We start from the raw sequence: 57,671 nt of genomic DNA, 5'->3' as shown, positions 1-57,671 counted from the left end.
ACGGTCGGCAATGGCTTCCTGATTAATTGCCAAATCAACCGCTTGGCGGACGCGGGCATCCTGGAAGGCTTCAACGCGCTCTTCGTTCATCTGGAAGCCAATGATACGCGTGCCGTCAATCTCAATGAGATTGACACCATCTGCTTCGCTTACGCGATCCAAGTCATTGGGCGGTACGGCATCAATAAAGTCGACGCCGCCGGAGAGCAGAGCAGCTACTCGTGATGCGTTTTCAGCGATGGGCGTCAGCACGATGTCGGTAACGTTGCCTTCGCTTTCAGTATCCCAGTAATCTTCAAAGCGTTTGAAGTCAACGCGGACCCCTTGGCGACGGTCGGTGACGATAAACGGGCCGGTACCGGAAACATTGCGCGAAGCATAGGAGTTACCGGCCTTGATGATTTCAGCTTTGTCGCTGCCATCGTCGGTTTCGCCGCTATAGAATTTGCTATCCAGCGGGAAGATGTAGGTAGCTAGGTTGAGTAGCAGTGGGTAAGGTTCGCTGGTGACGATCTCAACGGTGTAGTCGTCAACGGCTTCGGCGCTGGCCACTGGCTCAAAAATAGCACGATAGTCAGGGCTCTCTTTCAGACGCTCAATGGTCCAAACCACATCTTCGGCGGTGAATTCGTTGCCGGAGTGGAAGGTAACGCCTTCGCGCAAGGTCATGCGCATGGTGGTTTCGTCGACCTGTTCCCACTCGGTGGCTAAGCGCGGTTCAAACTCAAAATCTTTTGTCCAGCGTACCAACGGGTCAAATGCTAAGTGAGAGAAGCGCAGCATGCCGCCAGAAAGCTGCTCATGGATATCGAGGGTTTCAGGGTCGGCAGCGTAGCCAATGCGTAGCGTTTCAGCGCTTGCGGCCATCGGCAGTAACGTTGTACCCGCAAACACTACACCAATAACGGAAGCCAGTAAGGTTTTCTTGAGCGTCATTATCGTTCCCTTAGGTCATTGTTTATTGTTCGTTTTACCGCCGCTTTCTTGGCTAGAAGCAGCCTTCCCGTCAGGAAAGCGTCAGTAAAACAGACACGGTCAGTTGGTAAGCCTATTTACAACACAAGCGCACAACCTAGGCTTACAACATAGAGAGTGCCTATCGCGTCATACAATCGAAATAATGACAGGCATCATTCGTCTACTGAATGATGGGGCTAATAGCGGCACGCTGAGGGCGTTCTTTAAGACGAAAGTCGCAAGTAAAAAGATAAACCTAACAGGAAGAAAAAGTCTTATGAGGAAACAAATTGGAATAATGCTGATCGCTTTTTGGCTACCTGTCAGTAGTAATGCCACTGAGCACGCAGACCAACCCACCCCGGAAATAGTGGGGTCGTTGGATGGTGAGCAACGCGAGTGGTTTATTTTAAGTCATGGCAGGGACTCAAATGCTTCATTCGTAGAGTTAGGCGACGATATCAATATCGATATCACGGGCTCAGTTGACGATGAGGTGTGGGAAGGCGAAGAGGCGCTTTCGATTAGCCTGACCTTGAACGAAGAGCAGTTGATCAATTCAGTCGTGCTTTACTCGATTGGGGGGGCGTCTATTTCCCCGCCGTTATTCACCTCTGACGGCGGAGAAGTGACAGTAACGCTAACGCACTATGAACGCTCCAGCCAAACGGTTCATGTCGCTGGAAAGATAGAGGGAGTGATGGCGTTGCAAGTCGAACTAGGCGAAACGCCAAGCCCGGAAGAAGGCATTGAGATCGACGTGGCGTTCGATGTCGAGGCGCAAAAAGTCGAGTTCTAATCCTCCAGGTCGACGTTTGCCGACCTGGTGAAAAGTCCTAAGTGGCTATCCATGTCCATTAAAAGCATTTAACCAAACTGCTGGTGCAGCCAGGCATTGATAGTGTCAGATTCGTACATCCACTCCTCACGCCCATCGTCGTGGGTGATTCTCAAGCAGGGCACTTTGACTTTGCCGCCCCCTTCTAAGAGTGCCTGCTTATGCGCAGGGTCAAGCTGAGCATCACGTACCTCAATGTTTAAACCCAGTCGCGCGATCTCTTTGCGCACCTTGATGCAAAAGGGGCAGGTGCGAAATTGGTACAGCGCGAGGTTCTGGCACGCTTGATCCACCTTGGCTTGCTCTTCAGGCGTTCGCTCTACTGACTTCGGTGTGGAGAGCTTCTCGGAAATCAGCATGACCGGGGCGAGCACCAAGCGAAGGCCGCGGAAAAAATAGCGAATTAAAATGCGCATCGATAGGCTCCTATGCTGATGTGTTGGCTTACATCAGCGTGGCGAGTGGAAAGAAAGAGATAGTCATTGTTAATAAACAGTGGCCGCATCCTGCAACAACTAAAGGGATTTGTCACTTGAGGGGGCACTTGGTCACCGTTTATGGCGATGAGTAGATGAGCAAATAGAGTCAACATGCTAGGCTGCTTAGCTATTTTTAAACTGTTTAGTTATTTTTACGCCATTTTTTTGGCTTTTAGTAAATTAGTTTACTGGCGATTAACGGGGCGAAAGCCATGCATCTGCATATTATGGGTATTTGCGGCACCTTTATGGGTAGCCTGGCACTGCTGGCGCGTGAAATGGGGCACCAAGTGAGTGGCTCCGATCAGAATGTTTACCCACCCATGAGCACCCAGTTGGTTGATGCGGGCATCACCTTAATGGAGGGCTATCACGCCGAGCATCTGTCGCCAGCGCCGGATATTGTCGTTGTGGGCAACGCCTTGTCACGGGGCAATGAAGAGGTTGAGGCGCTACTCAATAGCGGCCTGCCGTATACCTCGGGGGCGCAGTGGTTGGCTGAGCACGTGCTGCCTGGGCGACGCGTCATTGCCGTGGCGGGTACTCACGGAAAAACCACTACCGCAAGCGTATTAGCTTGGCTGTTAGAGAGTGGTGGCTTAGCACCGGGGTTTTTAATTGGCGGCGTGCCGCGCAATTTTGGCGTGTCGGCGCGCTTGGGAGATCCGCAAGCGCCGTTTGTGGTGGAAGCTGACGAGTACGACACGGCGTTCTTCGATAAACGTTCCAAGTTTGTTCACTACCGTCCGCATATCGCCATACTCAACAACCTTGAGTATGACCACGCCGATATCTTCCCCGACTTGGCCGCCATTGAGCGCCAGTTCCATCACCTGGTGCGTACCGTGCCAAGCCAAGGCCACTTATTAGTTGCCGATGAGCAGCCCGCCCTTGAGCGCGTGCTGAGCCAGGGTGCTTGGACACCGGTAGCGCACTTTGGTGATCAGGATAAGAGCGAGTGGCAGCTGAAATTAGAGCGCGACGACGCCAGTCGCTTCCAGGTGATTTATCGCGGTGGGGAGCCCGGTCAGGATACAAATGGCCAAGATGAGGACGGGGTCGTCGAGTGGGCGCTGACCGGCGAGCATAACGCCCGCAATGCGCTGGCAGCGCTGTCGGCGGCGCATTTGTGTGGGGTTGATTTAGCCCGTGGCTGTGCGGCGCTGGCGCGCTTTGAAACACCCAGAAGGCGCCAGGAAGTGCGCGGTGAAATCAATGGCATCCAGGTGATCGATGATTTCGCCCACCATCCCACGGCGATTGCCGCGACGCTCAAAGGGCTACGTGCGGCCACCATTAAAGGACGCCTGCTGGTGGTCATCGAACCGCGCTCGAACACCATGCGTTTAGGCGCCCTGCGCGAGCGGTTAATCGAGAGCGTGGCTGACGCTGATGGCGTATTTTGGTTCCAGCCCGCTGGGCTCGACTGGTCGATGGAAGAACTGGTCGCCACGCAAGGGGCGCATGCCCAGCTATTTAGCGATATCGATACGTTGGTGGCAGCGGTGGTTACACAAGCGTCACCACTAGACCGTATTGTGGTGATGTCCAACGGTGGCTTTGAGGGCGTGCATGAACGCCTGCTCGCCGCGTTAGCCGCTGCCAAGGAGGGTAAAGCGTGACGGATAGAGCTGACGCAGCGTTCAAAAGGCCGATTACCGTGGCGCTCACCGGCGCATCGGGGGCTCAATACGGCTTGCGCTTGATCGATGTTTTAGTCGCCGCAGGTCATGAAGTATGGGTCATGATTTCGAAAGCCGCGCACATGGTGATTGCCACGGAAACCGATATTGAGTTGCCCGCCCAGCCACAGCGCTTAGTCGAGGCGCTGAGTGAGCGCAGCGGGGCGCGGCCCGGACAGATTCGCTGCTTTGGCCGCGAAGACTGGATGGCGCCGGTGGCGTCAGGCTCAGGTGCGCCGTCTGCCATGGTGGTGTGCCCGTGTTCAACCGGGACGCTTTCAGCCGTTGCAACGGGCGCGAGCAATAACCTGATTGAGCGGGCGGCGGATGTGGCGATTAAAGAGCGCAGAACGCTGGTGTTGGTGCCGCGGGAAAGCCCGTTTTCACCGATTCACTTGGAGCACATGCTGGCATTGAGCCGCTTGGGCGTGGTCATCTTACCGGCAGCCCCAGGTTTTTATCACTGCCCGCAAAGCATTGATGATCTGATTGATTTTATTGTGGCGCGTATCCTCAACCAGTTAGGTATCGAGCATGCGCTGGTGCCTCGTTGGGGTGAGGTCGGAGATAAGGATGACTGAACTATGATGTCGTGGGCCACGCTGTCGGTTTTTGTACCAACGTTTCTGTTTGTTTCGCTGACCCCCGGTATGTGCATGACCCTCGCCATGGTACTGGGGATGACCCAAGGCGTTAAACGTACGCTGTGGATGATGATAGGCGAGCTGCTGGGCGTTGGCTTTGTGGCTGCCGCCGCAGGCGCGGGTGTGGCTGCATTGATGCTGCGTCAGCCAGATCTGTTTGTGCTGTTTAAGTGGGTGGGTGGCGCTTACCTGGGTTATTTGGGCATCATGATGTGGCGCTCACGTGGGCGCATGGCGATCCCCAGTGAGCTAGATGCGGGTCCGCCTGCAAGCCGCCTACAGTTAGCTATGCAAGGCTTTGTTACCGCAGTGGCAAATCCCAAGGGGTGGGCGTTTTTTATGGTGTTACTGCCGCCCTTTTTGGATAGTAGCCGTCCATTGCCGGGGCAGCTCAGCCTGCTGATCGCGGTAATTTTGACCATTGAGTTTGCCAGCATGCTGGTTTACGCCACTGGCGGCAAAACGCTACGCAATGTGCTTGGTAAAAGCGGCAATGTGCGATTGCTTAACCGCATCGCCGGAACACTGATGATTGGGGTCGGCCTGTGGCTCGCCCTTGGTTAAAGCGGTATCGATTTAAAGCTAAACCGGCGGCAAGAAGCCGACGCGGGCGCTGATAAGCACCAGCGATGCCACACTGAGTAGAAGCCACGGGCAGGGGCGCATAGGAGCGCGGGGCTGCTGCTGCCAGTGCAGCAGCGTGAGGGCGCAGACGACCAAGCCGAGTAGCGCACCTCCCACCAGATCACTGAACCAGTGTACACCCACCACCAGTCTTGATAGCGCCATGGGCAACGCAAGCGCTAATGCTATCCAGTACAGCCAAAAGCGTTTTTGGCGGGGCATTTCGGCCGCAAGGAACGCCGCTGTAAGGCCCACGAGTACCACGGCCGTTGACGTATGGGCACTGGGGTAGGAAAACGAGCCAGTCAGGTAATCAGGTGTATCTGGACGAGCGCGCCCAAATACTCCTTTGCCCACAATGTTTAGCAAGGCAACGCCAGTAAAGGCACCACACCAGTGCAGCAAAGCCTCCCATCTCTTACTCACCAACATCCACGCCGCCCAAGGCAGTGTTAAAGCGATAATGCCCAGGGTGTCGCCGATTCGCGCAAAAATATTACCCATGAGGTAAGAAAGATCACTTTGCAACTGGGAGGACAGTTGCTGAATGAATAGATCCATTTCCAGCGGGCCATGGTGGGTGATAACCAGCAATGTCCAGCCAGACAGACTCCCCAGCGCTATTACCAGCAGCAGTAGTGAAGCCAATGGAACATCTCCGGTTTGGCTCATCGCTAGCCACGGCCTACGTAGTAGCGGCACGCGGCGAATGCTTCCGGCAATTGCCCGGTAAAGTCGGCCATGCCTTGTCGCCTGGTGCCGACCCCACGAGAAAATCACGGCGAGCACGACAATAATCGCCGCGAGTATGAGTAAGGCATTCTCTAATCCCGGCGGTATATCCAAATGGTGCTGCCAGGTGCGCCCCAGCAAGTAGCCTGGCAGTATATAGGTAGGTGCCCACAGCGCCGCAGAGGTTACGTTGGCCCAAATAAAAGTTCGCGGTGGCATCCGCATCATGCCTGCTACCAGCGGAATAATGGGCCGCACTGGGCCAACAAACCGACCGATAAACACCGACCATATCCCATAGCGCTCAAAGAATCGTGCCCCGCGACCTAACCATTCAGGGTGCTGGGACAGGGGCCATCTGTGTGTAACCTGCTCTCGATGCTTAAAGCCCAGGGAGTAACTGATCCCATCACCTAAAACAGCGCCTATAAAAGCGGCACCAATTAGCCAAGCCAGGTCAATATCCTGGTGCCCCGCAAGGGAAGCAGCGGTAGTGATTAAAACCACTCCGGGTACCAGTAACCCCACTAGGGCAAGTGATTCTACTAATGCAATCACTAACACCACGCAGATGATTAGCGGCGGCGATGGCGTTAATGATTGGAGCATATCGGCTATCGGCACAGCGTACTCCAGCGTCAGTTAGGAGGCATTGAAAAAGGGTAGGCTAGACGTTGGCGAGGGCCGCGCCGCGTGTTTCCAGGCGCTTGATGTAATGTTCAAAGGACTCTGTTTGGCAGGGTAAGCAGGCCGCTATTCGCGCTTCTAATTGGCCGGTTTCTACTAATACGCGCTGTGAGAGTGCTCTTTGCAAGCGCTCGCGCACTAACAGAGCGCCGCTTTCACTAGTGTCAGGTAGAACAAGCCAAAAAGTGGCGCTGTCCGCGCGGCCAAGCACGTCATGATCGCGACAACGGCTATTCACCTCACCGCACAGCGCCCCCAGCATTGCCGATTGCGCACGATGTCCAAACTGCTCTTCTGCCATATCCAGCTGCGGCAAATGCAAAACCAGCACAGCCAGTTGCTGATTGAGCATGGCAGCACGTTGGAACTCGCTGTGTAAGCGCTCTTTTAGCGTATCAATATGGTATGCATTGCAGTCGCTGTCATTTGGGTCAGTGGCACGCAGGAGCGCCTGGCGACGGGCGTGTTCCCAGCGGGGCAGTGCTAGCAACAGCGTTAGGGCAGCATAGCCCACGATAATGGCCGGTGGCGCAGAGGCGACCGAGGGGAGCAGCCACCACAATGGCCCAACGACGATATTGATCAGTAATGCGGCCCATAGCGGTAGCAGTACAAAAGCCGCGGTAATGGGCAGGCCTAGCCAAATAGGCGATACCTGAGGCTGATAGTAGAAAGCGCCCAACACTACAGAGTAAGTGCCGCACAGTAGAATAATGCGCGGTAGGTAGCTTTTAACCCCTTGCCCGATATGCATTAGTAGAGCTGACGTAAGCAGCATGGTCATAAAGGTGGGGATTAACAGGTCGCGGTAATCTCCCATGGCGTAAAGCCACATCGCGTAGCCCGCCATCAGCGCGACGCTGGCGGTATAGGCGAGCGTCATCAGCCGCTTGGGAATGTGGTGCTCAATCATATCGTCTCCCGCACTCGTTCAGCCGGTAGTTTGCTGATCTCAAACACCGAAAGCGTTGCCGGTTCGATATCAATTAGTTCAAGGTGCTCACTGGTGATATTGTCGGGTAGATCGGCGAGCAGTTGGCTGCGTCGTTGCGAGGCTTCTTTAGGTGAGCGAGCGAGAATCAATGTCACCAGCGTTGTGCTACTTAAGCGGTAAACGTTCTCAAAATCATAGGTTAGCTCACACAGTTTTTGAGCCGTGGGCCACAGCTGGTGGCGTTTTACGTGAAGAATAAATAGTTCCGCATGAACACCTTCGCGCTCACAGCGAGTTTGTTCTCGGCTGATGTCCCGCAGTAGTTGTTCACCGGCCCATAGGTTAAGGCCCGGAATTAACCGCAGGCGCTGGCGAATGGAGCCGTTCATATCAATAAGTTGCTGGGCTCTTGATAAGGCAAGCAGGCCCAGTACCAGCAGTGAACAAATCAGCAGAATAAACGCCGGCGCGTCCATTAGAGGCGCTACCATCACAGCGCTCACCAGCGCAGCGCTGAGAGTGAAAGCGGCTACCCAATTATTTTGTGGCAGCATCAGCATCGCGGCCCACGCCCAGATTAAAATGCTGTGTCGCTCTGGCGCTGAGGCAATTAAACCCAGCAGCAGCGAGCCAGGCACAATTTGCCACGGCAATCCCCGCGAGTGGCGGTGGCTAAAATCAAGTATTAGCGCGGTGATGAACAGCCAGCCGACTGATAGCCACAGCACTAGGGCCGCAGCGGGGGGGGTAGCCGGTGTCCATAATGCCAAGGCAACTGCAGCGGCTAAAAGGTTGGCACGTAGCAGGCGGATTTTGTACTTACTTTGCATGGTGACTTACTATTTGTCCTGAATAACCAGATGTATCTCATCAAGTGAAGTAATTGTAGGATAAGAAGCGAGTACGACACACATTAGTGCCTTAAACGTCCTTAGTATAACGGTGAAATGCCGTAATATAAGCAAAGCGTGTAAAACGGCTACACTCGACTTGTTAAAAAAATGAAAACCCCCTTCCGTACGGAGACACTATGAGCGCTTCAACACTGTTCCGAGACGAGGCCGATCAGCACTTATCTGCTGGGAATGTGCCAGCCTATATGCAGGCCTTGGGGCAGGCGGCGCGGCGTGCGGCCTGCGAACTGCGCCGGGCGGATTCAGGGTTGAAAAACCGTGCTCTGATGGCCATGGCGTACCGGTTGGCAGAAGCGCGTGGTCAGATACTAGATGCCAATGCTGAGGATTTACAGCGTGGCCGTCAGAATGGTCTGGAGAGCGCGCTGCTAGACCGTTTAGCCCTAAATGATGCACGTATCGACGCCATGATTGAAGGGCTGCATCAGGTAGCGGGCTTGCCCGACCCGGTGGGCGAAGTTAGCGATATGCGCTATCGGCCTAGCGGTATCCAAGTGGGCAAAATGCGCGTGCCGCTGGGCGTTATTGGGATTATTTACGAGTCAAGACCGAATGTGACACTGGAAGCCGCAAGCCTCTGTTTGAAATCGGGCAACGCCTGTATTTTGCGTGGCGGGTCGGAAGCCAGTCAATCAAATGCCGCCATTAGCGCCTGTATTCAAGCAGGATTAGCTGATGTGGGGCTACCAGCTGGAAGCGTACAGGTGGTCGCAACCACTGATCGTGCGGCGGTGGGAGCAATGATCAGCATGCCGGAATATGTTGATGTGATTATACCGCGCGGTGGCAAGTCGCTGATTGAGCGTATCAGTCGTGATGCACGCGTACCGGTCATCAAGCACTTAGACGGCGTTTGCCATGTGTACATCGATACCACCGCAGACCCCGCCAAAGCGTTAGCCATAGCCGTTAATGCGAAAACCCATCGCTACGGCACCTGTAATACCATGGAAACGTTGCTGGTAGATGCGCCGATTGCTGACCTGCTACTGCCGGAGTTGGCTCGCGCTTATGCCGAATACGAGGTCGAACTGCGTGGTTGTCAGCGCACACAGGCACTGTTGCCCCAGGCCGCAGCAGCCGAAGAAGCAGATTGGTATGCCGAGTACTTGGCCCCCGTGCTGGCCATCAAGGTAGTCGATGGTATTGATGAGGCGATTGCTCACATTGAGCACTACGGCTCTCACCATACTGATGCGATTGTCACCCAGGATTACTCACTCGCCCGCCGCTTTATGGCGGAAGTCGATTCCAGCTCGGTGATTGTGAATGCCTCTACCCGCTTTGCAGATGGATTTGAGTACGGGTTGGGCGCCGAGATTGGGATTTCCACCGATAAACTTCATGCCCGTGGGCCGGTTGGGTTAGAGGGCCTAACCACCCAGAAATACGTGGTGTTCGGTGACGGCCAGGTGCGTCAATAGGGTGGTGGCATGAGTCATACGGAGCAACGTATCGGCATGTTGGGCGGCACCTTTGATCCTGTTCATTTGGGTCACTTGCGCAGCGCAGTAGAGTTGCATGAGGCGCTGTCGCTGGATCGGCTACACATGATCCCCGCTCAACAGCCGCCGCTACGTGGGCGCCCTCAAGTCTCGGCAAAACAGAGGTTGGCGCTATTAGCCGCGGGTATCGGTGACACCCCGGGACTGGTCGCCGATGACCGCGAGCTGCGGCGTGGTGGCCCCTCCTTCAGCGCCGACACGCTGGCCGAGCTGCGCGCCGAGGTTGGTGACCAGGCACGTTTGGTGATGGCGATTGGTTTTGATGCTTTTCTACGGCTCACCCAGTGGCACCAGCCAGAGCGATTGTTTGAGCTTGCTCACCTGGTGGTGATTGCCAGGCCAGGCTATAGCTATCAGCTCCCGGCATCATTAATGGAACTGGTGGAACATCGCAGAGTCGATAGCGTAGAAGCATTGATGCAGTTCCCCTGTGGTGGCTATCTGCCGCTGGAATTGCCATCGCTAATGGCTATCTCAGCGACGTATATACGCGAGCGCTTGGAAGCAGGGAAAAGCGTACGCTATTTGCTGCCAGACCCTGTTGAACGAGCCATTGAGCAGGGCGGTCTTTATCGACAGCGCGAATAGCGCTGGCAGTCATCAAAGAAGCCGTTACAATGGCGGGCTTTATTGACCGATTAACCAATAAGGTTGTCTTTAGGAGTCATGCACATCGATACATTGAAAAATCTAGCGGTTGACGCGCTAGAAGAACTGAAAGCACGTGACATTACGCAGTTGGATGTTGCCAAACTAACCGAGGTTACCGACCTCATGCTAATTGCCAGTGGCACTTCGACACGCCATGTGGCTGCGCTGGCGCAAAACGTCGTGGAAAAAGCCAAGGCAGCAGGGCTTGGGCCGTTGGGCGTTGAAGGTGGCGATAACGCAGACTGGGTGCTGGTCGACCTGGGTGATGTTGTTGTCCATGTAATGATGCCAGAGGCACGTATCCTTTATGACTTAGAGCGACTGTGGGCCGATCTGCCAAGTGATTCGGGGGCTATTGGCGAGTCCCTTGAGCGCTTCCAAGAGCGAGCCGGCATGTCATGAGGATCCGGCTGTTGGCGGTGGGAAGCAAAATGCCTGGATGGGTAGAAGAGGGCGTTGACACTTACCGCAAGCGGCTACCGAGAGATTTTAATCTCGAGATAGAGGAAATTGCCCTCGGTCAGCGTGGAAAAAACGCGGATATTGGCAAAGCGCGCGCCCAGGAGGCGCAGCGAATCCGCGACAAGCTGCGTGGCGATGAATACGTGGTAGCACTGGAAGTCAAAGGTAAGCCTTGGACCACCGAACAGCTGGCACAAGAAGCCGACGCTTGGCGCATGGCCGGGCGCGATATTGTCTTGCTTGTGGGTGGGCCAGATGGCCTTGAGCCCTCGCTATCTGCAATGGCAGATAAAAAGTGGTCAATCTCCCCGCTGACGCTACCTCACCCGCTGGTGCGGATTATGCTGGCCGAGCAGCTCTACCGTGCCTGGACATTGTTGATAGGTCACCCTTATCACCGCTAACGGCTGACTGAGATTGTGAGCGATCACTGTTATGGCTTGCTGTGCCTTTGTTTGATTTGATTGTTTGATTTGAGAGTCATCGTTGCCATGCTCAAGCGCCCCAACACGCTAAAAAACTCCGAGCAAGAACTGCGTATTTTTCGTGTTAGAGCGTTACTCGCGGTGTTAGTCGTTTTTACACTTGCAGGCTTGCTAACGAGTCGCTTGGTTTATTTACAGATCGTCCAGCATGATATGTACAGTACGCGCTCCGAAAACAACCGCGTGCGTGTCGAGCCGCTGCCGCCGAACCGCGGTTTGATCTATGACCGTAACGGGGTGCTGCTGGCTGAAAACCGTCCCACTTACAACCTGACGCTGGTTCGCGAGCGTGTCGATAATCTAGATGAAACCCTGGCGCTATTGGTCGACCTGCTTGAACTGCCTGAAGAAGAAATTGAGGCGTTCAATGTGCGCTCGCGCCAACGACAGCGGCCCTTCCAGCCCGCGCTACTCACCAGTGATCTAAGTGAAGAGCAAATTGCCCGCCTAGCGGTTAATCGTCACCGCCTGCCTGGCGTTGAGATAGAGGCCCAGCCACTGCGTTACTACCCCGATGCTGAAATAATGGCGCACGCCTTGGGGTATGTGGGTCGTATTAACGCTGAAGAGATGGAAACGCTGGATGCGGGCCGTTACGCGGGGACTCATTTTATCGGTAAAACTGGTATTGAGCGTTTTTACGAAGAGGAATTGCACGGCCAAGCAGGCTTGCGCAAAGTAGAAACGAACGCCCGTGGGCGGGTATTGCGGGAGCTTGGCCGCACTGATCCGGTGCCGGGGGCGAATCTGACGTTAACGTTAGACAAGTCCATGCAGATGCTGGCCTATGAACTGCTGGATGGACGTCGCGGCTCTATCGTGGCCATCGCCCCGGCAACAGGCGAGATACTTGCAATGGTGTCGACCCCAGGGTTTGACAGTAACCAGTTTGTCACTGGGATTGATGTTGCTTCTTACCGCGGCTTGCAGGAAGACCTTGACCTACCGCTGTTTAATCGCGCTATTCGCGGACACTATCCACCAGGCTCTACGATCAAGCCTTTTCTTGCCCTGGCGGGCTTGGTGGAGGGCGTGATCACTCCAGACAGCACTATTAATGATCCCGGTTACTTTCAGTTACCCAATGATTCCCGTCGCTACCGTAACTGGCTGCGTTGGGGGCATGGCCGTGTCGATATGGAGCGCTCCATTGCGGTCTCTAATAACACTTATTACTACACCTTGGCCCACGACCTGGGTATCGATAATTTGCATGAGCAAATGAGTAATTTTGGCTTTGGTCAGCGCGTTGCTCACGACGTACAAGGGGAAAGCACTGCCTTGATGCCTTCGCGAGATTGGAAGCGCGGCCGCTTTAACCAGCCCTGGTACCCCGGTGAAACGCTTTCGGTGGGGATCGGGCAAGGCTATTGGCAGGTGACGCCTCTTCAGCTTGCCAGCGCTACGGCAACGTTGGCCAATCGCGGTCACTGGGTAAAGCCAAGGTTGGCCCGCCAGATTGGCGATACCCCTGTCCCAAGGGATCTACCAGATACGTTAGATGATATTCAACTCGACAACGATAGCTGGTGGGATCGCGTGTTCAGCGGTATGGAAAAAGTGATTAGTGGCCGTGAAGGCACCGCCCGCCGAACCGGTGTGGGCCTTGAGTACCGTATGGGCGGTAAATCAGGCACGGCACAAGTATTCTCGCTAGGGCAGGATCAGCGCTACAACGCCGATGAGCTGGCCGAGCGGCTACGTGATCACGCGCTGTTTATGGCTTTTGCGCCGTTGGAGGACCCCCAGATTGCCGTGTCTGTGATTGTTGAAAATGCTGGCGGTGGCAGTACCCATGCGGCTCACTTAGCACGCGCCATGACCGATGCCTGGTTACTTGAGGATGATGCCCCGGACGTAGATGAAGTGCGCGAAGTGTTAGAAGAAGATAATGCCAATGTGGAGGGTAACTAAGCCATGCCCTTGCATTATATAGCCCGTTCGATGCGTGGCCACCCCGTGCGTCCGCCCGAAAGTGGCATCGCCAGGCGCAAAAGTATTTGGGAGCGGATTCATATCGACCCCTGGCTGCTTGGCTTGCTGTTACTGCTGATGGGGAGTGGTTTAATCGTTCTTTACAGCGCTTCCGGGCAATCCATTGATGTGGTGATTTCCCAGGGCGTGCGCTTTGCTATTGCGCTGGTAGGAATGGTGATTATTGCCCAATTTTCGCCGTCTACTTTTTTACGCTGGGCGCCGCTCGCCTACGGCGTCGGTGTCGCCATGCTAGTTGCCGTTGATGTGGTGGGCGATGTGGGGATGGGGGCTAAGCGTTGGCTAGTGATTCCTGGGGTGATTCGTTTTCAACCTTCGGAAATGATGAAGCTCGCTGCTCCGTTAATGGTGGCTGCCTATCTTAATCGTTGCGAACTGCCGCCTCGGCTGCGTGATATTGTTGTGTGTGCGGTCATTATTGGCGTGCCTGTCGTGCTAACAGCGATCCAGCCAGATTTAGGAACCTCACTGCTGGTGTCCAGTGCAGCCCTGATTGTGGTGCTGCTGGCAGGCTTGTCGTGGCGTTTGATCGGATTTATTGCAGCGCTTGGAGCCGCGGGGGTGCCCCTGCTCTGGATGAATATGCATAACTACCAGCGCCAACGGGTATTGACGTTTCTTAACCCTGAAAGCGACCCATTGGGAGCTGGATGGAACATAATCCAATCGACCACGGCCATTGGCAGTGGCGGGTTATGGGGTAAGGGCTGGTTGCAAGGCACTCAGTCACAGCTCGAGTTTTTGCCGGAGCGGCATACGGATTTCATTATTGCCGTTCTTGGCGAAGAGTTTGGGTTGGTCGGTATGTTAGTGTTGCTGTGTCTGTATTTATTGATTGTGAGCCGCGGTTTGTGGATGGCAAGCGCAGCACAAGACACCTTTGGTCGCTTGGTCGCGGGCAGCATTATTTTAACGTTTTTTATCTACGTGTTTGTCAATATGGGGATGGTGAGCGGCATTCTACCCGTGGTGGGTGTGCCGCTGCCGTTGGTCAGTTTTGGTGGCACCTCAAGCGTGACCTTGTTAGCGGGTTTCGGTATTCTCATGTCGATACATGCTCACCGCCGGTTGCTGTCGCGCTAGCCCTGGTTCAGACGCCTTGTTGTTCGATATTTATGTTGCTCGGCAATGGAAAACTCAGGCATGGATGATTCTGGAATGAATAGCTCAAGAGTGGAGAGCCAATGAACAAGGTTCAAGGGAAGACGAGCAGCTATGTGTTGGCCGCGCTGATTTGCTGTGCAGCGCCTGTGGTGTTTGCCGATCAGCCTTCACCGGAATCTCAAGCCGCTGTTCCTCAGCACTTTGCGCCTCAGCAGAATGCAGACACCCAAGCGCTAATGGAAGAACTGGTGGAACAAGGGCTGCCCCAAGTATGGCTGGAAGAAGCGCTAGGGCAGGCGGATTACACCCAGAGCGTGTTAGACGCGATGAAAGGAGCCGCAGAACGACGCCTTAAGTGGCATGAGTACCGGGCTATTTTTCTGACCCCGCAGCGTATTAAAGAGGGCGCGGAATTTATCGACGCCCATGCCGACGCTTTAGCACGAGCTGAAAGCACATACGGCGTACCCGCCGAGGTTATTGCCGCCATTATTGGCGTTGAAACCTATTATGGTCGCCATAAAGGCCAGCACCGCGTTCTGGATTCACTGGCTACGCTGGCGTTTCACCACCCGACAAGGGGCGACTTCTTTCGCGGTGAACTAGCGGCCTTTTTACGGATCGCCTACGAGCAACAGGTCGATCCTGCCGAACTACGTGGCTCCTATGCGGGAGCCATGGGTTATCCGCAGTTTATACCCACCAGTTATCAAGCCTATGCCGTGGATTTTGATGACGACGGGCGTCGTGATCTTTGGGAAAATCCGGTCGATGCGATTGGCAGCGTCGCTAACTACTTTGCAGAACATAATTGGCAGCCGGGAGCTGATATTTACCATCAGGCCAGTGGACCCGACGTACTGCCGGTAGATCTACTGCAGGAACTCTCATTTAATCAAACGTCACCTCCCATGGTGAGCATTGCTCAGCTGGCCTCGAATGGGCTTGAACCCAGCGAACCGTTAGATGGTGATTTATTGGTTGTACCGCTGGCGCTTGAATTTGCCGATGGGGAAACCCGTTATCGATTAGGCGAGTATAATTTTTATGTGATCACTCGCTACAACCATAGCCACCTCTATGCCATGGCCGTAGCCGAGTTGGCAGAAGCGATTGCTGAACTGCATGAGGATGAGGCATGAATAGAAAACTGACGATGACCCGGCGAGCGAGTGGCGTAATCGCCTTGTTAGTGCTGGTCAGCGGCTGTGCCAGTAATGGCACTCAACGGGTAGACGCGCCCGCCAGCCCCAGTCAGCCAACGACGGCCCCTGATTCGATGTCAGCCAATACCGGCGGTGGTCGCTATGCCATGAGTGGTGATGCCTATCCGCTTGAGCCGCCGGACGTTACCAAGGTGCCTGATGCCGAGCCTCGGATTGAGCAGCCGTCCCGTGCTGGAAACCGTTCTAGCTATGAAGTATGGGGTAAAACCTACCACGTACTGCCTGATGCATCAGGCTATGAAAAACGTGGCACGGCCTCCTGGTATGGCGAAAAATTTCATGGCTATGCGACGTCTAACGGTGAAATCTACGACATGTATAAAATGTCAGCGGCGCACCGTTCGTTGCCTCTGCCCACATTTGCGCGAGTCACCAATGTAGATAACGGGCAGTCGGTAATTGTCAGGGTAAATGACCGTGGTCCCTTCCATAGCGACCGGGAGATTGATCTCTCCTACGCTGCAGCCTCACGCTTGGGCTTTCTTGAGAACGGTACCGGGTCAGTTAAAGTTGAAGCGATCAATCCTGAGCAGTGGCTCGCCGAGCGCGGCAGAGGCGGTAACATTTCCACGCAGGCAAGGGGGGCGGAGGCAGCGACTGCGCCAGAGGTGTCTGTAGCATCAACATCAGCACCAGCTTCCGCATCGCCAGGTTCGCAGTCACCGTCTAGTCAGAGTGAGACAGGTGACGCAGTGTATCTACAGATCGCGGCGCTAGGTAATCCTGAAGGGGCTCAGCAGTTACAGCAGCGCTTACAACATGAACAGCCCCATGCGGTGCGTATTACGAGCGACGCCGACGTTTATCGTGTCCAAGTGGGGCCCATTACGCCGGGGCAAGAGACTCAGGCGCGAGAAACACTGCGCCAAGCAGGGTTCCCCCAGGTCTTTGTTGTGCGATAATTCACCCCCTATTATTCCTTGTGGCGCGTCTTACGCGCCGCCGTTTTTACAAGCAAGCTTTGCAGGTAAGCTTTCAAGTTAAGTGAGACAATCGTATGAACGTGTTTACATCCATTGGTCGTTCTGCACGGCTGTGCCTTTTTGCTGCCATGGTCACAGTTGCCGTACCTGCCAGTGCCCAATCAGTTCCGCAACCAGCAGTTCCGCAGCCGCAGACCATTATTCCTTCAGCCCCTCAGTTAGCGGCAAGTTCGTGGATTCTGTTGGATGCTAATAGTGGCCGTATCTTGGCCGAGCATAATTCCGATGAACGTCTGCCTCCGGCGAGTTTGACAAAACTAATGACCGCCTACTTGGTCGAGCGTGAGCTAAATCGTGGCACCATCAAGCTCACTGATATGGTTAATATTAGTGAGAACGCTTGGCGTACCGGCGGCTCGAAAATGTTTATTGAGGTAGGTGATCAGGTTTCAGTTGATAACCTGCTTCATGGAATCATTATTGTGTCGGGTAACGATGCCAGTGTCGCCATGGCAGAGCATTTGGCGGGTGGCGAGGCCCCCTTTGCCGACCTGATGAACCAGCATGCCACGCGGTTGGGCATGGATAACACCAATTTCCAGAACGCTACTGGGCTGCCGGCTGAAAATCACTACTCAACGGCCCATGATCTTGCGCGGTTATCCCGGCATATTATTAATGATTACCCCGACCACTACGAAATCTACTCCCAGCGCACTTTCTCTTATGGCGGTATTGATCAGCCCAACCGTAACCGTTTGTTGTGGCGCGACCCGTCAGTAGATGGTCTGAAAACTGGCTGGACAACAGAAGCAGGCTTCTGCCTAGTGTCATCGGCAAAGCGTGAAGATATGCGCTTGATTTCAGTGGTGATGGGCACCAATTCTGACGAAGCACGCGCGCAGGAAACCCAAAAGCTACTTAGCTACGGTTTCCGCTTCTTTGAGACCATGAAGCTCTATGAGCGTGGTGCCGTGCTGGCAACGCCGCGGGTTTGGGGTGGCGATATCAATGAGCTACGCGTCGGTGTTGATGAAGAGGTCTTTATGACGCTGCCGCGCAACCGCAACGAAGAGCTGCGCGCACGGCTAAACCTCGACACAGACCTTCAGGCTCCGATTGCCATTGGCGATGAGGTCGGGACGCTGGAAGTTCATTTGGGTGACGAAGTGGTCGGTGAACGCCGCCTAGTGGCGCTGGAAAACATCGAAGAGGGTGGACTCTTTAAACGCTTGTTCGATCAAGTGCAGCGCTTCTTTAGTAATCTGATTAGTAATTTTACGGATTAATTATAGCCTTACGACCGGTAGGTTGATTGGCTCTAGCGTATATCTGTAATGAGCCTAGTCTTTGTGAAAATCAGTCTTTGTTAAAATACAGTCTTTGCGAAATAGGTTTGTTATGAAAAAAGGTGCTCCTCAAGGGTTGCGTGATTTACGCCAACCGGCGGTGCAAGAGCCGCCTAAAATCACTTTTCCTTGTGATTACTCGTTAAAAGTCGTCGGTGATGCCGCCGAGGACTTTCCTGCCTGTGTATGTCAGGTGATTGTGCGCCATGCCCCTGATTTTGATGCGACGACCATGCAGGTGGTTGACAGCCGCAACGGTCGTTTTCAATCGGTGCGTGTGGTAATTAGGGCGTCCGGAGAGCAGCATATTAAAGAGCTGTTTGAGGAGCTCAAGGCCACCGGCCGTGTGCATATGGTGGTGTGAACGTGGATAATGCCGTGCCGATTGAGTTGCACGATTTGGGACATCAAGCCTACCTGCCGGTTTGGGAGGCTATGCGCGCCCTGACCGATACACGGGATGCACAAACCCCAGATCAGTTTTGGTTGGTCGAGCATGATCCGGTGTTTACCCAAGGGCAGGCTGGCAAACCTGAGCATTTGTTACTGCCCGGTGATATCCCTGTGGTGCACGTTGATCGGGGAGGCCAGGTCACTTATCACGGGCCGGGGCAGGTCGTGCTGTACCCGCTGCTGGATGTGCGGCGGAGCAAAATTGGCGTGCGCGATTTAGTTACTGCGCTGGAAAATGCCGTGATTGACGTTTTGAATAGCTACGGTGTAAGTGCCCGAGCTCGGCCCGATGCCCCCGGTGTTTATGTGATGACAGAAACGGGTGAGGCGAAGATTGCTTCACTCGGCCTACGTATTCGGCGCGGGGCAAGCTTTCACGGCGTGGCGTTAAATGTAGATGGTGACTTAGCGCCTTTTTTGCGCATTAACCCCTGCGGCTATGCGGGTATGCCTATGGTGAAGTTGGCTGAATTGGTGACGTTGCCAAGCGATCATCGGGTAGGTGAGCAGTTGGCCGAAGCGCTGGCCAAACGGCTAAATCGCGAATTGGTTAGTGTTGATCAATCGCCGCTATGAAAACTGGGCCATTGTTTTAAAAAACCGGTTTAAACGGGGCTCATAAAGCGGGGCTTAAAGCCAACTCAGTAGCAGTAAGCCCCGTATAGCGCTTGATTCAGGCTTATCCGACGTTGAACGCTGGAATAATATTGGGGTTTGCTTCCTGTTCCTGGCCGGGAACCGCGGCAGGTGAGGCGAGCCCCAGATTGTTTTTCTCAAACACGCGATCGGCGCGGTAACTCGAACGCACCAGCGGTCCAGAAGGCACTTCCATAAAGCCTTTTTCCAGTCCAATCACGCGGTAGCGATCAAACTCTTCAGGCGTTACCCAGCGCTCCACCGACAGGTGATTTTTGGTGGGGCGTAGGTATTGGCCTAGCGTGACAATATCGACACCAATCTCACGCAGATCGTCAAACGTTTGCAAAATCTCTTCATCGGTTTCACCCAAGCCCAGCATCAGGCTGGTTTTGGTGATGATATCTGGGCGGTAGCGCTTGGCATGGGCGAGGACATCAAGGGTTTTACGATAACCTGCCCGACGGTCTCGCACGCGGCCTGTCAGCCGCTCCACGGTTTCCACGTTCTGGGCAAATACTTGCAGACCAGAGTCGACGACGCGTTCGATAGCGGCAAGCTCACCATCGAAGTCTGGCGTCAAAGCTTCCACTACTACTTCGGGGGTGCGTGCTTTGATCGCGCGAATGCAGTTGGCGTAGTGAGTTGCGCCGCCATCGTCAAGGTCGTCACGGTCGACTGACGTCAGTACGATATAACGCAGACCCATAAGCTCTACGGATTTGGCTGTGTTTTCGGGCTCTTCGTGGTCTAGCCAGCCTTGGGGGTTGCCGGTGTCTACCGCGCAGAATCGACAGGCGCGGGTGCATACCGAGCCCATTAGCATGATAGTGGCTGTACCGTTGCTCCAGCACTCGCCCATATTGGGGCAGTGGGATTCGGCACAAACGGTGCTTAGTCGATGGGTGGCGACGTTTTTCTTGACCGCCTCAAAACGCTCACCGCCGGGGATTTGTGCCCGTAACCACTTGGGTTTTCGCTCAAGCTCAACAGAAGGGGCCTCTGGCTGCGCTTTGCGCTGCTTCATGCCATCCTTGATCACCGACATGCCATGCTCGTTACGGTATTTTTCACCGCTGGACACGCGCTGCGAGGGGTTATTGCTCATAGGGACAGAGCCTCTCTTCTGTGCGGTAGGCCGAAGGTATAAAAGGGTTTAACCCCGTTCAAAGCCTGCCAATTGAAAGCTAATTAATACGAAGTATGCACGACATTTTATCGTGCTAGTTACCACTAATGTAACATATCTCGCTATTAACAAGACACCGTAAGCCACTACTCGCCTTCAGGGTGAAAGTATCGGTAAACAGGCTACACCGTGGCTGGTCAAGGGGCTGGAGGAGGCTTGAAAATGGCGGCGATGGAGCAGATTAGGGGACGACATAGCAACCTCGCAGTGGACACCCTTGTACCGTAAGGGTTAATACCAAAATCAGGCTTCATCGCCAGGACAAAGCATGCTAACACTGAATCTTCGACACTGCCTAAACAGGAGGTAATTAGTCGCATAAGGCGTAATTATCAGGGTTAAAGATCGACGCCGCGGACGTAGTGGCCTAAACTATATTGCATTGCAGCATCTTTGTTGTCGGGTCTGGTGCCGATGCACCAACCCTATGGGAGACCCTATGAACTTTCTTGCCAACCCACTCGCCAATCCTTTGTTTCCTGCCAACGCTTTTGTCGGCGCATGGCTAAAGCAACAAAATGGTTCCACAAACGTGCCAGGCAGCGAGGCGATCACGTCTTTTATCGACCCGTTCGGGTTTGGGCGTGCCGCCTTTGATTACTGGCGCGATAGCGTTGAACGCAGCGTTCTTTATCTTGACGTTATGCGTGAACGTGGCAATCAGTACCTTGAGCATATGGAGAAAACAAAGCCCAGCGTATTGGGTTTTGATACCGAAGTGCTGATGGATGGGCGGTCGCTACCGCGGCCAACCAACTATGAGTTGCTGCGCGTGCTGCCCCACGAAGGGACGGCAACTGATCCAGAAATGCGCCCTTTTGTAGTGGTAGACCCGCGTGCCGGGCATGGGCCAGGGATTGGTGGCTTTAAGCCGGACAGTGAGTTGGGCGTAGCGCTTAAAGCGGGGCACCCCTGCTATTTTATTGGTTTTTTGCCGTTTCCTGAGCCGGGTCAAACCGTCGAGGATGTGGTTGAGTCGGAAGTTGCGTTCCTTCGTCATGTGATTGAACTTCATCCCGAAACCACCGAAAAGCCGATGGTCGTAGGCAATTGTCAGGCGGGCTGGCAAATCATGATGGCGGCAGCCTTAGAGCCGGATGTTTTTGGGCCAATCCTGATTGCCGGTGCGCCGCTCTCTTACTGGGCAGGTGAGCACGGCAAAGCCCCGATGCGTTACACCGGCGGTATGGTGGGTGGCAGTTGGATTACGGCGCTCACTAGCGATATTGGCGATGGCTTGTTTGACGGAGCGTGGTTGGTACAGAACTTTGAGCGCCTCAATCCGGCTAATACCTACTGGAAAAAGCAGTATCACCTTTACGACAACATCGATACGGAAGCCGGCCGATACCTCGATTTTGAACGCTGGTGGGGAGGGCACGTCGTATTGGGCGGTGAAGAGATTCAGTATATTGTCGATAACCTGTTTGTTGGCAATCGACTCTCTACCGCGCAGTTGGTCACCCATGATGGGCGCCGAATCGACCTGCGCAATGTGCGCTCGCCAATAGTCGTTTTCTGCTCGCGTGGCGACGATATTACGCCGCCGCCCCAAGCATTGGGCTGGATACGTGATTTATATGAAAACACCGATGATATTATCGCGAACGAGCAAACTATCGTTTATTGCCAGCACGATACTACCGGCCACCTAGGTATTTTTGTTTCTGGCAGCGTGTCGCGAAAAGAGCATACCGAATTCACAGCCAATATGGATTACATCGACGTACTACCGCCAGGGCTTTATGAAACCGCCATATCCCCGGCCGAAAAAGGCGAAGATGCTGATCTATTTGAGCGTGACTACCTGCTCGAATTTATGCCGCGTAACTTTGAAGAGTTAGATCAGGCTGTGATGCACAAGCCTGAAGACGATCGTCGCTTTGCCACAGTGGCACGGATCTCGGAAATCAATTTGGGTTTGTACAGGCTCTTTATGCAGCCCTGGATAAAAGCCATCATGACCCCAGAGTCTGCCCGCTTTATTCGGCGTATGCACCCGATCCGATTGGGCTACAAACTGCTTTCTGACCGCAACCCGCTTTCAGTGCCGCTCCCAGTGATGGCGGAAGCGGTGCGTAAAGATCGTCACCCAGTGTCACACGACAACCTGTTTAAAGCGTTTGAAACGATGGGGTCGGATCAACTGGTGGCGAGTCTCAACGCGATGCGCGATTTACGCGATAGCAGTACAGAAAAAATGTTCATGGATATCTACGGGCAGCCACTGTTACAAGCCGCGGTTGGCCTGTATGGGGACGCCCATGTTCATCGCCGCCGCCCAGGGGCAGAGCCCGAGCACCGCCGCTTTATTGAACAGCGCCAGGAAGAGCTGCTCAAGAAAATTGCTCAAGGTGGTGCCCATGAAGCGGTTATGCGTTCGCTGATCTACGTGCTAGGTGGTGCCCCAGCCACGGATGAGCGTAACTTTAAGCGGCTACGCGCATCACGCGCGGAGCTTGAACCCGGCATTAAACTCAGTGAATTTAAACGTCTGGTGCGCGAGCAGTTCTTTATCTTAAAGCTGGATCGCGAACTGGCGTTGAACTCATTGCCTGATTTGCTCACAGGTAGCAGCAATGAAGATATTGATGGCTATATAAGCCACCTTGAGCACGTGTTTGCTGCTAGTGGCGATCTGTCAGAGCATACTGCTGATCGCTTTAATCAGGTTAAAGCGCTGTTTGATAAGGCAAGGCCCAGCAAGCCTGTAGAGAGCAAGCCGGCAGCGAACAAACCCGCAGCCAGAAAATCGGTTGCGAAGGCTAGGCCCGCTGCTGCGAAGACATCGGCGTCAAGCGTTGAAGCAGTGCCTGCTCAAGCCAAGGCCGCTGAAAAAGCTAGTCCTGCACCAGCATCTGATACGGCTAAGCCGCCCGCGACGCAAGCTGCTAAGGCTGCACCAGTGGCCAAGGATAAGCCTTTGGCCGAGGGTAAGCCCGTGCTCGAGGATAAGCCCGTGGCCGAGGAGTCGGCGCCAAAATCGGCTGCGACTAACGAACCGGTCAGTGAGCCAGCGGCTAAACCCGCTAGCACTTCGAAGGGCAAAAAGACGCCGCCTAAACGCTAGAACAGTACCTTAGCTGACCGCGCCCCCGCCTATTTGGTGGGGGCGTTTTGTTTGTCTTAATGCCTTTTGGGTTGCTGTAATGCTGGTGGCAGTCTAGTGTCTAGCTACTATTTATCTGAAATATAACCTTGGTTGTCTGAAATCTACGGATTCATCCTACGACTTGGTTGCCACTGGCGCTTAGCTAAGGGCTGGGGTAGGGTAGGCGCATTTTTTCATCCGTATCTTTTTATCGGGCGGTTTCATCCCGTCGATACGGCACCGAATTCAGAGCACGCGCTGGACAGCCCGTGCATTAGGAAAGTGGAGCACTATGGGCAAGTCACTGGTCATCGTCGAGTCGCCAGCTAAAGCGAAGACGATTAACAAATATCTCGGCAACGATTTCATCGTGAAGTCGAGCGTGGGTCACATTCGTGACCTGCCGACCAGCGGCTCAGGTAAGGCAGCCTCCGACCCCAAGGAGCGCGCGCGCCAGGCCGCAGCGACACGCAAGATGTCGGCGGAAGAGAAGGTGGAGTATAAAAAGCGTAAAAGCCAAGATCAGCTAATTCGGCGGATGGGGATTGACCCCAATAACGGCTGGGAAGCCCGCTATGAGGTGCTACCTGGAAAAGAGAAAGTCGTTGCTGAACTAAAGAAGCTGGCTGAGAAAGCTGACGCTGTGTATCTCGCAACGGATTTGGACCGCGAAGGGGAAGCCATTGCGTGGCACCTGCGCGAGACCATTGGTGGTGATGACAGCCGCTACAAACGCGTGGTGTTCAACGAAATTACCAAAAACGCGATTCAGGACGCCTTCAAGGCGCCTGGCGCGCTGAATATCCCGCGAGTAGAAGCGCAGCAGGCAAGGCGATTCCTAGATCGCGTTGTGGGCTTTATGCTTTCCCCTCTACTGTGGGCGAAAGTGGCCCGAGGGCTGTCGGCTGGTCGCGTGCAGTCAGTCGCTGTACGCCTGATTGTCGAACGCGAGCGTGAAATACGCGCTTTTATTCCTGAAGAGTTCTGGGATGTGCATGCGGATTTAGCCTCTCCCGAGGGCGAATTGGTGCGTTTTGCCCTGGTCCGTCAGGATGGCAAAGCCTTTAGGCCCACGTCTGAAAAAGATACCCTGGCGCGCATTGAACAGCTTAGAAAAGCCAATCTCGCGATTACCTCTCGGGAAGATAAGCCCACCAGTTCAAAGCCCACGGCACCCTTTATTACCTCTACGCTGCAGCAAGCGGCGAGTGGCCGGTTAGGTTTTTCTGTTAAGAAAACCATGACCATGGCCCAGCGCCTTTATGAGGCGGGTTACATCACCTATATGCGTACCGACTCCACCAACTTGTCGAAAGATGCGGTTGAGAGCGTACGTAGCTATATCGGTGAAGAGTTCGGAGAACGCTACCTGCCAGAAGCACCCAATCGTTACAGCAGCAAAGAGAGTGCCCAAGAGGCCCACGAAGCGATTCGCCCCTCCAGCGTCGAGCGCAAGGCGTCCGACTTGGCCGGTATGGAACGGGATGCCGAGCGCCTATATGAGCTGATCTGGCGTCAGTTTGTGGCCTGCCAAATGACCCCCGCAGAGTACCTTTCAAGCACCCTAAATGTGGAAGTCGATGGCTACGAGCTACGTGCAAAAGGGCGTGTGCTGAAGTTTGATGGTTATACTCGGGTGATGAAGCCTAGTGGTAAAAATGAAGATCAGACCTTGCCTGACTTGCCAAAAGGCACGCCGATGGCGTTGGAGGCGCTTGATCCTCAGCAGCACTTTACCAAGCCCGCGCCACGCTACACGGAAGCAAGCTTGGTTAAAGAGCTTGAGAAGCAGGGGATTGGCCGACCGTCCACCTACGCTTCAATCATCTCGACGATCCAGGATCGCGGCTATGTGAAATTGGAAAACCGCCGCTTCTACGCTGAAAAACTAGGCGATATCGTCACCGAGCGGTTGAAAGAGTCCTTCCCTGATTTGATGGACTTCTCGTTCACCGCACGCATGGAAGATAGCCTGGATGAAGTCGCTGAAGGCGAACGCAACTGGCAGGCGCTGCTGGATGCCTTCTATGGCGAGTTCCGTGAAGAGCTGGCCAAGGCGGAGAGTGAAGATGGCATGCGCCCCAATCAGCCAGTACCGACGGATATCGATTGCCCAAGCTGTGGCCGTCATATGCAGATTCGCACCGCTTCCACCGGGGTTTTTCTGGGCTGTAGTGGCTACAATTTACCGCCTAAAGAGCGCTGCAAAACCACCATTGATCTGATTCCCGGTGAAGAGGCGGTGGCCGAAGACGCGGGCGATGAGGCTGAAACCAATGCACTGCGTGCCAAGCGCCGCTGCCCCAAGTGTGGCACGGCGATGGACAACTACCTGATCGATGAAACGCGTAAGCTGCACATCTGTGGCAACAGCCCCGACTGTGACGGCCACGAAGTAGAAAGTGGCAAATTCAAGATCAAGGGCTACGACGGGCCGATCATCGAGTGCGACAAGTGCGGCTCTGAGATGCAACTGAAATCAGGCCGCTTTGGCAAGTATTTTGGCTGTACCAATAGCGAGTGTAAAAATACGCGTAAACTATTGAAAAGTGGCGAAGTGGCGCCGCCAAAAATGGATCCCATTCCGATGCCGGAACTGGCCTGTCAAAAAGTTGACGACCATTACGTGCTGCGTGACGGAGCAAGCGGACTGTTTTTGGCCGCTAGCAAGTTCCCTAAAAATCGCGAAACACGGCCGCCGCTAGTGAAAGAGCTAAAAGCGCATGCCGATGAGCTGCCCGAGAAGTATCACTTCATTCTTAAAGCGCCGAGTGAAGATCCGGATGGTCGTCCGGCCCAAATCCGCTACTCGCGTAAGAGTAAAGAGCAGTACGTGATGACCGACGAAGAGGGCAAGGCCACCGGCTGGAAGGCAATGTTTGATGCCGGTAAATGGCATGTGGAGGACAAGCGTAAGTGAATGCACGGTCACGAACCAACCAACTGCTCTACCAAGCGGAGCTGTTAGTCACCTTACCCTCAGGCGATGATGAGCATGCCACGGCGCGGCAGATGGCGCTGGAGGAGAGTGCGCTAGCGCTGTTTGAACTGGCTCTTGAGTCGTTGCTGCGCGAAGTGACAGAGCATGCTCGTCTATCGGAGCACCGCTGGACTGTCTTGCTGAGCCAAGATGGTCCGGCCCTGGCCGAGCTGCAGCGTCTGCGCGACTTAAAAGCCCAGCCTGAAAGCTGGCTGAATTGGTTGGAGTTTCAACTTGAGCGTCTGCATAGTGATGACGGTGCTGCGCGGCGCACCACGCACAACCCCGCTATGATTGCCGTGGGTAATCAAGCCGGTTTGCGCCAGCAGTTGCTGGATAATCTTCAGGCGGCCAAGCGTGAAATAGGCGCGCTGCGCGAAACCAGCCTGGAGTGGTAGTGTTTTTATTGCTATACATCGCTCAAGTCGTCAGTCATGTGAGGAGATTATGATGCGCTATAACCAGGTGAAAGATTTAATCGAATGGGCGACGGGGTTTCATGCCCGTATGGCTCAGCAGTACAGTGAAGCCGCCGACAAAGCTGACAATGAGCGCCTGGAGATGGCGTTTAATTACTTGGCCAGCCGCGAGCTGAAAATGAAAACGGGCCTTGAAGGCCTCTCTCACGATGGCGCTGATCATTCAGAAGTACTGGAGTTATGGTTCGATGATTCGAGCGATTTCCCCCAGCCACCTGAATTGGATCGCTTGGCGGAACAAACGATTGCTGGCTCGATAGAAGATGCGATGAGAACTGCCACGTCGGCGCATCAGCGTCTTCAAGCGCTCTATGAGCATCGCGCTGCGCGAGCGAAAATTGAGCCTGAGGAGGCGTTTTTCGACGCCCTGGCTCAAGGTCATAATGCCGAGATACGCCATATAATGGCGAGCATCGAAGAGTTGCAGGGCGTTTGATGGGGCTTCAATTTGTGGATTATCGGTTACTCCTCTTCAAGACGTCAGACGTGTACATGACGAAATTACTAACGGCGAATCTGGGAATAAGGTATAACAGCCACCAGATGTGTCTAGTCGTTCAACCACGGGTTAACTTGTTTCGAGAGCTGTCATGTTTTTAGTTAATCGCCGCCGATTTTTAGCCATGGTGTTGAGCTTACCAGCCGTGGCCAGTGCCGCTGTCACTGCGCCCAGCCAGGGCAGCTCCACCGATCTCGTAGAAACGATGCTGAGTCGCGCCCATGTGCCGCGTCATAGTAACGAACTATGGGTGCTTGTGGACGACAAGGAAGCCACACTCAGCGTGTTTCGTGGTAACGCGCTGGTGGAGCGGTTTGCACCCATATCACTTGGCCGAGCTGGGGCTAAAACCCAACGGGTTCGCGGCGATAATGTGACCCCCATGGGTGAGTTTCATATCAACCGTTTCAATTACGAAAGCCAGTGGCGTACTTTTATTGGCATTGATTACCCTACCCCAGTGCACGCTAGAATGGCGCTGGAAAAAGGGATTTATTCCCAAGCTGATTATGACGATTACTTCGACTACTATCGACTTTACGGCAAACCACCGCAAAACACTGCACTGGGCGGGGCGATTGGAATTCATGGCCTTGGAAGCGCAGATCCCGATATTCATGGGCGTTATCACTGGACCCAGGGGTGTGTTGCCGTTACCAACGAGCAAATTGATCGCCTCGTAGCGCTAGTGGGTGTTGGCACTCGAGTAGTGATCCGTTAAGCTATCGCCGTTGATGGAAGTTCGAGGTTTTAAATAAGTGGCTATAGACAACCGCTGTGGTCTATTATAAAACAGCGTTTGACTTGCGTGCTTTGCAGCACAAGTCAGTGAAAAGAACCTGCACCGCAGGTAGACAAATTTAAGCTAAGAACTTATTCTAATTTAAGTGACTAGTATTATTTTTGTCATACCCTTAACGTAGTACCCAAGGACGACTCAAGGAGAACATTATGACTCTGAAAACTACTCTGAAGATGACTGCTGCTGCCGCTTCTCTGGCAATTCTTGCTGGTTGTGCTTCTACCGGCGCGCTGGAAGAAGTTCGCATGACTGCAGAATCTGCACAGGCTGACGCTGCAGAAGCACGTAGCATGGCTTCACAAGCGATGAACACTGCAAACCAAGCCCAGCGCGACGCGCAGGCTGCTCTGCAGATGTCTGAGCAGAACCGTGAAGAAATGAACCGTATGTTCCAGCGTTCCATGCAGAAGTAATTCTGCTTGGGCTGCTGAGGGCGTCAACTGACTCTCTCAGCAGCTGTTGGAAGAAAGCTGTAGTTAGTTAAGACATTGAAAGCAAGACGCCGTAAGTTAAGGCGTCAGACCAGAAGGTTTTGATACTAGCTACGCAAAAAACCCCGCCAAGGCGGGGTTTTTTGTTGCCAGATGTTCGGTTAAGCGTCTTTATCGCTTTCAGTGCTGGCGCTGAGCTTGAGCTCTTCAATCAGCTCGACAGGCTCTGGTTCTGGTTGAGGTGCCTGAGGACCAAAGAGGGCGATAAATTGGCCGTCAGGGGCTTCGACGGCGCGCTGAATCCGTTCAGCATCTATTTCAACATCTTTGTCAGTTAGCTCGGTGACCCGCTCCAGGGCGTTTAGCAGCGGTTCAAAGCCTTCCACGTTCTCTTCAAGTTGTGGAAACGACTGTACGAACAGCGTGCCGTCGGTTGCAAAGCCTGCTTTGAATGGGGCATCCATCAGGTTGACCTGAGTGCCGCTAGGCAAGCGCTCGTAGAGCGATTTGATATCTTCCGGGTACATGCGGATACAGCCGCGGCTAACGCGCATGCCCACACCATCAGGACGGTTAGTGCCGTGAATCAGGTAGCTCGGCATGGCCAGCAGGATCGCGTGCTCGCCCAAAGGGTTGTTGGGGCCTGCAGGAACCACGGAGGGGGCTGGCTCGCCACGTGCGGCTGCTTCGCGACGCATGGATGCCGGTGGAGCCCAGGCGGGGTCTTTCACCTTAACCGTTGTGCGTGTGATGCCTACTGGGGTAGCGAACTCTTCACGCCCCACGCTGACCGGATAGGTTTCGACAATACCGGGCTTGTCTGCGGGGTAGTAGTAGAGGCGAAGCTCCGACAGGTTAACGATAACGCCTTCCCGCGGCGCAGCGGGCAGAATGTACTGGGCGGGTATCACCACCTCGGTACCTACACCGGGTACCCAGAGACTGACATCCGGGTTGGCCATGCGGATCTCTTCATAGCCAATGTTGTGGCGCCGGGCGATATCGATCAACGTCTGCTTGGGGTCTTCGACAACAACGGTATAGCGCTCCCCAATGACATCGCCATTTTCAGGAAGGCGGAAGTGACCGCGGGGCAGCTCGTCCTGGTCAGCAACCTGAGCGGAGCTGTCAATAGCATCGATGCTGATTTCCTGTGCTTGCTCTTGGGTCGGCTCTTCTACCTGTTCTTGCGCCTGCTGTTCTTGCACCTGCTCTTGGGCTGGGGTGTCTGTTTGCTCTTCAGCCGGTTGCGCAAAAGCTGGGCTCACCAGACTAGCGGCGAGTAGCACGGCCAAACTGGTAGGGCCCCAGTGGGTAAGGGTATCGCGAATGTTCATGGTCGTTCCTAATATGTTGATTCACTGCTGATGCGCGTTGCTGGGCCATTAAGGTCAATCAACGACTGTTGGTCAACTGGGTCATGGCTACTGACAAGTTTGCCCCAAGCTTCACGCCGCCGCTACTTTTTGATTAAGGGTGCTAAGCAGGTTTTCAAGCTGCTCGAAGCGCTTGTCGACACTTTCCATTGGTAATTCAAACCGTAAGGTGTCAGAACCGTCTAAACGGTAGTGTTTTGGTGACGTTTGAATGAGCGTCACCAGAGTTAAGGGATCCACCTGGGTGCTGCTATCAAACAGCACTCTGCCACGGCTCTCGCCAGCCTCGATCTTGCTGATGCCCAGCTGCTCTGCACGGTGACGCAGCTTGGTCTGGCGAATAAGGTTCTTCAGCGGATTGGGTAGCAGGCCATAACGATCAATTAACTCCACCTGCAGCTCTTTGAGTTCGTTATCACTTTGCGTGTTGGCAATCCGCTTATACATGACCAGACGCTGCTGCACATCGTGAATATAATCACTCGGAATCAGCGCTGGCAGGTTGAAGTTGATTTCCACGCCGGTATTGAAGGGCGCATCGATATTGGGTGTTTTGCCTGCACGAATGGCTTTTACCGCTCGATCCAGCATTTCCATATAGAGTGTATAGCCGATGGTTTCCATCTGGCCGCTCTGTTCATCCCCCAGCAGTTCACCCGCGCCACGGATTTCCATATCGTGGCTGGCCAGGGTAAAGCCTGCGCCTAGATCATCCGAAGCGCTAATCGCTTCCAGACGCTTGATGGCATCACGGGTCATCGCTTTAGGCGGTGGCGTTAATAGGTAGGCGTACGCCTGATGGTGGCTACGCCCGACACGACCCCGCAGTTGGTGCAGCTGTGCCAGGCCAAATTTATCGGCACGTTCGATAATAATAGTGTTGGCGCTGGGCACATCAATGCCAGTTTCAATAATGGTCGAACACACCAGCACGTTAAAGCGGCGGTGGTAGAAGTCTGACATTATGCGTTCCAGACTGCGCTCGGGAAGCTGGCCGTGGGCGACCGCTACCCGCGCTTCGGGGATCAGTTCACGGATTTTTTCGGCGCTGTTCTCAATGGTTTTGACTTCGTTATGCAGTACATAGACCTGCCCGCCACGCAGTATCTCACGTAGAAGGGCCTCCTTAATGATACTGGTATCGTGCTGCTGAACAAAGGTTTTGACCGAAAGACGGCGCGCGGGCGGCGTGGCAATAATCGATAGATCACGGATGCCGCTCATGGCCATATTGAGCGTGCGCGGAATTGGGGTCGCGGTCAGCGTCAAAATATCGACTTCGGCACGTAGCGTTTTGAGCTTCTCTTTTTGTGCGACCCCGAATCGGTGCTCCTCATCGATGATCAGTAGGCCCATTTTGGGCAGCTCAACGCTTTTGGCGAGCAGCTTGTGGGTGCCGATGACGATATCCGTTTGGCCGCTCTTAATACTCTCTAACGTCTGGGTGACCTCTTTGCCGCTAGTGAAGCGGGATATCAAGCCAATATTCACGGCTGTGTCGGCAAATCGATCGCGGAAATTCTCGAAGTGTTGGCGCGCCAGCAGCGTAGTGGGCACCAATACCACCACTTGGCGGCCAGACTGTACGGCCAGAAACGCCGCGCGCATGGCCACTTCGGTTTTGCCGAAACCGACGTCACCGCAGACCACGCGATCCATCGGTTGTGGTGAGGTCATGTCGCTGATGACCGCTTCAATGGCAGCATGCTGATCGGCGGTCTCTTCAAACGGGAAGTTACCTGCAAAGCGCAGATACTCCTCGCCTGGCGCTTCATAGACCACGCCTTGCTGGGCTTCCCGGCGGGCGTAGACATCCAGCAGTTCTGCGGCGGTATCACGAATCTTCTCGGCGGCTTTACGGCGGGCTTTTTCCCACTGATCCGAGCCTAATTTGTGCAACGGGGCCAGTTCATCACTGGCCCCGCTGTAACGGGAGATCATATGCAGGCTGTCGACGGGCACATAAAGCTTGGCGCCATTGGCATAAGAGAGTGCCAGGAACTCATTTGCCTGGCCGCCGGCTTCTAAGGTTTCCAGCCCTAAATAGCGGCCTACGCCATGGGCCTGGTGAACCACTGGCGCACCCTCGCGAAGCTCCGACAGGTGGCGTACGGCAAGCTCGTTGTCATCGGTGGCTTTTTCGCGCCGGCGGCTTTGACGAACCACGTCACCAAACAACTCGGTTTCACTAATCACCGCAATGCTTGGATTATTTAGCCATAAGCCACTGTCGACTAAGCCTTCGGTAATCGCATAGGTCTGATCGCTAGCTAGAAAGTCGTGGAAGCTGTCGGTATGCGGAAGGGCGAGCTTAAGTGGCGATAGGATCTCTTCCAGCGCTTCCCGACGACCTCGCGACTCCGCCACGAACAACACGCGGGTTTGGGCGTGGGCGTGTAAGAAGGCTGATATCTCCGCCAATGGCTGCTTGGCGCGGGCATTGATAGAGAGCGTGGGGAGCGGAGCAGCTTCAGGCTGCTGCGCATGGCGTTGCTCGCTATCCTCAGTTAGCTCTATGCGCGGGCGGGCTTTGATTGCCGAAAATACGTCGTTGACCGGAAAAAACGCCCGATGGGGAGGGAGTAGCGGACGGGTCGGGTCAACGCCCAAATTTACGTAGCGGGCATCGATTGACTGCCAGTGCTGCTCGGCCGCCTCAAAAACCCCTGGCAGCATTGCTACTCGGGTATCGTCGGTCAGGTGGTCAAACAGCGAAGCTGTGTGTTCAAAAAACAGTGGCAGGTAGTGCTCAAGCCCCGGTGAAGGAATGCCTTTCAATGCATCGTTATAAAGTGGGCATTGCCGTGGATCGACGTCAAACAAGGTTTCAAACTGCTCGCGAAAACAGGCGATAGCACTACGGCTTAGCGAGTATTCGTGGGCAGGGAGCAATTCTAGCGAGTCAAGCTTATCAGTCGAGCGCTGGCTGCCGGGGTCAAAGTGGCGCAGCGAATCGATCTCATCGTCAAACAGATCAATACGGATCGGCTCATCCATGCCCATCGCAAAAAGGTCAATCAGCGCGCCGCGCATGGCGTATTCGCCGGGCTCATACACGGTTTCGACGGCGCGATAACCGGCTCGGGAGAGCGACTCACGGAACGCCTCTCGATTCAGTCTTTCACCGCTTTTAAGCGTCATTACACGCCCGGCGATGTACTCAACGGGGGGTAATCGCTGCATCAGGGTATTAATCGGCACCAGGACGATGCCGCGTACGCCATCTTGCAACTGGCGTAAGGTACGCAGCCGGGCCGAAACAATATCCTGATGGGGTGAAAAGCTGTCGTAGGGTAGCGTTTCCCAGTCAGGGAAAGGCAGCACCGGGACGTCGCTATAGAAGTAGAGATCTTGTTCAAGGCGCTGCGCGCTGGCCGTATTGGGGGTGATTACCAATAGCGGGCCTTTGGTGGCAACGCGGGAGAGTGCCAGCGCAGTCGCGCTGCCCGGCGGCGATGTCCAGTAAAGCGTATCGCGAGTCCCTTGGGGCTGGGGCGGTTCGAGCAGAGAGAATGTCGGCATAAGCAAGATATCGTTTTGCGCTGAAACGGAAGAGAGATCATACACGATCACCCGTTTCAATTAGAGTGCCGCGACGTATGCTGGCGACTGAATCGTTTTTGTGGGGCTGTTTTGTAGTGAGATCGCTATTTCTGTAATACCCCTACATGCTGTGCGACTATCCATTCATTGCGACCACTGCGCTTGCCCCGGATAATGCATTCTCTGTTTCCACTACCTGATGAGGCCGCACGTGAGTCAGCAAGCGCTCGAAAACGTTTTTCAAGAATGGCAAGGCAACGAAGCCTTGGCGGAGCAGATGATCCCATTAGTTGGGCAGCTCTATCGTCAGAATAACGTCGTTGCCACCATGTTCGGACGTTCGCTGATCAAACGGTCGGTCATCCGCATTCTTAAAGATCACCGCTACGTGCGCAAACTGGAAGGGACTGAGCTCTCCGTTGAGGATACCTATCCTATCGTGAAGGGCATGGTCGCTTTGAACCTTGGCCCCGCTCATGTAGATGTAGGCAAGCTGGCGGTGATGTTCAAGAATCAGGGTGGTGGTGATGTCGAAGCCTTCCTGCGCAAAGAGTTGCACGAAATTATTGATGGCTATCAGCCGGGTGCCAGCACCGGAGAGCCACAAGATGTGGTGCTCTACGGCTTTGGTCGCATTGGTCGTTTGCTGGCACGGGTGATGATTGAGAAAGCCGGTGGCGGTAACCTGCTGCGTTTGCGGGCTATTGTGGTGCGTGGCCGTGGGGATGTTGCCAAAGATCTTGAGAAACGCGCTAGTCTGCTGCGTCGTGACTCTGTACATGGGCCTTTTGACGGCGCCATCGTGGTTGATGCAGAGGCCCGTACGCTGACGGTCAACGGCAATGTTATTCAGGTGATTTACGCCGATTCGCCCAGCGATATCGACTACAACGAATATGATATCGACAATGCGGTAATCGTTGATAATACCGGTATCTGGCGCGATGAAGAGGGCCTGGGCCAGCACCTGAAGTGTAAAGGCGCTGCCAAAGCGCTGCTAACGGCACCGGGTAAAGGCGATATCAAAAATATCGTTTATGGCATTAACCACGAATCTATTGGCGACAGCGATCTCATCGTCTCTGCCGCGTCGTGTACCACCAATGCGATCGTCCCGGTATTGAAGGTGCTTAACGATGAGTATGGCGTGGTGAATGGCCATGTGGAAACCGTGCATGCTTACACCAATGACCAGAACCTGATCGACAATTACCATAAAGGTGACCGTCGTGGCCGCAGCGCGGCGCTGAATATGGTATTGACCGAGACAGGTGCTGCCAAGGCCGCATCCAAAGCGCTGCCTGAGCTCGAGGGTAAGCTGACCGGCAACGCCATTCGCGTACCGATTCCTAATGTCTCCATGGCCATTCTCAATCTAACCCTGGATAAAACGACTGACTCCGCGGCGCTAAATGATTACTTGCGTCGCATGTCGATTGAGTCTGCCTACCAGAAGCAAATTGACTTTGTCGATTCTGCAGAAGTGGTGTCGTCGGACTTTGTAGGCAACCGCCATGCGGGTATTGTCGATGCCAAGGCCACTATTGCCAATGGTCACCATGCGGTCATCTATGTGTGGTACGACAACGAGTTTGGTTATAGCTGCCAAGTCGTACGTATTTTGCAGCAAATGTCTAATGTGCGGTTCTTAAAGCTGCCGCGCTAACCATTTAAACGCAGGGAAGCCCGTATGCTGGGCTCTGTCGCTTATAAAACGATCAACGCCACCTAAGGGTGGCGTTTTTTTTGCTTCAATAAAGCCTTTTTTTAGTCCATATAGCACTTTTGGCGACCATCAGGGATGTGGTCATTGGACGCGCTTATCTTTATAATACGATGGATTTTTCGGGGTGGTTCAAGTGCTGCTTGGGCCGGACTGGTAACTATCTGAGCAGAAAATAACAATTCACTGAACAGAAAATAAGCATTCGAACCCCTTACCTTCGTATATCCGATCCAACAACTGGGCGAGACTATGATCGAAGTCAAAAAAGGCCTGGATCTCCCCATCACGGGAGCGCCCGAGCAGCGTATTGAAGATGCGCGTCCTGTGCGCCATGTGGCAATCCTGGGTACCGACTACGTTGGCATGAAGCCAACAATGGAAGTCCAGGAAGGGGATAAGGTCAAACTAGGCCAATTGCTCTTCACCGATAAGAAAATTGATGGTGTGCGCTATACAGCGCCCGCTGCCGGCGAAGTGCTTGCAATAAACCGTGGCGAAAAACGTCGTTTACTGTCTGTCGTAATCAAGGTTGACGAAACTGAGGAAGCGGTTGAATTCGCTGCTCACGATCGTAATGCCATAGCGCAGCTTGAACGTCAGGTCGTTGTCGACCAGCTTGTAGAGTCAGGGCTCTGGACTGCATTACGCACCCGTCCTTTCTCGCGCACTCCTGCGATTGATAGCACCCCGGCCGATATTTTTGTAACCGCCGTGGATACTCACCCTCTTAGCCCTGACCCAGCCCTGATCATTAATGAACAGGCGCAGGCATTCGAGGATGGCCTCAAGGTGTTAGCGCGCCTGACCGAGGGCAACGTCTTCCTATGTACGGGTGAAAATGCCTCAATTCCAGGCGGCGATGTTGACGGTGTAAAAACTGAAAGCTTTGCTGGTCCCCATCCTGCCGGGCTTGTCGGCACTCATATTCATTACCTTTCTCCGGTTGCACTGCATAAAAAAGTGTGGCACATCGGCTATCAGGACGTTATTGCGTTCGGTAAGTTCTTTGTAGAAGGGAAGCTGGATATGAGCCGTGTGGTCGCCATTGGTGGCCCGCGCGCTGAAAATCCTCGCTTGATACGTACGCGTGTTGGCGCGAGTACGGATGAACTCTTGGCAGGAGAAGTCATCAAACCCGAGGACACTCGCGTAATCTCCGGCTCTGTTTTCTCTGGCTTTGCCGCTGAAGGTAAGTTGACCTACCTTGGCCGCTTCAGTAACCAAGTAAGCTTGCTGGAAGAGGGCAATAAGCGCACGTTTATGGGGTGGCTGTCGCCCGGTGCTAATCGCCACTCTGTCTTGGGCATCTACATCTCTAAGATTAAGGGCCTGAGTAACTATGCGCCGACCACCTCTACCAATGGCTCCGAGCGTGCTATGGTGCCCGTAGGTGCATATGAGACGGTGATGCCGCTGGATATAATGCCAACTCAGCTACTGCGTTCGCTGATCGTGGGAGACATTGAGGTTGCCATGCAGCTTGGGTGTTTGGAGCTGGACGAAGAGGATCTGGCTCTGTGCACGTATGTTTGCCCCGGCAAATACGAATATGGCCCCATCCTGCGTGACAATCTCTCCATGATCGAGAAAGAGGCCTGATGATGGGTATTCAACAGACACTCCAAAATATCGAGCCGCATTTCCACAAAGGCGGAAAGTACGAAAAGTTCTATCCGCTATTTGAAGCGGTAGATACGATTTTCTACACACCGCCGAGCGTGGCTAAAACCACGGCTCACGTGCGTGACGGTATCGATCTTAAACGCATCATGATTACCGTATGGATGTGTACCTTCCCAGCAATGCTGTTCGGTATGTGGAACGCAGGCTGGCAGGCTAACACCGCCATTGACGCGGGCTACGCCTCTATGGGTGGCTGGCGCGAAGCGATTTTGATGACGTTGGCAGGTGGACATGACCCAAGCAGCTTCTGGGCTAACTTTGTTTTAGGCGCCACCTACTTCTTGCCTATCTATCTGGTCACTTTTGTTGTTGGTGGCTTCTGGGAAGTGTTGTTTGCGATAAAGCGCGGCCACGAAGTCAACGAAGGCTTCTTCGTCACTTCTGTGCTGTTTGCACTGATTCTGCCAGCGACTATTCCGCTTTGGCAGGTTGCGCTAGGGATCACCTTTGGTGTTGTGATCGGTAAGGAGATCTTCGGTGGTACGGGCAAGAATTTTTTGAACCCCGCGCTAACTGGCCGTGCATTTCTTTACTTTGCCTACCCAGCGCAAATCTCAGGTGACTCTGTATGGGTGGCTGCCGATGGTTATACGGGTGCGACGGCACTCTCCATGGCGTTCCAGGACGGCATGTCTGCTCTAACCGACACCTTCAGCTGGTGGGATGCTTTCCTTGGCTTTATTCCCGGCTCGGTGGGTGAGGTCTCGACGTTAGCGATCTTTATCGGCGCAGCCGTATTGCTGTGGACAGGAATTGCCTCCTGGCGAATCATGCTGGGTGTGTTCCTGGGTATGGTGGCAACCAGCACGCTGTTTAACCTGATCGGTTCTGATTCCAACCCGATGTTTGCCATGCAGTGGTACTGGCACTTGGTGATCGGCGGTTTCGCCTTCGGTATGGTGTTCATGGCAACCGACCCCGTATCAGCCTCGATGACGAACCAAGGTCGCCTGCTGTTTGGTGCGCTGATTGGTGTGATGACCGTTTTGATTCGCGTTGTGAATCCGGCTTTCCCGGAAGGCATCATGCTGGCGATTCTGTTCGCTAACCTGTTTGCACCGCTGATTGACCATTTCTTCGTCCAGGCCAACATTAAGCGTCGCGTTAAGCGAACCAGCGTACCGGCCGAGGAGACTGCCTAATGGCACAAGGTAACAACTCCATCAAGAAAGTCCTGATTGTGGCGTTTGCACTGTGTATCGTGTGCTCCGTCATTGTCTCGACCGCGGCGGTCGCCTTGCGGCCAATGCAGCAACTTAACCAGGAACTCGACCGTAAAACCAACATTTTGAACGTTGCCAAGCTCTACGAGCCTGGTATGGACGTTGAAGAGGTGTTTAGCGACGAGATTACTGCTCGGGTGGTTGATCTGGATACGGGTGAGTACTCCGATGAGTTTGACCCCGATACCTACGATAGTTTTGAGGCAGCCCGTGACCCCGCTTCGGGGCGCACGCTTTCCGGCGACCAAGACATCGCGGGGCTATCACGCGTTGAAAACTACGCCACGGTCTACCTCATTGGTGGTGAAGATGACCCTGAACAGATCGTGCTGCCGATTCGTGGTCAGGGGCTTTGGGGCTTAATGCGTGGCTTCCTGGCCGTAGAGGGTGACGGTAATACTATCGTCAGTATCACCTATTACGAGCACAGTGAAACGCCAGGCCTGGGCGCTGAAGTTAACAACCCGCGCTGGCAAGCTCAGTGGGAAGGTAAGAAAATTTACGATGAAGAGGGAGATCTCTCACCGGAAATTCACCTGACCAAAGGCGGCGCCAGTGACGAATACGAAGTCGATGCGCTGTCTGGCGCTACGCTGACCAGTAACGGCGTGACTAACATGCTGCAATTCTGGTTAAGCGAAGAAGCTTTCGGTCCCTATTTGGCAAGATTCCGCAGTGGCACTGAGCCGGAAGACGCCGAAGATACCGATACCAACTTCGAAGACGTTGAGGGGGCCTGATCATGGCGGACGTAAATGCAAAAGGCGTATTAACGGCGCCGATTTTCCAGAACAACCCTATTGCATTGCAAATTCTGGGTATCTGTTCTGCGCTGGCGGTAACCACCAGCATGAGCGTATCGCTCGTTATGGCGCTGGCGGTTATTTTCGTAACGGCATTTTCAAACCTGTTCGTATCGTTGATCAGGAATCATATTCCCTCTTCGATTCGCATTATCGTACAGATGACCATTATTGCCTCGCTGGTTATCGTGGTTGATCAGATTCTCAAGGCGTATGCCTATGAGATGTCTAAGCAGCTATCGGTATTTGTGGGTTTGATCATTACTAACTGTATCGTCATGGGGCGTGCTGAAGGCTTTGCAATGTCCAATACACCGGGCATGTCGTTTTTAGACGGTGTTGGTAACGGCCTCGGCTACGGCTTTGTTCTTATGGTGGTGGGGTTCTTCCGCGAACTGCTGGGTTCAGGCAGCGTATTTGGCATTACCATCCTCCAGACCGTGCAAAACGGTGGCTGGTACGTGCCTAATGGCTTGCTATTACTGCCGCCTTCAGCGTTCTTTATTATCGGTCTACTGATTTGGGTAATGCGTTCCGTTAACCCTGAGCAAGTAGAAGATAATGAGTTCAAAATGAAGGAAAACACCAAGCCCAAGGAGGCCGTGTAACATGGAACATTATCTGAGTCTTTTTGTTGCCTCGGTATTTGTTGAAAACATGGCACTGGCCTTCTTCCTGGGGATGTGTACTTTCTTGGCCGTGTCCAAAAAAGTCTCCTCGGCGATTGGCCTGGGCATTGCGGTTATTGTGGTATTGACCGTCACCGTGCCGGTTAACAACCTTGTCTATACCTTCTTGCTACAGGAGGGTGCGTTGACCTGGACCGGGATTAGCGGTGCTGAAAACATTGACCTCTCATTCCTTGGGTTGCTCTCTTACATCGGTGTCATTGCGGCGTTGGTACAGATCATGGAAATGTTCCTTGATAAGTACGTACCGTCGCTCTACAACGCGCTAGGGGTATTCCTGCCGCTGATTACCGTTAACTGCGCTATTCTTGGTGGCGTACTGTTCATGGTCGAGCGTAGCTACAACTTTGGCGAAGCTGTGGTCTATGGCTTTGGTGCGGGCACCGGTTGGGCGCTGGCAATTGCCGCCCTGGCGGGTATCCGTGAAAAGCTGAAGTACAGCGATGTGCCGGGTGGCCTTCAAGGGCTGGGCATTACTTTCATCACCGTGGGGCTGATGTCGTTGGGCTTTATGTCCTTCTCGGGCATTCAGCTTTAATCGGAGCCGGTTTTTCCCGGCGGTGTCAATCATCGCCGGGTAATAGAAAACCTCCAGCAATAGGAAACCGACATGGTTGATACAACAGTCATCTTGCTCGGTGTTGTCATGTTCACGGTCATCGTTATTAGCTTAACGGCGATCATTCTGGCAGCGCGCAGCAAGCTTGTGAGTAGCGGGGACGTGACCATTGAGGTCAACGGCGACCCTGAACACACTTTGAAGACCCAAGCCGGTGGTAAGCTGCTAAATACGCTTGCGGCTAACGGCATTTTCCTCTCTTCCGCCTGCGGTGGCGGCGGTTCTTGTGCCCAGTGTAAGTGCCGGGTAGAAGAGGGCGGCGGCTCTATTCTGCCGACCGAAGAGTCGCACTTCACCATGCGTGAGAAGAAAGAGGGCTGGCGCCTCTCTTGTCAGGTACCTGTGAAGCAGGACATGAAAGTCGAAGTGCCTGAAGAAGTGTTTGGGGTGAAGAAGTGGGAATGTGAGGTTATTGCCAACCCCAACGTTGCCACCTTTATCAAAGAGCTGAACCTGAAACTGCCTGAAGGCGAAGAAGTTGCCTTCCGCGCCGGTGGCTACGTCCAGCTCGTTGCTCCTCCCTATGATGTCAAATTCTCGGATTTTGATATTGAAGAGGAGTACCGGGGTGATTGGGAAAAATTTGATATGTTCAAAATTTCCCACAAGAACAATGAGGAGGTGATTCGCGCCTACTCCATGGCGAACTACCCGGATGAAAAGGGTATCCTCAAGTTCAACATCCGTATTGCCACGCCGCCTCCCGGCACTGACCATCCGCCAGGTTTGATGTCGACTTACGTCTTCAGCCTTAAAGAGGGTGATAAGGTCACTGTAATGGGGCCGTTTGGCGAGTTCTTTGCCCGTGATACTGACGCTGAAATGATCTTTATCGGTGGTGGTGCGGGTATGGCGCCGATGCGCAGTCATATCTTCGATCAGCTGAAGCGCTTGAAGTCTGAACGCAAGATCACCTTCTGGTACGGTGCGCGCTCCTGGCGTGAAACCTTCTACAACGAAGAGTATGATCAGTTAGCCGAAGAGTTCCCGAACTTCGAGTGGCACTTGGCGCTTTCTGATCCACAGCCAGAAGATAACTGGGAAGGGCCGACAGGCTTTATCCATAACGTGCTGTACGAAAACTATCTGAAGGACCACCCAGCACCTGAAGATTGCGAGTACTACATGTGCGGGCCTCCTATGATGAACGCCTCTGTTATCAAGTTGTTGCTTGATATGGGCGTCGAGCCGGAAAATATCCTGTTGGATGACTTCGGTGGCTAAACAGTCGGCGTAAGTTGTTAGTAGCGTTAAGCGGGGCTGGCCTTTTGGGCTGGCCCCGTTTGTTTATAAACCTTTGTGAAAAGGAATGACTTAGCGCCGCGCTGATAACAGGGGCTCGGCTAAGGTATAATCGGTTTAACGATGAATGACCGTGAGGCACTTATCACTGCAACTATTGTCGTCAGGTAAGGCCAATAATTTAAAGCTAGGCAATGCAATGCTGGGAGATTGATATGACTATTTGGCTACTGGTATTCGGTTTCATGGCACTGATTATGGGTGCGATGGCCGTGGGGGTCATCATGGGCCGCAAGCCGATCGCCGGTTCATGCGGTGGTTTGAATCAAATCGGTATGAAAGATGGTTGCGATATCTGCGGCGGCAAAGATGAGGTGTGTGAAGAAGAGAACCGCAAGCGTGGTGGCGTTCGTCGCCGCAGCGACGAGAGCCGTGGTGCAGATTTGGGCTATGACGCTACACGTCGCTAACAAGACTGCGGTGTATGCAACGGGAACGGTTGAGCAAAATAGCAAAGGGACGCAGAGAGCATGGCGGTTCACAATTACGATATTGTGGTTATCGGTACAGGGCCTGCAGGGGAAAGCGCTGCCATCAACGCTGCAAAGCATGGTAAACGCGTAGCCATCATTGAGAAGCAGGCGCAGGTAGGCGGCAACTGCACTCACTGGGGTACCATTCCTTCGAAAGCATTGCGCCATCAGGTCAAACAGATCATGGCGTTCAACACTAACCGTATGTTCCGCGATATTGGTGAACCGCGCTGGTTCTCCTTTCCCAAAGTGATGGAGCGCTCACGAGGCACTATCGATAAACAGGTAGAAATGCGCACCACCTTCTATGCGCGTAACCGCATCGACCTGTTCCATGGTGTCGCCCGGTTTAAAGATGAACACACATTATTGGTGCGTGACCGCCAGGAAGGCATGGAAGAGTTGGTGGCCGAGAAAATCGTCATTGCCACCGGTTCGCGTCCCTATCGTCCGGCGGATATTAACTTCCGCCATCCGCGTATCTACTGTTCCGATACCATCTTGAGCCTTTCGCACACTCCACGCACGTTGGTGATTTTTGGGGCAGGGGTGATTGGCTGCGAATACGCATCGATCTTTTCTGGCCTGGGCGTCAAAGTTGATCTCATTAATAACCGTGACAGTCTGCTGTCATTTTTGGACGACGAGATTAGCGATGCGCTCTCTTACCATTTACGTAAGCACGGCGTGTTGGTCCGTCATAATGAAGAGTATGAGAGTGTTGAGGGCGATGAATCGGGCGTAGTGGTGCGTCTCAAGTCAGGCAAAAGGATTCGTGCTGATGCATTTTTGTGGGCCAATGGCCGCACTGGTAATACCGACAGCTTAGGCCTTGAGAACATTGGCTTAACCGCCAATGGGCGCGGGCAGCTAAGCGTCGATGAGCACTATCGCACCTCGGTGTCCCATATCTATGCGGCGGGCGATGTAATTGGCTGGCCGAGTTTGGCGAGCGCGGCTTACGACCAAGGCTTGAATTCGTGTAATGAGCTGCTCGATAAAGAGTATCGTTTTGTTAGGGATGTACCCACCGGTATTTATACCATCCCCGAAATCAGTTCGTTTGGCCCGAATGAACGTGAGCTTACGCAAGCCAAAGTGCCCTACGAAGTAGGTAAAGCCTTTTTCAAAGATACCGCCAGGGCGCAGATTACCGGTGACACAGTGGGTATGCTCAAAATCCTTTTCCATCAGGACACATTGGAAATACTCGGCATTCACTGTTTTGGTGACCAAGCGTCTGAGATTTTGCATATCGGCCAAGCGATCATGCAGCAAGAAGGTGAGGCCAATACACTTAATTACTTTGTGAATACGACGTTTAACTATCCTACGATGGCAGAAGCCTACCGGGTAGCTGCGCAGAACGGCTTAAATCGGGTTTTCTAACAAGGGCTTTTATAACCTGGGGCGATTCACCTTGTCTTATCGTCTTTCAAGAGTCCATGGGTTCACCTATAAAGGTGTGAGCATAAGTATGCGGGCCTTTATAGGGTGTGGGTTCGGCGGGCGGCAGCAGGCTTTCAGCACGGTTGCGTCCCAACGCTTTGGCTTGATAAAGCGCTTTGTCGGCAAACGAATAAAGCTGTTCAAACGTCAGTGAGCCGCCATGGCATGTAGTAACGCCAATGCTAATGGTCGGGTTGGCGAGCAGGTCTATACCGCTCAGCGTATTAGCTTCAATTTCTCGGCGCAGCCGGTCGGCTACCTGGAGGGCATCATGGGTATTTGTGTTGGGCATTAATAAACAAAATTCCTCACCACCAATTCTCGCTAATGTATCGGATGGACGGCTTAATTTGCGAAGCTGTTTACTGACCTGGCGAAGTACCTCATCGCCGGTAGGATGCCCATAGGTGTCATTTATATTCTTAAAGTGATCAAGATCTAACAGCATTAGGCTAAGCGATCCATGATCACGTTGTGCTTGGGTGAGCGCCGCTGATGCTATATTGACCAAATGGCGCCGGTTATAAAGCCCCGTCAGCTCATCGGTTAGCATTAATTGATGCATGACGTTGCGCTGACGGTGTAAGTAAATAACCGCTAAGCAGAGCGTGATCGCCGCGCTGACCATCAGCACCAGTAGCACACTCACGGCGATCGAGAGCCGCTGCATGATCAAGCGTTGTTGTATGGAAATAGCGCGAACATCATCTAGCAGTTGATTATACAGCCAAGATTGAGCGCCACCGATTTCCATTGCAGCGCGCTGTAATGGATCAATAAGTTCTGGCCGCTGTTGAGCTTTTTGTGCCTGCTGATGTAGATCTGAAAGGCGATTATTAAGCTCGCTGAAATGATGATTGAGATATTCAACATCTGATAGGAGGTATCGATGGCGTTCAATACTGCCCTTTATGTTATTTAAGTGCTGTTTGGAACGTGAAATAAAATAATCAATGTATTCAACCTGTTCGCTACTAGGCAAGCGGCTGCCTTCCTCTAGAGCGTCCCTTAACTGAGGTGTGGCTTGCTGGGCCAATACAATGTCACTAATCAACGTGGTGTAGTCGGCACTGGCTTTTTGACACGCACTGTATACATAGCTGCCGATTACTGCCGACAACACGAAAAAGAGAGCGGCAAAAATGGACGCCAAGCGTCCGCCGGGCTGATGAAGAAAGCGACGCATGATCACGAGGCAACCAGCAAGCTGGTAATGATATCGCCCCTCTCAGCGTGCTGCAGAGTAGGCGTAGGGACGTTGTGCGAAGAAACGCAATCATCAAAAGAGAGCTTACGTTGCAAAAGGCAGTTCAGCATGGATCCTCTCCCGTAAATGGTTAGGTAGTCCAATGAACAGGTTAAAGACATCGTCCTTATGCAACTTAAGCACTCACTGGCTATGTCTGCCATCCCACAACTTTACTAATTGCAGGATCATACTTGTGCTCGTTATTATTAATATGACGGTTAAAAACCGATATTTAATCGTTATTTAAAGCTTCTAAGGCTAAACGAGCTTTTTCCTGCCAGCTGCCCGCCAGCGAGGCGGCCTGCTCTAATGCTTCCCGTGCGGCGATGGGGTCTTCTTGTTGAAGCCGTAAAAGGCCTAGATTTAGCCAGGCAGCGCCCATTTTTACATCAAGCTCCGTTGCGCGTTCAAAGGCGTTGCGAGCTTCCTCTGGTTGTTGGTTAGCATACAGTGCGTTGCCTAGCGCAAATTGCCCAATAGCATTGGCAGGATGGTGCTCGTTAAACGTCTGCCAGCTTGATAATGCAGCGCTGGGACCGTGTGATTCTTCGTAGGCACTAATGGCTTCAAGCGCGTTACGGGCAGTAATACCCGCGGGTAGCGTACCCGGTTCGGCCACCACAAAGCCCCAGCGCTCAGTGCGTGCCCAGGTGGCGTCGAAACGACTAAACGACATCGTATGGCGTTCAATTTCGCCACTGCGCAGAATAAGCGTTTCATTGGGCAGATCATAGCCAATGGCCACGGCGTAGTGCCACATTGGGTAAATGGGGAGCGATAAATTCTGCATCACTACCACCGGATCACCTGCTGCCAAATGACCTAACAGTGCATCCATAGTGCCTCGAACGGGATAAGCGAGCTGATCATAACGCCGAACAGTCGCTAGCATTTCTGGCTGTACGCTGCCATCCCGCTCAGGCAAGAACACTTGTGGGATCAGTTGCTCAACGTCGGTATCGACATCCTGATAATTGAGAACCATCGCCAGCGTGGCAGGACCGCACTGAAACTCCGTTTGGGCATAAAATGGTACGCTGGTGATTTCTGCATGGGCGGGTAGGGCTTGATAGGTACTTTGTAGCAGTACCGGATTTCGAGCGCAGCCGCTAAGCAGTACCAGTAAAATAAAAACGCCCGCAATGCGGGCGTTAGAAAGCATGTTATTCAAAGACATGCTATTCAAAAACTTAGTGGTCATGAGATGCCTATCAACGCGTAAACGGGTAAACGTCGGTCAGGCCGAGGATATCGGTAATCAACAGAATGATAAAGACGGCAAAAAGCGCACCGATAACGCCACCACCGGCGCCGGCAGGCATCATCTCAAGCTGTTCAGCCATTTGCTGTGCTTCAGAATCACTTAAGGCAGCAACGCGGGCATCTACTTCGTCCAGGTCAACACCCTGTTTTAGCAGCTGATCTTGCACGTCGGCGCGCGCCAGAATCTCATTAATACGCTCACGGTCAGCGCCAGCACGATCAGCTGATAAAACAGATTGGGTAGAGACTAAATCCATTGATTGGGGAGTGGTAGGGGCCGCTGCAACCGGTAGGCTGGTAATTACGAGCGCCGCAATTAGCAGGGTGGAGAGGTAAGCACGCAATGTTTTCATCGTCTTCTTCCTTATAGACTAGTCGGGTTGGCACAAGCTTTTTTTAGCTTGAATCAATAGTATAGAAACAAACGGAACATTTTTTAAGGGTAATGTGCAAAGTGCTAATTATTTGCACTAATGCGATAGGTCCAGGCCGATTCAGAGAGCAATCCTCGGCCACCGGCCATGGTCATGGCTAAATCGTGTAGTCCTGGCCATAGTGGTACTGCCGCCGCGCCCTTAACGGCTAAATCCAGACGTTGGGCCATTAACAGCAGTTTATGCAGCCGCTTCATGGGAAGGCGACCAATCGCTTTCTGGTAAGCAGGGCGGCGCTTATCAAAAATCATCGGCTTTTGGGTTTTGCAGGCATGCTCAAAGCTCTGCCCTTGATCCAGGTGCTGATGTAACGAGAGTAGGGTGCGTAGCTCTCGGCTAAGCGCCCATAGCACAATAGGCGCCTCAACGCCTTCGCTGCGTAGGCCATTAACAATGCGCGAAGCGCGGCTGGGCTCGCCTTTCAAGCAGGCATCGGCCAAATTGAAAACATCAAAGCGTGTGCTGTCTTCAACCCCTTGGGCAATGCTCTCAACGTTCAGGCGGGTGCCTTGGGGGTGGATTAATGCCAGCTTTTGCAACTCTTGGTCAGCGGCCAGTAAATTGCCTTCGGTGCGCTCACCCAGCAGGCGAGCGGCTTCCAAGTCAATTTGTAAGCCGTGCAGCGAGGCGCGGTCACGCAGCCAATAACCTAAGCGGGAGGCATCCACCGGCCAAACCGGTACAAACAAGCCGTGCTTATCCAGTGTTTTAAACCAGGCGCTTTTTTGCTGCTTGGCATCTAGCTTGCCCATGCCAATGAGCAGAACATCATCGCTGTTATCCAGGGTTTCGGCATACTGCGCTAACGCTTTACTGCCTTCTTGGCCTAGCTTGTGATTGCCTAAGCGCAACTCCATTAGCTTGCTGGTCGCAAACAGCGAGAGGTTACTCGACATTTCCATCAATCGACCCCAAGCAAAGTTGGGCTCGACATCGAGTACTTCGCGCTCTTCAACACCCGCCTGGCGAGCTGCGGCTCTTACCGCATCGCAGGCGTCGCGATGCTGTAAGGGTTCATCACCGGCTACAATCACCACGCGGGGAAGCTTTTTTGCCAACGCAGCGGGTAGCTGATCAGCAAATACCTTCACTGCATGCCCTCAACGTAAGTGAGGCGTTCAATGATTCGTTGGGACAGCTGGCGCGCAAGCGTTTGTTCCGCTTCCATCATCAGCGTTTCGCGGTTGAGCAGGTCATCATCGCTAACGCGGATACGCGTACTCGTCGACAGCGTTTCGTTATTGATGTGATAGGCATTAGACACTCGCTCTTGTACCGAGAGCGTAGTGCTAAGCGTTAGCTCGTGCTCACGGCTTGCCCCGCCATCACCTCCCAATCGCCGCTCAATTAACGCGGGCGTACCCAGCGTGACCCGCCATGGGGCATCAGCGGTTACCTGAGTACCTAGCTGTTGAAGGCGCGTTGCGACCTGTTGAGCAACGGCACTGTTGGTGTCGCCCTCTAAGGCAAGGGTGGGCAACGTAGGCAGTGATTCAGTGCCGCGTAGCCGAAACCCACACCCGCTGAGCAGCACCGCCGCCGAGGCGGCGATGCTAGCCGTTAAAAATGTGCGTCGGTTCATCCGCTCACCACGATATTAACGAGTTTTCCGGGCACCACGATGACTTTACGCACGGTGTTGCCCTCGAGGAAGCGCTGAACGTTTTCGTGTTCCATCGCCATTTTTTCAATAGCCGCTTTATCGGCGCTTGCCGGTACTTCAAGGCGGGCGCGCAGCTTACCGTTGACCTGTACCACCAGCTCGATGCTGTCGCGGGTAAGGGCGGACTCATCCACCACCGGCCAGGTCGCTTCGATGGCGGGGCCTGCATGACCAAGCGCTTCCCAGAGACTATGACACAGGTGCGGCGTAATCGGCGAGAGCAATAGTGCACAGGCTTCCAGCGCTTCGCGACTAACCGCCAGACCAAGCTCGGAGCTATCGTCGAACTTGCCGATCGCGTTAGAAAGCTCCATCACCGCTGCTATCGCCGTATTGAAGGTGGTGCGGCGGCCAATGTCGTCGCTGGCTTTCTTAATGGTCTCGTGGGTTTTACGCCGCAGGGCTTTCTGGTCATCATTGAGCGCGTCAATGTCTAGCGTTCCTGGGCTGCCAGCTTCCAAGTGCTCATTGACCTGACGCCATAGGCGCTTCAAGAAGCGGTGAGCACCCTCAACGCCGGAATCCGACCACTCCAATGACTGCTCGGGCGGTGCGGCAAACATCATAAACAGGCGCACGGTATCGGCGCCGAACTTGTCGATCATCGACTGCGGATCGACGCCGTTGTTTTTCGACTTGGACATCTTCTCGATGCCGCCCATCTCCACCGGCTCGCCGTCGCTCATCAAAATAGCGCTGAGCGGACGGCCCTTCTCATCGCGCTTCACTTCCACATCGGCGGGGTTAAACCACTGCTTGCCGCCGTTATCGGTAGGGCGGTAGAAGGTTTCCGCGATGACCATGCCCTGGGTCAGCAGCTGCTGGAACGGCTCATCTGAATCGACCAAACCAAAGTCGCGCATCAGCTTGTGGAAGAAGCGGGCATACAGCAGGTGAAGAATGGCGTGTTCGATACCGCCAATGTAGAGATCCACCGGCAGCCAGTAGTTGGCCCGTTCGTCCAGCATTGCCTCGGTGTTATCGGCACAGCAGAAGCGTGCGTAGTACCAGGATGACTCCATAAAGGTGTCGAAGGTATCGGTTTCACGGGTCCAGCCATCGCCCAGATCAGAGAATGCCGGCATCTTTTTCAGCGGCGAGCCCGAGGCATCTACGGTGACTTCCATCGGCAGCGAGACCGGCAGTTCGTCATCGGTTAGCGGTACGGTTTGACCTTCCGGGCCGTATTTAACCGGAATCGGTGCACCCCAGTAGCGCTGGCGGGCAACGCCCCAATCGCGCAGGCGGTAGTTGGTTTTTACTTCGCCACGACCAAGCTCAGCCAGTTTGGCGGCAATAGCATCAAAGGCTTGTTCAAAGCCGAGCCCATCAAACTCGCCCGAATTCACTACCGTGCCGTATTCGGCATAAGCCTCTGCAGAAACGTCGGCGGGCTTGCCACTTTCATCGGCGATGACCGGTTTGATCTCGATACCGTACTTGGTGGCAAACTCCCAATCGCGCTGGTCGTGGCCGGGCACCGCCATAACGGCACCGGTGCCAAACTCCATCAGTACGAAATTAGCCACAAAAACGGGGACTTCATCACCCGTAAGCGGGTGAACCGCCCTATGGCCGGTGGGCATGCCTTTTTTCTCTTTGGTGGCCATTTCTGCTTCAGAGGTGCCGCCCCTGGCGCACTCATCACAGAAGGCCGCCAGATCGCTATTCTGCTCAGCCGCCTGCTTGGCCAGCGGGTGGCCTGCAGCAACCGCCACATAGGTAACGCCTAGCAGCGTATCCGGGCGTGTGGTGTACACCGCCAGCGGGTCACAGGTGTTGCCATCTTTAGCCTTGATATCAAAGCTCAGTTCAACGCCACGGGATTTACCAATCCAGTTACGCTGCATGGTTTTGACCTGCTCCGGCCACTCCACTTTATCCAGGTCGGCCAGCAATTCGTCTGCGTAGTCGGTAATTTTCAGGAACCACAGCGGAATCTCTTTGCGCTCTACCAGCGCGCCAGAGCGCCAGCCGCGGCCTTCGATAACCTGCTCATTGGCGAGTACGGTTTGATCCACCGGGTCCCAGTTGACCGTCGACATCTTCTTATACACCAAGCCTTTTTCGACTAGCTTGGTGAAGAACCACTGCTCCCAGCGGTAGTAGCTGGTATCGCAAGTGGCGAATTCGCGGCTCCAGTCGTAGGCAAAGCCCAGTGCCTTCAACTGATTACGCATGTAGTCTATGTTTTGGTAGGTCCACTTGGCGGGCGGTACCTGGTTCTGGATAGCAGCGTTTTCTGCGGGCATACCGAAGGCATCCCAGCCCATGGGCTGCATGACATTTTTACCTTGCATGCGCTGGTAACGGGATACAACGTCACCGATAGTGTAATTACGCACGTGCCCCATATGCAGCTTACCGCTGGGATAGGGGAACATGGAGAGGCAGTAAAACTTCTCCCGGTTCGCGTCCTCTACGGCTTTGAAGCACTGATTTGTATCCCAGTACTGCTGGGCGTCGCGTTCGATTTCACGAGGGCTATAGTGTGCGTCCATCGGTTTATTAATGCCTTGGCGTATTCGCCCAAAAGGGGCGCAAAGTGAATGTAAGATGACATCTATCAGATAAGTGAGGTCGATTGTATCCTATGCAGGTGTATCCTTGAACGGTAAGCCGATGATAGGTAACTGCACGCGTCGACAAAAGGAGAAGCACCATGAGTGAACAGCAGAATGACAATCGCCTACGCGAAGGCTACGAGCGCTTGCTAGAGCGGATGCAGGGGGGCGCCAACGAGCTCACCTGGGAAAATTTGCAGAAGGATTTGGACGACGCGGTCGAGTTTGAATCGGAGCTAGAGGAGTACACCAAAGACGAGCTAGCCCTGCTGCGCGCCTGGGTCGAGCGTGACCTGAAGGACATGCGCTACTACATGGCAGATACCGGCAAGCAGGTGGCCAGCTGGCTGGGCATCGATATTGACGGCCTTTCCCGGCGTGTGGCGGAGTCGCTGCTTTCGATTGCCGACCGCAGCGTGGTCGACCGCGAACGTTTTGACGAAGATTTAGAAGCAGCTCGCGCCGACTACTGTGAAGGCGAGATGGCTGCGCCGGGGCTGATGGCGTGCACTCACTGCGATGCCCAGGTAATGCTGCCTAACGTTGCGCGCTTGGAACCTTGCCATCAGTGTGGCCATCGTTACTTCTACCGGTTCCCCAACAAGATTGTCGAGACCTGAGCCTAACCAGAGTACTGCCCAGGCGGTTTAACCTGCCAGATAACTGACGCCTGCGATCGCCCCCAGCGAAAGCAGGCTCATTATCGCTGCATAGAACAGGTTGTTTTTCATCATGCGGTAACCGCTTACCCCGTAGCGCCCCTGCAGCGAGAGGTTGATTCCTGAAAGTGGGCCCACACTGGTGCCCACTGCCCACGACGTTAATGCCACAAATGCAAACACGGTCTGCTCGCCGTTCTGCAAGTTAAGTATTGACGCTAGCACCGACACGCCAATAATTGGATGCAAACCTGCCAGTGCGCTCAACGTAATGGCCGCAAAGCTAAGCATTGCCTGGGGCGCGCCAAAACGGGTGAACAGCGTCCAGTCGCTGCCAGCCGCTGCCGTGACCAGCGTCGAAAGGCCAATCGTTAATAGCCCTGCCGCTAAAAACAGCGAAACCTCCCCACGCATTGCGGGCAGCCGCGTGGTGGTGTGCTGGCGAAGGCGGTGCATAGTAAAGCGGGGCCCATGGGTTAGGTTGCTCAATACCGCCACGCTGGGCAGTAGAAAAGTGATAATGCTGACAATCGTAAGGGCAGGGGTGAGCACAAAGTGAAACAGCATCACCAACGCTGCCATACCCACCGGCATAAACAGGCTGCGTGGCGCCAGTGAATAGCCATCCACTTCGCTGAGGTCAAATCGGCGCCTAAGTTCCAGCGTGGTTAACAGCCCCGACAGCATCGCCATGGGAAAGCCCACCACGGCAATTTGAGCATACTCAACCTCCGGCACCAGTGCGATCACAACGCCCATGGAAGCAAAAAACGGCGACCACAGCGCCGCGCTGGAAAGCCCTCGGTTGAGCGCTAACAGTTGTGGCGTCGTCAGCGGCCCCCGCCGAGCCAGCTTATCGCCCACCATAAATACGGTAGACAGATTCAAAATCGTACCCAGGAAGTGCACTCCCAACCAGGTGCGCAGTACACCACCAGCCCCAGTCACTCGGCTTCCCGTCGCACCCTTGTTACCTTGCTTACCAATCAGCGAAATAAAGCTAACGCCCACCAGCATGGCCGCCACAAACGAATTGCCCTGCAACATCGCGGGCCAATCCACCTCAGCGTCATATACAAACCGCGCTACTAGCAGCATGCCAACGCCTAGCGCAATGAGGACGCCCGCCTGAATACGCGAACGTTTAGGAATATCTCGCCACAGCAATACAACCGCCGCCCACAGCAAATAGCTCACCGCATGCGCGGTGCTCAACCAGCCGGTAAAGCCAATAATCTGTGCGATCAATCCAAGCAGAATCAGCACGCCCGCCAGGCGTTGCCGAGGAGTTGTCTCTTGCATGCCAAACCCTTAATAGTGAATTAGCAGGCTAATCGGATTTGCGGAGGAAGGCCAGTGGCAACAGAGCATCAGACCGTCAACCTTGTGGGAGGGCGCTCCATCGCGCGAAGATTAAGCCGCAATGCTGGCGGTGTTACTGAAATGTAAGAAAGCAACCTTCTATCGCGTGGTAACGAATATGCGAGGAACGAGCGATGAGGCACCCGCGAAAACATCTCGCAGCGCCACTAATGTTGCTATTCAACTAAAAGACAACTCACTTTTCGCACCGACACGGGACCTAAGCTAAATTTATCAATAAGGTATGTTAATGAGTCAAACACGGTTGCGATTGGAGCGTTTTAACGTAACCCAGGTGCGCCGTGGCGGTAGCGTGGTTAGAGTAAATGCTTAGTAACTAAGTTATAGCATCCAGAGGGCTTGTTAAGCCCGCAAAATGTTGTCCAAGCACATGGGTATAAATCTGTGTGGTAGATACATCAGAATGCCCAAGTAACTCTTGAACCGTTCGAATATCCCTACCGTTTCTAAGTAGCTCGGTAGCAAAGCTATGACGAAATGTATGGCAAGAGATCCGCTTATTAGTCAATTTTGCAGCCGCCACGGCTTTTTTTAACGCCTTCCTGGGTACAGAATCATGCAAATGGTGGCGACACATCACGCCAGTAACGGGATGGCGAGAAATGCTGCTAGATGGAAACAAATACATCCATGCATGCTGCCGGTAAGCAGAAGGGTATTTTTTTGCCAAAACACCTGGAATAGAAGGACCAATACTGTCCTGGTTGTCTCGTTCTTGTAGTGCTAACGCATTGCTGATGATATCGCGCGTGCTTTCATAAAGGGACGGGCTAAAGATGGTCACTCTGTCTTTTGCACCTTTACCATCTCTCACCGTTATTGATCCACGGGAGTAATCAATGTCTTTTACCCTTAAGCGCAGACACTCAGTAATTCGAAGGCCAGAACCGTAAGAAGCGAAAAAATTAGTTTATCTCTACCGCTCATCTCCTTGAGGATACTAGCGACTTCAGCCGCCATGAGCACTTCAGGCAACCGTTGTGGCTTGGAGGCATGCTTGAATTCAAGATCACCCAATGGCTGTTTCAGGAATTGGTTATACAAATATGCCAGCGCGTTCAACGCTATACGTTGGGTGTTGACAGCGACATTGCGTTCAGTGGCCAGGTGACCGAGGAAGCCCACAACTTCGGCTGCCCCCATTTCAGTTGGATGACGGCAATGGTTGTATCGAATAAAAAAGCGAATCCAGTAAATGTATGTTTTCTCAGTCCGAATGCTCATGCCACGGACGCGAATAGATGTGCGAACCTCATTTAGGAAAGGGCTACTGGCCATTTGGGGAAGTCCTCTCAATTGCTGTATATAAAGCCAGTATAATCAGGTATTCTTAATCTGCAATGCGCGTTTTTCTATATCGTTAGCGGAGTAAGCGCTCAAATTTGCAGCTGTGTCTTAATAAAGCCTTTAAATAACAATAAGTTGATAAATTAAATTGTATGTTTATGTGCAATTTGTAAAGATGACTTAAAGTGATTACGCGCATGCGCATTTTTCTAGCGAGTTTTGTATGGGTATTGATTATTTTCCAGTTTAATCAACTGGTTGGCAGTTTTTGGCAGGATTGAGCCTTCCAGAAAAACGCGCATGCGCACTAATAAACTGTTATGTGTCTAAATAAGTAAGGAGATACCAATTGGGGAAAGGCATTAAAATGGATTCCGCAAAAAAAAATGACTGCGGAGATAGGATCTTTCATATTTCCAAATTAAGTAAGTCAGACAATGGAAACCTCAATTGCAAATACTGTGGAACTGATGTTCAGTATGTATCCTCCTATACCCGAAAATCTTCTAGTAGAACTGTGGCTGCGTACTTAAAGTTGTGGCAGGAGGCTGAACATAGTAATGAATGCAGTTACACAGTAAAAGGAGCTGTTGACCTTTTAGTCGCAGAGTCCAGCTCAGTAGAAGATACCAACCCTATATTTGAGAGACAAAATGATGGAAGCTATCTGTTTAGAATGAATATTCTAATGGATGCACAAAAGGTGGCTCAGGATTTAGTTGAGACTGGCGGTGACTTCGAAACGAGCAAGCATTTATCAACACGCAGGAACTACATTAGTTCCGAGCAACAATTAGCCTCCTATTTTCGGTCTGCAGCAGGAATTGCCAAGTTAAGAGCCTTAATCCAAGAGTCAGCAGATGTCGAAGAGCTGAAAGAACTTGTAAAAATACAATACAAAAATGGTTTCGTTTCTTGGAATGATTTCTATTATGACGAAACAAGATATCAAATACTTTTCAATCGTTTGCTCAAAGAAAGTGTTTCACATCCAGTTGCGGTAAACCTTACTGTTAAAGGAGAGGTTAATTTCTACAAAGATGCAAAATACTTTCCGTGGAGTTTTCAATGCTACAGTCAATCACTTGATTCCAATAACGAAAAAACTATATTTATCCCGAAACTACAACTCGCCAAAGAGAAATTTTCAGAAATCATCTCGCCTGGAGATACGTTATTGGTAGTAGGCAATGCTTGGTCCAATAAGGTAAAAGATAAGTCATCAATCTTTAGGGGATTTAATGTGTCTGTTTTTAACAAATCACAATTTAAGAAAGAAATTGAGCACGCGTAAAACACATAACAAACGCATGTTGTCGGACTGGTTTTCCGCTGCGCTCCAAACCAGCCGCAAATGCGGGCGTTAGGGGCAGAGAAAACAATGGATTCAAAGGAAGTCGTCCTAGCTTTTTGGGATGCGATGAAAACCAATGATTTTGTCAAAGCGAGTGAGTGGCTTAGTCCTGATTTTGAAGGTTTCTGGCCTCAATCAGGTGAGCTCATTATTGGCAGAGACAACTTTACTTCTATCAATTCTCATTACCCTGTCCACGCTGTTTGGGAGTTTGAAATTCATTCGGTAGTTTGTGACGGCGCAACGGTTGTCACTGATGTTTCAGTTACAGATAGTGTGCAAAAAGCACGCGCTATTACATTTCATACCGTTGAAAATGGATTAATTAGTAAGCAAAAGGAGTTTTGGCCAGATCCAATGGAAGCACAAGAGTGGCGAGCCAAGTGGGTAAATATCGTACAAGATTAAAACGCGCAGCTAACAAAAAATTTAAGCAGATTCGCAACGCTTGACGCTCTGGGTTTGCAGTGAGTTTAGTGTTTAAGGTTCTATGCAGTGGCTTAGCTTTTGCGTTGCTCACTACTTAATTGGGGGTTATGCGCAAAAGGAGGAGGCGTGCATCATTTAGCAGCCCAATGGATTGTGGGGTTACTGAGAGATAGGAATATCCCTTTTCTGATCTGTGGGGGACTCGCTGCTAAGGGATATGGCTCTGAGGGTAACCTGAATGACCTCGACCTTTTCGTCCCTGGCAAACACTTTTCGTCAGTGGTTCAGGATGGTCAGGAATTTGTATTAAAGGCGGCCGCTCACCGTCAGGAGGAAGGCTGGGACCTAACCTACGTCCAGTTCAAGTATGCAGGCATTAAAGTGGAGGTAGGTAGCGCTGACGGTCCGCGAATCTTTGATGCGGGCAGCGAGACGTGGGTTCCGCTCAATATAGATTTCTCTCGCTATAAAACAGTCAATTTGCTGGGCTTAGAGCTTCCCCTTATGCTGAAAGAGGATCTGGTCCGGTATAAATCTGCGCTCTCACGGTCGGTGGATATGTAGTGGCATAGTGAATTTGGCCACCTAATTAGAGGTGCTAATATGCGCCAAGACATCACTAGGTGGCAGCATGGCAACAAGACCAAAACGTAACTTTAGCCCTGAATTTCGGCTCGAAGCAGCACAGCTAGTCGTTGATCAACACTATACGGTTCGAGAAGCGGCTGAAGCCATGAATGTGGGGTATTCGAGCATGGATAAATGGGTTCGTCAGTTACGCCAAGAGCGTGATGGCCAAAGCCCTAAAGCTACGCCCATGACACCTGATCAGCTCAAGATTCGCGAGCTTGAAAAGTGCATCCGTGACATTGAGATGGAAAAAGACATCTTAAAAAAGGCTACCACTCTCTTGATGTCGGACTCCCTGAACACTTCTCGCTAATCGAGAAACTCAAGACGAGCTACCCGGTAAAAAAAACTGTGTGACGTGTTTGGCGTGCATCGCAGCAGCTTTAACTACTGGAGACAACGTTCAAAAAGACCTTTGTGTGCCACGAAAGCCAAGGAAATAGCCAAGGTCAGAGAACTATTTCGCGAGAGCGAAGGCTCTGCAGGTGCTCGCAGCATTGCAGAGATGGCGACAAGGCAGAATATTCCGTTAAGCCGCTATCGCGCTGGCCGCCTGATGGAAAAGCTTGGTTTAGTTAGCTGCCAAGTTCCTGGGCACACCTACAAGAAAACAGGTGATGAGCATGTTGAGACACCGAACCACTTAGAGCGACAGTTTAACATCGAGGCACCCAACCAGGTTTGGTGTGGCGACGTCACGTATATCTGGACTGGCAATCGCTGGGCTTATATAGCCGTTGTCATGTACTTATTTGCTAGGAAAACGATTGGCTGGTCAATGTCGTTGTCCCCCAATAGCGAACTCACCAGCAGTGCATTAAAAATGGCTTATGAGAGTCGTGGGCGGCCAAAAGGGGTTATGTTCCACAGCGATCAGGGCAGTCATTATACGAGCCGCAAGTTCCGTCAGACGCTCTGGAAATGTCAGATAAAACAAAGTCTAAGCCGACGTGGGAATTGCTGGGATAATGCGCCAATGGAGAGGTTCTTCAGGAGCTTAAAAGTTGAATGGGTGCCAACGTACGGCTATCGCTCATTCTTGCAGGGGCAGCATCATATCGTGAACTACTTAATCGGGTATTACAGCCAGCTTAGGCCTCACCAACATAACGGTGGTAT

51 protein-coding genes and 1 pseudogene (2 of these 52 cut by a window edge) are annotated in these 57,671 nt (G+C 53.2%); 35 read left to right on the top strand and 17 right to left on the bottom strand.

The annotated features are described in order from the left end of the window. On the bottom strand, window positions 1–936 hold the 5' portion of the coding sequence (locus QEN58_RS11045; protein ID WP_280103715.1) for an ABC transporter substrate-binding protein. 645 nt of this gene lie to the left of the window's left edge; only the first 936 of its 1,581 coding nucleotides appear in the window; the start codon lies at window positions 934–936; its stop codon lies off the left edge, out of view. 298 nt (window positions 937–1,234) lie between these two features. Between QEN58_RS11045 and QEN58_RS11040 the strand changes: the two genes are divergently transcribed. Further along, a complete protein-coding gene (locus QEN58_RS11040; protein ID WP_280103714.1) occupies window positions 1,235–1,756 on the top strand; it encodes a hypothetical protein in 522 nt (173 codons plus the stop codon). Between the two features lie 68 nt (window positions 1,757–1,824). Here QEN58_RS11040 and QEN58_RS11035 read toward each other — a convergent pair whose 3' ends face one another. Continuing rightward, window positions 1,825–2,211: a glutaredoxin family protein gene (locus QEN58_RS11035; RefSeq protein WP_022523151.1), complete on the bottom strand. Its 387-nt coding sequence runs from the start codon at window positions 2,209–2,211 to the stop codon at window positions 1,825–1,827. A 275-nt stretch (window positions 2,212–2,486) separates the two neighbouring features. On the opposite strand from QEN58_RS11035, the gene mpl reads away from it, so the two are divergent. The 3 genes from mpl to QEN58_RS11020 are packed head-to-tail and all read left to right on the top strand — an operon-like array spanning window position 2,487 to window position 5,164. Beyond that, entirely contained in the window at window positions 2,487–3,896 is a 1,410-nt protein-coding gene (gene mpl, locus QEN58_RS11030; protein ID WP_280103713.1) for a UDP-N-acetylmuramate:L-alanyl-gamma-D-glutamyl-meso-diaminopimelate ligase, read from the top strand. After that, entirely contained in the window at window positions 3,893–4,537 is a 645-nt protein-coding gene (locus QEN58_RS11025) for a flavin prenyltransferase UbiX (protein ID WP_280103712.1), read from the top strand. Before mpl ends, QEN58_RS11025 begins: the two co-directional genes overlap by 4 nt. Before the next feature lie 3 nt (window positions 4,538–4,540). Then, a complete protein-coding gene (locus QEN58_RS11020; RefSeq protein WP_280103711.1) occupies window positions 4,541–5,164 on the top strand; it encodes a LysE family translocator in 624 nt (207 codons plus the stop codon). Window positions 5,165–5,182: 18 nt separating this feature from the next. On the opposite strand, the gene QEN58_RS11015 is transcribed toward QEN58_RS11020, so the two are convergent. The 3 genes from QEN58_RS11015 to QEN58_RS11005 are packed head-to-tail and all read right to left on the bottom strand — an operon-like array spanning window position 5,183 to window position 8,407. Next, the gene (locus QEN58_RS11015; protein WP_280103710.1) at window positions 5,183–6,580 is read right to left on the bottom strand and encodes a bifunctional DedA family/phosphatase PAP2 family protein; all 1,398 of its coding nucleotides are present in this window, start codon (window positions 6,578–6,580) and stop codon (window positions 5,183–5,185) included. Window positions 6,581–6,623: 43 nt separating this feature from the next. Then, on the bottom strand, window positions 6,624–7,556 hold the full coding sequence (locus QEN58_RS11010; protein ID WP_280103709.1) for a diguanylate cyclase domain-containing protein: 933 nt from the start codon (window positions 7,554–7,556) through the stop codon (window positions 6,624–6,626). Then, the gene (locus tag QEN58_RS11005) at window positions 7,553–8,407 is read right to left on the bottom strand and encodes a hypothetical protein (protein WP_280103708.1); all 855 of its coding nucleotides are present in this window, start codon (window positions 8,405–8,407) and stop codon (window positions 7,553–7,555) included. Before QEN58_RS11005 ends, QEN58_RS11010 begins: the two co-directional genes overlap by 4 nt. A 200-nt stretch (window positions 8,408–8,607) precedes the next feature. On the opposite strand from QEN58_RS11005, the gene QEN58_RS11000 reads away from it, so the two are divergent. From QEN58_RS11000 to lipB, 11 genes are all read left to right on the top strand, one after another. Continuing rightward, a complete protein-coding gene (locus QEN58_RS11000; RefSeq protein WP_280103707.1) occupies window positions 8,608–9,915 on the top strand; it encodes a glutamate-5-semialdehyde dehydrogenase in 1,308 nt (435 codons plus the stop codon). A 9-nt stretch (window positions 9,916–9,924) separates the two neighbouring features. Beyond that, window positions 9,925–10,584 (top strand): nicotinate-nucleotide adenylyltransferase, encoded by a 660-nt coding sequence (gene nadD, locus QEN58_RS10995; RefSeq protein ID WP_280103706.1) that lies wholly within the window; start codon window positions 9,925–9,927, stop codon window positions 10,582–10,584. Window positions 10,585–10,662: 78 nt separating this feature from the next. Next, window positions 10,663–11,049: a ribosome silencing factor gene (gene rsfS, locus QEN58_RS10990; protein WP_280103705.1), complete on the top strand. Its 387-nt coding sequence runs from the start codon at window positions 10,663–10,665 to the stop codon at window positions 11,047–11,049. After that, entirely contained in the window at window positions 11,046–11,513 is a 468-nt protein-coding gene (gene rlmH, locus QEN58_RS10985) for a 23S rRNA (pseudouridine(1915)-N(3))-methyltransferase RlmH (protein ID WP_280103704.1), read from the top strand. Before rsfS ends, rlmH begins: the two co-directional genes overlap by 4 nt. A gap of 87 nt (window positions 11,514–11,600) precedes the next feature. Beyond that, a complete protein-coding gene (gene mrdA / locus QEN58_RS10980) occupies window positions 11,601–13,508 on the top strand; it encodes a penicillin-binding protein 2 (protein ID WP_280103703.1) in 1,908 nt (635 codons plus the stop codon). A gap of 3 nt (window positions 13,509–13,511) precedes the next feature. After that, window positions 13,512–14,672 (top strand): rod shape-determining protein RodA, encoded by a 1,161-nt coding sequence (gene rodA, locus QEN58_RS10975; protein ID WP_280103702.1) that lies wholly within the window; start codon window positions 13,512–13,514, stop codon window positions 14,670–14,672. Between the two features lie 101 nt (window positions 14,673–14,773). Continuing rightward, window positions 14,774–15,835 (top strand): lytic murein transglycosylase B, encoded by a 1,062-nt coding sequence (mltB, locus tag QEN58_RS10970; protein ID WP_280103701.1) that lies wholly within the window; start codon window positions 14,774–14,776, stop codon window positions 15,833–15,835. After that, window positions 15,832–16,821 carry a septal ring lytic transglycosylase RlpA family protein gene (locus tag QEN58_RS10965; RefSeq protein ID WP_280103700.1) on the top strand — a complete coding sequence of 330 codons (990 nt, stop codon included), beginning with the start codon at window positions 15,832–15,834 and terminating at the stop codon, window positions 16,819–16,821. The genes mltB and QEN58_RS10965 overlap by 4 nt, the downstream gene beginning before the upstream one ends. A 95-nt stretch (window positions 16,822–16,916) precedes the next feature. Further along, complete coding sequence (locus tag QEN58_RS10960; RefSeq protein ID WP_280103699.1) at window positions 16,917–18,131, top strand: D-alanyl-D-alanine carboxypeptidase family protein; 1,215 nt, start codon at window positions 16,917–16,919, stop codon at window positions 18,129–18,131. Window positions 18,132–18,243: 112 nt separating this feature from the next. Further along, complete coding sequence (locus tag QEN58_RS10955; RefSeq protein ID WP_280103698.1) at window positions 18,244–18,555, top strand: HP0495 family protein; 312 nt, start codon at window positions 18,244–18,246, stop codon at window positions 18,553–18,555. Window positions 18,556–18,557: 2 nt separating this feature from the next. Beyond that, a complete protein-coding gene (lipB, locus tag QEN58_RS10950; RefSeq protein ID WP_280103697.1) occupies window positions 18,558–19,220 on the top strand; it encodes a lipoyl(octanoyl) transferase LipB in 663 nt (220 codons plus the stop codon). 103 nt (window positions 19,221–19,323) lie between these two features. Here lipB and lipA read toward each other — a convergent pair whose 3' ends face one another. Beyond that, window positions 19,324–20,388, bottom strand: coding sequence for a lipoyl synthase (lipA, locus tag QEN58_RS10945; RefSeq protein WP_280103696.1), 1,065 nt, complete (start codon window positions 20,386–20,388; stop codon window positions 19,324–19,326). Between the two features lie 520 nt (window positions 20,389–20,908). Between lipA and QEN58_RS10940 the strand changes: the two genes are divergently transcribed. The 6 genes from QEN58_RS10940 to QEN58_RS10915 all read left to right on the top strand — a co-directional run bounded on the left by QEN58_RS10940 (window position 20,909) and on the right by QEN58_RS10915 (window position 28,733). After that, entirely contained in the window at window positions 20,909–23,539 is a 2,631-nt protein-coding gene (locus QEN58_RS10940; RefSeq protein WP_280103695.1) for a DUF3141 domain-containing protein, read from the top strand. A 313-nt stretch (window positions 23,540–23,852) separates the two neighbouring features. After that, window positions 23,853–26,480 (top strand): type I DNA topoisomerase, encoded by a 2,628-nt coding sequence (topA, locus tag QEN58_RS10935; protein ID WP_280103694.1) that lies wholly within the window; start codon window positions 23,853–23,855, stop codon window positions 26,478–26,480. Beyond that, complete coding sequence (locus tag QEN58_RS10930; protein WP_280103693.1) at window positions 26,477–26,938, top strand: DUF6586 family protein; 462 nt, start codon at window positions 26,477–26,479, stop codon at window positions 26,936–26,938. The genes topA and QEN58_RS10930 overlap by 4 nt, the downstream gene beginning before the upstream one ends. Window positions 26,939–26,990: 52 nt before the next feature. Next, window positions 26,991–27,455, top strand: coding sequence for a 2-hydroxyacyl-CoA dehydratase (locus QEN58_RS10925; protein WP_280103692.1), 465 nt, complete (start codon window positions 26,991–26,993; stop codon window positions 27,453–27,455). A gap of 154 nt (window positions 27,456–27,609) precedes the next feature. After that, window positions 27,610–28,239 carry a L,D-transpeptidase family protein gene (locus QEN58_RS10920; protein ID WP_280103691.1) on the top strand — a complete coding sequence of 210 codons (630 nt, stop codon included), beginning with the start codon at window positions 27,610–27,612 and terminating at the stop codon, window positions 28,237–28,239. Window positions 28,240–28,469: 230 nt separating this feature from the next. Next, window positions 28,470–28,733 (top strand): Lpp/OprI family alanine-zipper lipoprotein, encoded by a 264-nt coding sequence (locus QEN58_RS10915; protein WP_008956598.1) that lies wholly within the window; start codon window positions 28,470–28,472, stop codon window positions 28,731–28,733. A gap of 179 nt (window positions 28,734–28,912) precedes the next feature. Here QEN58_RS10915 and QEN58_RS10910 read toward each other — a convergent pair whose 3' ends face one another. After that, window positions 28,913–30,088, bottom strand: a complete 1,176-nt coding sequence (locus QEN58_RS10910; protein WP_280103690.1) for a L,D-transpeptidase family protein — start codon at window positions 30,086–30,088, stop codon at window positions 28,913–28,915. A 111-nt stretch (window positions 30,089–30,199) separates the two neighbouring features. After that, complete coding sequence (gene mfd / locus QEN58_RS10905; protein WP_280103689.1) at window positions 30,200–33,649, bottom strand: transcription-repair coupling factor; 3,450 nt, start codon at window positions 33,647–33,649, stop codon at window positions 30,200–30,202. A 232-nt stretch (window positions 33,650–33,881) separates the two neighbouring features. Between mfd and QEN58_RS10900 the strand changes: the two genes are divergently transcribed. The 9 genes from QEN58_RS10900 to sthA all read left to right on the top strand — a co-directional run bounded on the left by QEN58_RS10900 (window position 33,882) and on the right by sthA (window position 43,577). Then, the gene (locus QEN58_RS10900) at window positions 33,882–35,336 is read left to right on the top strand and encodes a glyceraldehyde-3-phosphate dehydrogenase (RefSeq protein WP_280103688.1); all 1,455 of its coding nucleotides are present in this window, start codon (window positions 33,882–33,884) and stop codon (window positions 35,334–35,336) included. A gap of 309 nt (window positions 35,337–35,645) precedes the next feature. Continuing rightward, window positions 35,646–36,995, top strand: coding sequence for a Na(+)-translocating NADH-quinone reductase subunit A (locus QEN58_RS10895; RefSeq protein WP_280103687.1), 1,350 nt, complete (start codon window positions 35,646–35,648; stop codon window positions 36,993–36,995). Further along, on the top strand, window positions 36,995–38,221 hold the full coding sequence (locus QEN58_RS10890) for an NADH:ubiquinone reductase (Na(+)-transporting) subunit B (protein ID WP_280103686.1): 1,227 nt from the start codon (window positions 36,995–36,997) through the stop codon (window positions 38,219–38,221). The genes QEN58_RS10895 and QEN58_RS10890 overlap by 1 nt, the downstream gene beginning before the upstream one ends. Next, entirely contained in the window at window positions 38,221–39,042 is an 822-nt protein-coding gene (locus tag QEN58_RS10885) for a Na(+)-translocating NADH-quinone reductase subunit C (protein WP_280103685.1), read from the top strand. Before QEN58_RS10890 ends, QEN58_RS10885 begins: the two co-directional genes overlap by 1 nt. A gap of 2 nt (window positions 39,043–39,044) precedes the next feature. Further along, on the top strand, window positions 39,045–39,713 hold the full coding sequence (locus tag QEN58_RS10880) for an NADH:ubiquinone reductase (Na(+)-transporting) subunit D (protein ID WP_280103684.1): 669 nt from the start codon (window positions 39,045–39,047) through the stop codon (window positions 39,711–39,713). Between the two features lies 1 nt (window position 39,714). Continuing rightward, window positions 39,715–40,332: an NADH:ubiquinone reductase (Na(+)-transporting) subunit E gene (gene nqrE / locus QEN58_RS10875; protein WP_009286984.1), complete on the top strand. Its 618-nt coding sequence runs from the start codon at window positions 39,715–39,717 to the stop codon at window positions 40,330–40,332. A 72-nt stretch (window positions 40,333–40,404) separates the two neighbouring features. After that, window positions 40,405–41,637, top strand: coding sequence for an NADH:ubiquinone reductase (Na(+)-transporting) subunit F (gene nqrF, locus QEN58_RS10870; RefSeq protein WP_133732373.1), 1,233 nt, complete (start codon window positions 40,405–40,407; stop codon window positions 41,635–41,637). 233 nt (window positions 41,638–41,870) lie between these two features. Beyond that, window positions 41,871–42,125 carry a (Na+)-NQR maturation NqrM gene (gene nqrM, locus QEN58_RS10865; RefSeq protein ID WP_022523176.1) on the top strand — a complete coding sequence of 85 codons (255 nt, stop codon included), beginning with the start codon at window positions 41,871–41,873 and terminating at the stop codon, window positions 42,123–42,125. Between the two features lie 60 nt (window positions 42,126–42,185). Continuing rightward, window positions 42,186–43,577, top strand: coding sequence for a Si-specific NAD(P)(+) transhydrogenase (gene sthA / locus QEN58_RS10860; protein ID WP_280103683.1), 1,392 nt, complete (start codon window positions 42,186–42,188; stop codon window positions 43,575–43,577). Window positions 43,578–43,623: 46 nt separating this feature from the next. On the opposite strand, the gene QEN58_RS10855 is transcribed toward sthA, so the two are convergent. The 6 genes from QEN58_RS10855 to leuS form a co-directional block, all read right to left on the bottom strand. Continuing rightward, complete coding sequence (locus tag QEN58_RS10855) at window positions 43,624–44,823, bottom strand: GGDEF domain-containing protein (protein WP_280103682.1); 1,200 nt, start codon at window positions 44,821–44,823, stop codon at window positions 43,624–43,626. 295 nt (window positions 44,824–45,118) lie between these two features. Further along, on the bottom strand, window positions 45,119–46,063 hold the full coding sequence (locus QEN58_RS10850; RefSeq protein ID WP_280103681.1) for a PA2778 family cysteine peptidase: 945 nt from the start codon (window positions 46,061–46,063) through the stop codon (window positions 45,119–45,121). A gap of 34 nt (window positions 46,064–46,097) precedes the next feature. Next, window positions 46,098–46,502: a PA2779 family protein gene (locus QEN58_RS10845; protein WP_280103680.1), complete on the bottom strand. Its 405-nt coding sequence runs from the start codon at window positions 46,500–46,502 to the stop codon at window positions 46,098–46,100. Window positions 46,503–46,606: 104 nt separating this feature from the next. Next, window positions 46,607–47,674 (bottom strand): DNA polymerase III subunit delta, encoded by a 1,068-nt coding sequence (gene holA / locus QEN58_RS10840; RefSeq protein WP_280103679.1) that lies wholly within the window; start codon window positions 47,672–47,674, stop codon window positions 46,607–46,609. Then, complete coding sequence (locus tag QEN58_RS10835) at window positions 47,671–48,165, bottom strand: LPS-assembly lipoprotein LptE (protein ID WP_280103678.1); 495 nt, start codon at window positions 48,163–48,165, stop codon at window positions 47,671–47,673. The genes holA and QEN58_RS10835 overlap by 4 nt, the downstream gene beginning before the upstream one ends. Next, window positions 48,162–50,747 (bottom strand): leucine--tRNA ligase, encoded by a 2,586-nt coding sequence (gene leuS, locus QEN58_RS10830; protein WP_280103677.1) that lies wholly within the window; start codon window positions 50,745–50,747, stop codon window positions 48,162–48,164. Before leuS ends, QEN58_RS10835 begins: the two co-directional genes overlap by 4 nt. A 161-nt stretch (window positions 50,748–50,908) precedes the next feature. On the opposite strand from leuS, the gene QEN58_RS10825 reads away from it, so the two are divergent. After that, window positions 50,909–51,430 (top strand): zinc ribbon-containing protein, encoded by a 522-nt coding sequence (locus tag QEN58_RS10825; protein WP_280103676.1) that lies wholly within the window; start codon window positions 50,909–50,911, stop codon window positions 51,428–51,430. A gap of 27 nt (window positions 51,431–51,457) precedes the next feature. Here QEN58_RS10825 and QEN58_RS10820 read toward each other — a convergent pair whose 3' ends face one another. From QEN58_RS10820 to QEN58_RS10810, 3 genes are all read right to left on the bottom strand, one after another. Beyond that, window positions 51,458–52,771, bottom strand: a complete 1,314-nt coding sequence (locus QEN58_RS10820) for a hypothetical protein (RefSeq protein ID WP_280103675.1) — start codon at window positions 52,769–52,771, stop codon at window positions 51,458–51,460. Window positions 52,772–53,168: 397 nt separating this feature from the next. Beyond that, the gene (locus QEN58_RS10815) at window positions 53,169–53,693 is read right to left on the bottom strand and encodes a tyrosine-type recombinase/integrase (RefSeq protein WP_280106926.1); all 525 of its coding nucleotides are present in this window, start codon (window positions 53,691–53,693) and stop codon (window positions 53,169–53,171) included. 11 nt (window positions 53,694–53,704) lie between these two features. Beyond that, window positions 53,705–54,130, bottom strand: a complete 426-nt coding sequence (locus QEN58_RS10810) for a phage integrase N-terminal SAM-like domain-containing protein (RefSeq protein ID WP_280103674.1) — start codon at window positions 54,128–54,130, stop codon at window positions 53,705–53,707. Window positions 54,131–54,488: 358 nt separating this feature from the next. Here QEN58_RS10810 and QEN58_RS10805 point away from each other — a divergent pair, with 358 nt between their 5' ends. The 4 genes and pseudogenes from QEN58_RS10805 to QEN58_RS10790 form a co-directional block, all read left to right on the top strand. Continuing rightward, window positions 54,489–55,433 carry a hypothetical protein gene (locus tag QEN58_RS10805; protein WP_280103673.1) on the top strand — a complete coding sequence of 315 codons (945 nt, stop codon included), beginning with the start codon at window positions 54,489–54,491 and terminating at the stop codon, window positions 55,431–55,433. Between the two features lie 87 nt (window positions 55,434–55,520). Then, window positions 55,521–55,901: a nuclear transport factor 2 family protein gene (locus tag QEN58_RS10800; RefSeq protein WP_280103672.1), complete on the top strand. Its 381-nt coding sequence runs from the start codon at window positions 55,521–55,523 to the stop codon at window positions 55,899–55,901. Window positions 55,902–56,048: 147 nt separating this feature from the next. After that, entirely contained in the window at window positions 56,049–56,486 is a 438-nt protein-coding gene (locus QEN58_RS10795) for a hypothetical protein (protein ID WP_280103671.1), read from the top strand. A gap of 67 nt (window positions 56,487–56,553) precedes the next feature. Next, window positions 56,554–57,671 (top strand): annotated as a pseudogene (locus QEN58_RS10790) (IS3 family transposase) (it continues 64 nt past the right edge of the window).

It is taken from the genome of Halomonas alkaliantarctica, from assembly GCF_029854215.1.
In the GTDB taxonomy this organism is placed as follows: Bacteria; Pseudomonadota; Gammaproteobacteria; order Pseudomonadales; family Halomonadaceae; genus Vreelandella; species Vreelandella alkaliantarctica_A.
This window is presented reverse-complemented; position numbering and strand designations above follow the sequence as displayed.

What these genes read in the sequence shown, in the direction of transcription:
- QEN58_RS11040 (WP_280103714.1), top strand. Translation starts at nt 1,235, where the DNA reads ATGAGGAAACAAATTGGAATAATGCTGATCGCTTTTTGGCTACCTGTC.
- QEN58_RS11035 (WP_022523151.1), bottom strand. Translation starts at nt 2,211, where the DNA reads ATGCGCATTTTAATTCGCTATTTTTTCCGCGGCCTTCGCTTGGTGCTC.
- mpl (WP_280103713.1), top strand. Translation starts at nt 2,487, where the DNA reads ATGCATCTGCATATTATGGGTATTTGCGGCACCTTTATGGGTAGCCTG.
- QEN58_RS11020 (WP_280103711.1), top strand. Translation starts at nt 4,541, where the DNA reads ATGATGTCGTGGGCCACGCTGTCGGTTTTTGTACCAACGTTTCTGTTT.
- QEN58_RS11010 (WP_280103709.1), bottom strand. Translation starts at nt 7,556, where the DNA reads ATGATTGAGCACCACATTCCCAAGCGGCTGATGACGCTCGCCTATACC.
- QEN58_RS11005 (WP_280103708.1), bottom strand. Translation starts at nt 8,407, where the DNA reads ATGCAAAGTAAGTACAAAATCCGCCTGCTACGTGCCAACCTTTTAGCC.
- QEN58_RS11000 (WP_280103707.1), top strand. Translation starts at nt 8,608, where the DNA reads ATGAGCGCTTCAACACTGTTCCGAGACGAGGCCGATCAGCACTTATCT.
- nadD (WP_280103706.1), top strand. Translation starts at nt 9,925, where the DNA reads ATGAGTCATACGGAGCAACGTATCGGCATGTTGGGCGGCACCTTTGAT.
- rsfS (WP_280103705.1), top strand. Translation starts at nt 10,663, where the DNA reads ATGCACATCGATACATTGAAAAATCTAGCGGTTGACGCGCTAGAAGAA.
- rlmH (WP_280103704.1), top strand. Translation starts at nt 11,046, where the DNA reads ATGAGGATCCGGCTGTTGGCGGTGGGAAGCAAAATGCCTGGATGGGTA.
- mrdA (WP_280103703.1), top strand. Translation starts at nt 11,601, where the DNA reads ATGCTCAAGCGCCCCAACACGCTAAAAAACTCCGAGCAAGAACTGCGT.
- rodA (WP_280103702.1), top strand. Translation starts at nt 13,512, where the DNA reads ATGCCCTTGCATTATATAGCCCGTTCGATGCGTGGCCACCCCGTGCGT.
- mltB (WP_280103701.1), top strand. Translation starts at nt 14,774, where the DNA reads ATGAACAAGGTTCAAGGGAAGACGAGCAGCTATGTGTTGGCCGCGCTG.
- QEN58_RS10965 (WP_280103700.1), top strand. Translation starts at nt 15,832, where the DNA reads ATGAATAGAAAACTGACGATGACCCGGCGAGCGAGTGGCGTAATCGCC.
- QEN58_RS10960 (WP_280103699.1), top strand. Translation starts at nt 16,917, where the DNA reads ATGAACGTGTTTACATCCATTGGTCGTTCTGCACGGCTGTGCCTTTTT.
- QEN58_RS10955 (WP_280103698.1), top strand. Translation starts at nt 18,244, where the DNA reads ATGAAAAAAGGTGCTCCTCAAGGGTTGCGTGATTTACGCCAACCGGCG.
- lipA (WP_280103696.1), bottom strand. Translation starts at nt 20,388, where the DNA reads ATGAGCAATAACCCCTCGCAGCGCGTGTCCAGCGGTGAAAAATACCGT.
- QEN58_RS10940 (WP_280103695.1), top strand. Translation starts at nt 20,909, where the DNA reads ATGAACTTTCTTGCCAACCCACTCGCCAATCCTTTGTTTCCTGCCAAC.
- topA (WP_280103694.1), top strand. Translation starts at nt 23,853, where the DNA reads ATGGGCAAGTCACTGGTCATCGTCGAGTCGCCAGCTAAAGCGAAGACG.
- QEN58_RS10925 (WP_280103692.1), top strand. Translation starts at nt 26,991, where the DNA reads ATGCGCTATAACCAGGTGAAAGATTTAATCGAATGGGCGACGGGGTTT.
- QEN58_RS10920 (WP_280103691.1), top strand. Translation starts at nt 27,610, where the DNA reads ATGTTTTTAGTTAATCGCCGCCGATTTTTAGCCATGGTGTTGAGCTTA.
- QEN58_RS10915 (WP_008956598.1), top strand. Translation starts at nt 28,470, where the DNA reads ATGACTCTGAAAACTACTCTGAAGATGACTGCTGCTGCCGCTTCTCTG.
- QEN58_RS10910 (WP_280103690.1), bottom strand. Translation starts at nt 30,088, where the DNA reads ATGAACATTCGCGATACCCTTACCCACTGGGGCCCTACCAGTTTGGCC.
- mfd (WP_280103689.1), bottom strand. Translation starts at nt 33,649, where the DNA reads ATGCCGACATTCTCTCTGCTCGAACCGCCCCAGCCCCAAGGGACTCGC.
- QEN58_RS10895 (WP_280103687.1), top strand. Translation starts at nt 35,646, where the DNA reads ATGATCGAAGTCAAAAAAGGCCTGGATCTCCCCATCACGGGAGCGCCC.
- QEN58_RS10890 (WP_280103686.1), top strand. Translation starts at nt 36,995, where the DNA reads ATGATGGGTATTCAACAGACACTCCAAAATATCGAGCCGCATTTCCAC.
- QEN58_RS10885 (WP_280103685.1), top strand. Translation starts at nt 38,221, where the DNA reads ATGGCACAAGGTAACAACTCCATCAAGAAAGTCCTGATTGTGGCGTTT.
- QEN58_RS10880 (WP_280103684.1), top strand. Translation starts at nt 39,045, where the DNA reads ATGGCGGACGTAAATGCAAAAGGCGTATTAACGGCGCCGATTTTCCAG.
- nqrE (WP_009286984.1), top strand. Translation starts at nt 39,715, where the DNA reads ATGGAACATTATCTGAGTCTTTTTGTTGCCTCGGTATTTGTTGAAAAC.
- nqrF (WP_133732373.1), top strand. Translation starts at nt 40,405, where the DNA reads ATGGTTGATACAACAGTCATCTTGCTCGGTGTTGTCATGTTCACGGTC.
- nqrM (WP_022523176.1), top strand. Translation starts at nt 41,871, where the DNA reads ATGACTATTTGGCTACTGGTATTCGGTTTCATGGCACTGATTATGGGT.
- sthA (WP_280103683.1), top strand. Translation starts at nt 42,186, where the DNA reads ATGGCGGTTCACAATTACGATATTGTGGTTATCGGTACAGGGCCTGCA.
- QEN58_RS10855 (WP_280103682.1), bottom strand. Translation starts at nt 44,823, where the DNA reads ATGCGTCGCTTTCTTCATCAGCCCGGCGGACGCTTGGCGTCCATTTTT.
- QEN58_RS10850 (WP_280103681.1), bottom strand. Translation starts at nt 46,063, where the DNA reads ATGTCTTTGAATAACATGCTTTCTAACGCCCGCATTGCGGGCGTTTTT.
- QEN58_RS10845 (WP_280103680.1), bottom strand. Translation starts at nt 46,502, where the DNA reads ATGAAAACATTGCGTGCTTACCTCTCCACCCTGCTAATTGCGGCGCTC.
- QEN58_RS10835 (WP_280103678.1), bottom strand. Translation starts at nt 48,165, where the DNA reads ATGAACCGACGCACATTTTTAACGGCTAGCATCGCCGCCTCGGCGGCG.
- leuS (WP_280103677.1), bottom strand. Translation starts at nt 50,747, where the DNA reads ATGGACGCACACTATAGCCCTCGTGAAATCGAACGCGACGCCCAGCAG.
- QEN58_RS10825 (WP_280103676.1), top strand. Translation starts at nt 50,909, where the DNA reads ATGAGTGAACAGCAGAATGACAATCGCCTACGCGAAGGCTACGAGCGC.
- QEN58_RS10820 (WP_280103675.1), bottom strand. Translation starts at nt 52,771, where the DNA reads ATGCAAGAGACAACTCCTCGGCAACGCCTGGCGGGCGTGCTGATTCTG.
- QEN58_RS10810 (WP_280103674.1), bottom strand. Translation starts at nt 54,130, where the DNA reads ATGGCCAGTAGCCCTTTCCTAAATGAGGTTCGCACATCTATTCGCGTC.
- QEN58_RS10800 (WP_280103672.1), top strand. Translation starts at nt 55,521, where the DNA reads ATGGATTCAAAGGAAGTCGTCCTAGCTTTTTGGGATGCGATGAAAACC.